Source organism: Streptomyces sp. R-74717 (assembly GCF_047305335.1).
Classification (GTDB): Bacteria; Actinomycetota; Actinomycetes; order Streptomycetales; family Streptomycetaceae; genus Streptomyces; species Streptomyces atratus.
The window spans coordinates 1,197,321-1,254,774 of the sequence record NZ_CP102361.1 but is presented as its reverse complement, the minus strand read 5'-3'; the positions used below and the strand labels follow the sequence as shown (position 1 = coordinate 1,254,774).

General features: G+C 69.4%; 48 protein-coding genes and 3 pseudogenes (2 of these 51 only partly in view). 24 read left to right on the top strand and 27 right to left on the bottom strand.

All coding sequences use genetic code 11. The features are described from left to right. Positions 1–1,239, bottom strand: partial view of an FAD-dependent oxidoreductase gene (locus NRF20_RS05720; RefSeq protein ID WP_413752132.1) — the 5' portion only. 777 nt of this gene lie to the left of the window's left edge; only the first 1,239 of its 2,016 coding nucleotides appear in the window; its start codon is at positions 1,237–1,239; its stop codon lies off the left edge, out of view. Positions 1,240–1,476: 237 nt separating this feature from the next. On the opposite strand from NRF20_RS05720, the gene NRF20_RS05715 reads away from it, so the two are divergent. From NRF20_RS05715 to NRF20_RS05700, 4 genes are all read left to right on the top strand, one after another. Further along, positions 1,477–2,004 (top strand): DoxX family protein, encoded by a 528-nt coding sequence (locus tag NRF20_RS05715; protein WP_398634572.1) that lies wholly within the window; start codon positions 1,477–1,479, stop codon positions 2,002–2,004. Between the two features lie 531 nt (positions 2,005–2,535). Then, positions 2,536–3,162 carry a transglycosylase SLT domain-containing protein gene (locus NRF20_RS05710; RefSeq protein WP_413754528.1) on the top strand — a complete coding sequence of 209 codons (627 nt, stop codon included), beginning with the start codon at positions 2,536–2,538 and terminating at the stop codon, positions 3,160–3,162. 760 nt (positions 3,163–3,922) lie between these two features. After that, entirely contained in the window at positions 3,923–7,813 is a 3,891-nt protein-coding gene (locus NRF20_RS05705) for a metallophosphoesterase (protein ID WP_413752131.1), read from the top strand. A gap of 93 nt (positions 7,814–7,906) precedes the next feature. Beyond that, on the top strand, positions 7,907–9,127 hold the full coding sequence (locus NRF20_RS05700) for a HupE/UreJ family protein (RefSeq protein WP_398634710.1): 1,221 nt from the start codon (positions 7,907–7,909) through the stop codon (positions 9,125–9,127). 77 nt (positions 9,128–9,204) lie between these two features. Here the strand turns inward: NRF20_RS05700 and NRF20_RS05695 are convergent, their stop codons facing one another. Genes NRF20_RS05695 through NRF20_RS05670 form a run of 6 tightly spaced genes read right to left on the bottom strand, consistent with a single transcriptional unit; the run spans position 9,205 to position 14,857 of the window. Beyond that, on the bottom strand, positions 9,205–9,969 hold the full coding sequence (locus NRF20_RS05695; RefSeq protein WP_413752130.1) for an ABC transporter ATP-binding protein: 765 nt from the start codon (positions 9,967–9,969) through the stop codon (positions 9,205–9,207). Then, complete coding sequence (locus tag NRF20_RS05690) at positions 9,966–10,766, bottom strand: ATP-binding cassette domain-containing protein (protein WP_398634708.1); 801 nt, start codon at positions 10,764–10,766, stop codon at positions 9,966–9,968. Before NRF20_RS05690 ends, NRF20_RS05695 begins: the two co-directional genes overlap by 4 nt. Continuing rightward, a complete protein-coding gene (locus NRF20_RS05685; RefSeq protein ID WP_398634707.1) occupies positions 10,763–11,590 on the bottom strand; it encodes an ABC transporter permease in 828 nt (275 codons plus the stop codon). Before NRF20_RS05685 ends, NRF20_RS05690 begins: the two co-directional genes overlap by 4 nt. Then, on the bottom strand, positions 11,587–12,552 hold the full coding sequence (locus NRF20_RS05680) for an ABC transporter permease (protein WP_398634706.1): 966 nt from the start codon (positions 12,550–12,552) through the stop codon (positions 11,587–11,589). Before NRF20_RS05680 ends, NRF20_RS05685 begins: the two co-directional genes overlap by 4 nt. Continuing rightward, positions 12,552–14,069, bottom strand: a complete 1,518-nt coding sequence (locus NRF20_RS05675; protein ID WP_398634705.1) for an ABC transporter substrate-binding protein — start codon at positions 14,067–14,069, stop codon at positions 12,552–12,554. The genes NRF20_RS05680 and NRF20_RS05675 overlap by 1 nt, the downstream gene beginning before the upstream one ends. 47 nt (positions 14,070–14,116) lie before the next feature. Beyond that, entirely contained in the window at positions 14,117–14,857 is a 741-nt protein-coding gene (locus NRF20_RS05670; protein WP_413752129.1) for a DUF1684 domain-containing protein, read from the bottom strand. 575 nt (positions 14,858–15,432) lie between these two features. Between NRF20_RS05670 and NRF20_RS05665 the strand changes: the two genes are divergently transcribed. Further along, the gene (locus tag NRF20_RS05665; protein ID WP_398634703.1) at positions 15,433–15,723 is read left to right on the top strand and encodes a hypothetical protein; all 291 of its coding nucleotides are present in this window, start codon (positions 15,433–15,435) and stop codon (positions 15,721–15,723) included. 43 nt (positions 15,724–15,766) lie between these two features. Here the strand turns inward: NRF20_RS05665 and NRF20_RS05660 are convergent, their stop codons facing one another. Then, entirely contained in the window at positions 15,767–16,465 is a 699-nt protein-coding gene (locus NRF20_RS05660) for an HAD family hydrolase (RefSeq protein WP_398634702.1), read from the bottom strand. Between the two features lie 551 nt (positions 16,466–17,016). On the opposite strand from NRF20_RS05660, the gene NRF20_RS05655 reads away from it, so the two are divergent. Next, positions 17,017–17,691 carry a ScbR family autoregulator-binding transcription factor gene (locus tag NRF20_RS05655; protein WP_398634701.1) on the top strand — a complete coding sequence of 225 codons (675 nt, stop codon included), beginning with the start codon at positions 17,017–17,019 and terminating at the stop codon, positions 17,689–17,691. 547 nt (positions 17,692–18,238) lie between these two features. Here the strand turns inward: NRF20_RS05655 and NRF20_RS05650 are convergent. Then, positions 18,239–19,495 (bottom strand): sensor histidine kinase, encoded by a 1,257-nt coding sequence (locus NRF20_RS05650; protein ID WP_413752128.1) that lies wholly within the window; start codon positions 19,493–19,495, stop codon positions 18,239–18,241. Then, complete coding sequence (locus NRF20_RS05645; protein WP_413752127.1) at positions 19,492–20,166, bottom strand: winged helix-turn-helix domain-containing protein; 675 nt, start codon at positions 20,164–20,166, stop codon at positions 19,492–19,494. The genes NRF20_RS05650 and NRF20_RS05645 overlap by 4 nt, the downstream gene beginning before the upstream one ends. Positions 20,167–20,450: 284 nt before the next feature. Between NRF20_RS05645 and NRF20_RS05640 the strand changes: the two genes are divergently transcribed. Both NRF20_RS05640 and NRF20_RS05635 read left to right on the top strand, forming a co-directional pair. Beyond that, positions 20,451–22,409, top strand: coding sequence for a glycoside hydrolase family 9 protein (locus NRF20_RS05640; protein WP_413752126.1), 1,959 nt, complete (start codon positions 20,451–20,453; stop codon positions 22,407–22,409). Between the two features lie 27 nt (positions 22,410–22,436). Then, positions 22,437–22,709 (top strand): hypothetical protein, encoded by a 273-nt coding sequence (locus NRF20_RS05635; protein ID WP_398634697.1) that lies wholly within the window; start codon positions 22,437–22,439, stop codon positions 22,707–22,709. Positions 22,710–22,803: 94 nt separating this feature from the next. Here the strand turns inward: NRF20_RS05635 and NRF20_RS05630 are convergent, their stop codons facing one another. Then, entirely contained in the window at positions 22,804–22,995 is a 192-nt protein-coding gene (locus NRF20_RS05630) for a hypothetical protein (RefSeq protein WP_398634696.1), read from the bottom strand. A 351-nt stretch (positions 22,996–23,346) separates the two neighbouring features. On the opposite strand from NRF20_RS05630, the pseudogene NRF20_RS05625 reads away from it, so the two are divergent. Beyond that, a pseudogene (locus tag NRF20_RS05625) lies at positions 23,347–23,664 on the top strand (transposase); the annotation flags it as partial. A gap of 833 nt (positions 23,665–24,497) precedes the next feature. On the opposite strand, the gene NRF20_RS05620 reads toward NRF20_RS05625, so the two are convergent. Beyond that, positions 24,498–25,040 (bottom strand): GNAT family N-acetyltransferase, encoded by a 543-nt coding sequence (locus NRF20_RS05620; RefSeq protein ID WP_356185008.1) that lies wholly within the window; start codon positions 25,038–25,040, stop codon positions 24,498–24,500. A 188-nt stretch (positions 25,041–25,228) separates the two neighbouring features. Next, positions 25,229–26,491 (bottom strand): IS701 family transposase, encoded by a 1,263-nt coding sequence (locus NRF20_RS05615; protein WP_413752125.1) that lies wholly within the window; start codon positions 26,489–26,491, stop codon positions 25,229–25,231. Between the two features lie 447 nt (positions 26,492–26,938). Between NRF20_RS05615 and NRF20_RS05610 the strand changes: the two genes are divergently transcribed. From NRF20_RS05610 to NRF20_RS05585, 6 genes are all read left to right on the top strand, one after another. Then, positions 26,939–27,376 carry a hypothetical protein gene (locus tag NRF20_RS05610; RefSeq protein WP_413752124.1) on the top strand — a complete coding sequence of 146 codons (438 nt, stop codon included), beginning with the start codon at positions 26,939–26,941 and terminating at the stop codon, positions 27,374–27,376. Then, a complete protein-coding gene (locus NRF20_RS05605; protein WP_398633696.1) occupies positions 27,373–29,028 on the top strand; it encodes a hypothetical protein in 1,656 nt (551 codons plus the stop codon). Before NRF20_RS05610 ends, NRF20_RS05605 begins: the two co-directional genes overlap by 4 nt. Then, positions 28,931–32,047: a DEAD/DEAH box helicase gene (locus tag NRF20_RS05600; protein ID WP_398633699.1), complete on the top strand. Its 3,117-nt coding sequence runs from the start codon at positions 28,931–28,933 to the stop codon at positions 32,045–32,047. The genes NRF20_RS05605 and NRF20_RS05600 overlap by 98 nt, the downstream gene beginning before the upstream one ends. Positions 32,048–32,449: 402 nt before the next feature. Beyond that, positions 32,450–32,875: an aspartate 1-decarboxylase gene (panD, locus tag NRF20_RS05595; protein WP_266355446.1), complete on the top strand. Its 426-nt coding sequence runs from the start codon at positions 32,450–32,452 to the stop codon at positions 32,873–32,875. A 30-nt stretch (positions 32,876–32,905) separates the two neighbouring features. Beyond that, positions 32,906–33,265, top strand: coding sequence for a GNAT family N-acetyltransferase (locus NRF20_RS05590; RefSeq protein ID WP_398633694.1), 360 nt, complete (start codon positions 32,906–32,908; stop codon positions 33,263–33,265). Positions 33,266–33,300: 35 nt separating this feature from the next. Continuing rightward, the gene (locus NRF20_RS05585) at positions 33,301–33,927 is read left to right on the top strand and encodes an aspartate/glutamate racemase family protein (protein ID WP_398633693.1); all 627 of its coding nucleotides are present in this window, start codon (positions 33,301–33,303) and stop codon (positions 33,925–33,927) included. Positions 33,928–34,313: 386 nt separating this feature from the next. On the opposite strand, the gene NRF20_RS05580 is transcribed toward NRF20_RS05585, so the two are convergent. From NRF20_RS05580 to NRF20_RS05570, 3 genes are all read right to left on the bottom strand, one after another. Next, complete coding sequence (locus tag NRF20_RS05580) at positions 34,314–34,757, bottom strand: hypothetical protein (RefSeq protein WP_398633692.1); 444 nt, start codon at positions 34,755–34,757, stop codon at positions 34,314–34,316. Positions 34,758–34,759: 2 nt separating this feature from the next. Next, the gene (locus tag NRF20_RS05575) at positions 34,760–35,248 is read right to left on the bottom strand and encodes a MarR family winged helix-turn-helix transcriptional regulator (protein ID WP_413752123.1); all 489 of its coding nucleotides are present in this window, start codon (positions 35,246–35,248) and stop codon (positions 34,760–34,762) included. Between the two features lie 549 nt (positions 35,249–35,797). Further along, positions 35,798–37,213 (bottom strand): tetratricopeptide repeat protein, encoded by a 1,416-nt coding sequence (locus NRF20_RS05570; RefSeq protein WP_398633690.1) that lies wholly within the window; start codon positions 37,211–37,213, stop codon positions 35,798–35,800. Positions 37,214–37,456: 243 nt separating this feature from the next. Here NRF20_RS05570 and NRF20_RS05565 point away from each other — a divergent pair, with 243 nt between their 5' ends. Further along, entirely contained in the window at positions 37,457–38,830 is a 1,374-nt protein-coding gene (locus tag NRF20_RS05565; protein ID WP_413752122.1) for a M64 family metallopeptidase, read from the top strand. A gap of 7 nt (positions 38,831–38,837) precedes the next feature. Here NRF20_RS05565 and NRF20_RS05560 read toward each other — a convergent pair whose 3' ends face one another. Continuing rightward, positions 38,838–39,635, bottom strand: a complete 798-nt coding sequence (locus NRF20_RS05560; protein WP_398633688.1) for a family 1 encapsulin nanocompartment shell protein — start codon at positions 39,633–39,635, stop codon at positions 38,838–38,840. Beyond that, a complete protein-coding gene (locus NRF20_RS05555) occupies positions 39,635–40,708 on the bottom strand; it encodes a Dyp-type peroxidase (protein WP_413752121.1) in 1,074 nt (357 codons plus the stop codon). The genes NRF20_RS05560 and NRF20_RS05555 overlap by 1 nt, the downstream gene beginning before the upstream one ends. Before the next feature lie 330 nt (positions 40,709–41,038). Between NRF20_RS05555 and NRF20_RS05550 the strand changes: the two are divergent. Further along, positions 41,039–41,242 (top strand): annotated as a pseudogene (locus NRF20_RS05550) (type 1 glutamine amidotransferase domain-containing protein); the annotation flags it as partial. A 147-nt stretch (positions 41,243–41,389) separates the two neighbouring features. Here NRF20_RS05550 and gndA read toward each other — a convergent pair. The 4 genes from gndA to NRF20_RS05530 form a co-directional block, all read right to left on the bottom strand. Then, positions 41,390–42,832 (bottom strand): NADP-dependent phosphogluconate dehydrogenase, encoded by a 1,443-nt coding sequence (gene gndA / locus NRF20_RS05545; RefSeq protein ID WP_398633686.1) that lies wholly within the window; start codon positions 42,830–42,832, stop codon positions 41,390–41,392. Between the two features lie 106 nt (positions 42,833–42,938). Beyond that, the gene (locus tag NRF20_RS05540) at positions 42,939–43,199 is read right to left on the bottom strand and encodes a hypothetical protein (protein WP_413752120.1); all 261 of its coding nucleotides are present in this window, start codon (positions 43,197–43,199) and stop codon (positions 42,939–42,941) included. A gap of 94 nt (positions 43,200–43,293) precedes the next feature. Beyond that, positions 43,294–43,566: an NAD(P)-binding domain-containing protein gene (locus tag NRF20_RS05535; protein ID WP_413752119.1), complete on the bottom strand. Its 273-nt coding sequence runs from the start codon at positions 43,564–43,566 to the stop codon at positions 43,294–43,296. A gap of 34 nt (positions 43,567–43,600) precedes the next feature. Next, positions 43,601–44,353, bottom strand: a complete 753-nt coding sequence (locus NRF20_RS05530; RefSeq protein WP_413752118.1) for an FMN-dependent NADH-azoreductase — start codon at positions 44,351–44,353, stop codon at positions 43,601–43,603. A 73-nt stretch (positions 44,354–44,426) separates the two neighbouring features. On the opposite strand from NRF20_RS05530, the gene NRF20_RS05525 reads away from it, so the two are divergent. The 5 genes and pseudogenes from NRF20_RS05525 (at position 44,427) to NRF20_RS05505 (ending at position 49,035) form a co-directional block, all read left to right on the top strand. Beyond that, positions 44,427–45,308, top strand: a complete 882-nt coding sequence (locus tag NRF20_RS05525) for a sigma-70 family RNA polymerase sigma factor (protein ID WP_398633684.1) — start codon at positions 44,427–44,429, stop codon at positions 45,306–45,308. 186 nt (positions 45,309–45,494) lie between these two features. Continuing rightward, positions 45,495–46,106, top strand: a complete 612-nt coding sequence (locus NRF20_RS05520; protein ID WP_413752117.1) for a TetR/AcrR family transcriptional regulator — start codon at positions 45,495–45,497, stop codon at positions 46,104–46,106. Continuing rightward, entirely contained in the window at positions 46,103–46,969 is an 867-nt protein-coding gene (locus NRF20_RS05515) for an alpha/beta fold hydrolase (protein WP_413752116.1), read from the top strand. Before NRF20_RS05520 ends, NRF20_RS05515 begins: the two co-directional genes overlap by 4 nt. Before the next feature lie 67 nt (positions 46,970–47,036). Beyond that, positions 47,037–47,305: pseudogene (locus tag NRF20_RS05510) on the top strand (ATP-binding cassette domain-containing protein); the annotation flags it as partial. Positions 47,306–47,676: 371 nt separating this feature from the next. Continuing rightward, on the top strand, positions 47,677–49,035 hold the full coding sequence (locus tag NRF20_RS05505) for a transglycosylase family protein (protein ID WP_413752115.1): 1,359 nt from the start codon (positions 47,677–47,679) through the stop codon (positions 49,033–49,035). Here NRF20_RS05505 and NRF20_RS05500 read toward each other — a convergent pair. Further along, positions 49,005–50,234: a DMT family transporter gene (locus NRF20_RS05500; protein ID WP_398633680.1), complete on the bottom strand. Its 1,230-nt coding sequence runs from the start codon at positions 50,232–50,234 to the stop codon at positions 49,005–49,007. The genes NRF20_RS05505 and NRF20_RS05500 overlap by 31 nt on opposite strands. Positions 50,235–50,458: 224 nt before the next feature. On the opposite strand from NRF20_RS05500, the gene NRF20_RS05495 reads away from it, so the two are divergent. Then, positions 50,459–51,139 carry a (2Fe-2S)-binding protein gene (locus tag NRF20_RS05495; protein ID WP_413752114.1) on the top strand — a complete coding sequence of 227 codons (681 nt, stop codon included), beginning with the start codon at positions 50,459–50,461 and terminating at the stop codon, positions 51,137–51,139. Here NRF20_RS05495 and NRF20_RS05490 read toward each other — a convergent pair. Both NRF20_RS05490 and NRF20_RS05485 read right to left on the bottom strand, forming a co-directional pair. Further along, positions 51,085–52,821 carry an APC family permease gene (locus tag NRF20_RS05490; RefSeq protein WP_413752113.1) on the bottom strand — a complete coding sequence of 579 codons (1,737 nt, stop codon included), beginning with the start codon at positions 52,819–52,821 and terminating at the stop codon, positions 51,085–51,087. The two genes, NRF20_RS05495 and NRF20_RS05490, sit on opposite strands and share 55 nt — an antisense overlap. Before the next feature lie 183 nt (positions 52,822–53,004). Then, the gene (locus NRF20_RS05485) at positions 53,005–53,181 is read right to left on the bottom strand and encodes a hypothetical protein (RefSeq protein ID WP_398633677.1); all 177 of its coding nucleotides are present in this window, start codon (positions 53,179–53,181) and stop codon (positions 53,005–53,007) included. A 57-nt stretch (positions 53,182–53,238) separates the two neighbouring features. Here NRF20_RS05485 and NRF20_RS05480 point away from each other — a divergent pair, with 57 nt between their 5' ends. Continuing rightward, positions 53,239–55,602, top strand: coding sequence for a GH92 family glycosyl hydrolase (locus NRF20_RS05480; RefSeq protein ID WP_413752112.1), 2,364 nt, complete (start codon positions 53,239–53,241; stop codon positions 55,600–55,602). Between the two features lie 41 nt (positions 55,603–55,643). On the opposite strand, the gene NRF20_RS05475 is transcribed toward NRF20_RS05480, so the two are convergent. Continuing rightward, positions 55,644–56,099 carry an ATP-binding protein gene (locus NRF20_RS05475; RefSeq protein ID WP_398633675.1) on the bottom strand — a complete coding sequence of 152 codons (456 nt, stop codon included), beginning with the start codon at positions 56,097–56,099 and terminating at the stop codon, positions 55,644–55,646. 99 nt (positions 56,100–56,198) lie between these two features. Continuing rightward, positions 56,199–57,454, bottom strand: the 3' portion of a protein-coding gene (locus tag NRF20_RS05470) for an ATP-binding protein (RefSeq protein ID WP_398633674.1). It continues 370 nt past the right edge of the window; the window shows 1,256 of its 1,626 coding nt (coding positions 371–1,626); its start codon lies off the right edge, out of view; it ends in the stop codon at positions 56,199–56,201.

The following is a 57,454-nucleotide window of genomic DNA, read 5'->3' as shown; positions in this document are numbered from 1 at the left end:
CTGGCCGCCGATCTCCTCGGCAGCGTCGAAGAGCGTCACCTCGTGCCCGCGCTCGGACGCTGCGACGGCGCACGCGAGACCGGCGGGCCCGGCGCCGACGACCGCCACCCGCTTGACGGTGCGGGTCGCAGACAGGGTGAGTTCGGTCTCGTGGCAGGCGCGAGGATTGACCAGGCAGGAGGTGACTTGGCCGCTGAAGACGTGGTCCAGGCAGGCCTGGTTGCAGCCGATGCAGGTGTTGATCGCATCGGCGCGGCCCTCGGACGCCTTGACGACGAAGTCGGGGTCGGCGAGGAACGGCCGGGCCATCGACACCATGTCCGCCCGTCCCGAGGCGAGGATCTCCTCGGCGACCTCGGGCGTGTTGATGCGGTTGCTCGTCACCAGCGGTACGGAGACGGCGCCGCGCACCTTTTCGGTGACCCAGGTGTAGGCGCCGCGTGGCACCGAGGTGGCGATGGTGGGGATACGGGCCTCGTGCCAGCCGATTCCCGTATTGATGATCGTCGCGCCGGCGGCCTCGATCTCGCGGGCGAGCTGCACGACCTCCTCCAGCGAGGAACCGCCGGGCACCAGATCCAGCATCGAGAGCCGGTAGATCAGGATGAAATCGCTGCCGACGCGCTCACGGACCCGGCGCACGATCTCGACGGGGAACCGGATGCGGTTCTCGTACGAGCCGCCCCAGCGGTCGGTGCGGTGATTGGTGGCGGCGGCGATGAACTCATTGATCAGATAGCCCTCGGAGCCCATGATCTCGACACCGTCGTACCCGGCATGCCGCGCGAGCTCGGCGGCCCTGGCGAAGTCCTCGATGGTCTCCTCGACCTCGTCGTCGTCAAGGGCGTGCGGAGTGAATGCGCTGATCGGCGCCTGGATCGAGCTCGGCGCAACCAGGTCGGGATGGTGTGCGTACCGGCCGAAATGCAGGATCTGCATGGCGATCCGGCCGCCCGCCTCATGCACGGCGGCGGTGACCCGCGCATGCTGCTCGGCCTCCGCCTCGTTGGTCATCTTGGCGCCGCCGGGGAGGGAGCAGGCACGGGCGTTCGGAGCGATGCCGCCGGTGACCATCAGGCCGACGCCGCCCCGGGCACGTTCCGCGTAGAAGGCGGCCATCCGCTCGAAGCCGCGCTCGACCTCCTCCAGACCGATGTGCATCGACCCCATCAGCACCCGGTTGGGGAGGGTGGTGAACCCGAGGTCGAGCGGGCTCAGCATATTCGGGTACGGGCTCATGGGGCGGCTCCTCGCGCGGTGTCGTTGCGCCAGTTGTAGACCACCGAAACACCATTGTGCAACAAGTTGCACAATGGTGTTCGTCGCAGAGCCGGGAGTGCGGTCGTCCCCCGGACGGCGTAACACCAGGACACGTCGGTGCCCCGGGCCACGGAAAGTGGAAGCGTGGCATCTGTCCGCCACGGCGCGGGTGGCGCGTCGAAGCCCACCGACCCCCGAACCCTTGCGGAGGCTCTCATGGCCTGCCTCGACCGGCGTGACCTCGGCCTGCTCGTCCTGCGCGTCGGTACCGGTGCGGTACTGGCCGCGCACGGTACCCAGAAGCTGGCCGGCTGGTTCGGCGGCGGAGGCATCGAAGGAACCACGGCCGCGATGGAGGCCATGGGCTTCCACCCGCCCAAGCACAGCGCGGTCGCCGCCGGGCTCGGCGAGGCGGGCGGCGGCGCACTGCTGGTCCTCGGTCTCGCCACCCCGGCGGCCGGTGCGGCCGCGGCCGGGGCGATGGCGGGCGCCGTGGCCGTCCACGCACCCGCCGGATTCTTCGCACAGGGCGGCGGCTACGAGTACCCGGCCTTCCTCGGCTTCACCGCGGCGGCGATCGGCCTGATCGGCCCCGGCCGGTACTCCCTCGACCATGCCACCCGGCATGTCTTCAACCAGCCATGGGTGGTCGCCCTTGCCTTCGCGGGCAGCGCGGTCGCGGCGGCAGCCGTCGTCGGCAGGCGCGCCAAGGGCCGGGCCGCGGTCGACCCCGACGCGACCTGACCATCTGGCAGGACAGGGACCGGACGGCACCCCAGGGAGGGAGCCGCCCGGTCCCGGCAGCGTTACTTGCCGAATGTCAGCGACGCGGCCGGGGAGGCGCGCGGTGCCGCACCTGTCCCCGTGGGGCGGCACCGCATCTCTCGTCGCCGTACCGGCGACCCCACCGACGTCGCATCCAGCTCGACCTCGCGGCCGCAACCAGGCCTCAGGCCGTACGGAACCGGTAAGTCCGCGCCCAAGTACCCGGTCCGGGTCCCATCCGGTCGGACGCCTCGCTGTCCCGCTCGCCCCCGTCGAGGCCGCCGTTTTGGTGTCGTGGATGTGATGCCACCCATAGGAGCTGTGTCACATCCTAAGGCGGGTAGTAGGGCCGGGGGTCGCCCGAACAGTGCGTAAGCGCCATAGAACGTGTCATTTCGGACATTTGTCCGATGTTGGGTAGTACGTCACATCATTGCGTTCCGCCGTGCACGTCGCTAACCATGGCTGTCGTTGCGGGAAGCCGCGACAGGGCCGGGTGGATTCCTTCGGATCCGTTCGCTCCGGCCCGCAGCGCGGGGCACTGCCCCGCGAGCCACCGCAACCGGTCGGCAACACCGTGACGTCCCCCATTTGGAGAGTTCCTTCCGTATGACCACGCACATGCAGACCCGCACCAGCCGCATCGCCCGCTTCCGCACCATGTCCGTCGCGGGCATCGCCACCCTCGGTGCCGCGGCCGCCGCCCTCACGCTGACGTCGACATCCGCGCAGGCGGCCGAGGCGGCACCGGCGAGCGTCTCCGTGGTCAAGGCCTCCGCGGACGGCGCCCAGGGCGCACCGGCCGGCAGGGGCTACGCCAACAACCTCGACGGCTGGATCAAGGAGTCGCTGGCCATCATGAAGGCCAAGGGCATCCCCGGCACCTACGAGGGCCTGCACCGCAACATCATGCGCGAGTCGAGCGGCAACCCCAACGCCCAGAACAACTGGGACGTCAACGCGCGCAACGGCATACCCTCCAAGGGTCTGCTCCAGGTCATCCAGCCGACCTTCAACGCCTACCACGTCGCCGGCACCGCGCACGACCTCACCAACCCCGTCGCCAACATCACCGCGGCCGCCAACTACGCCGCCCACCGCTACGGGTCGATCGACAACGTCAACTCCGCCTACTGAGCCACAGACTCAGCACCCACCTCGCGAGCCAGGACCGGCACAGGCAGCAATACCGCTGCCCATGCCGGTCCTTCGGCAACTGGTGTGGCAGACCGCCCGGCGGGGCCCGATGCAGCAACCCCTCGGTTCTTCCGGCTGCCAACCGCCGGGCGTCGGTGCGGACGCGGCCCGTCGCCGCCGGCCGGTGCAACGGTGTTCGGATGCCGGGAGGCGGCGAGCGTGCGACGGGTGAACACATCTGACGTTCGGGGTGGGAATGCTCATGGCGCTGATCCTTCCGCGTCGAGGATCAACAGCGGCCGCACGGCGCGTACAGGTGATCGGGAAAGCCCCCGAAGGATGACGACAGGTCTCCCGCGAGGGACATCTCAGCGGACTCCCGCACATCGATTGCGCACGCGGTGAGCCGCCCGGGACGGGGCTGGGGATTCAACGGGCCGAAGCCGTCCCGGCTGCGGACGAACTCTGGGCTCGCCGCATGGGGTATGCCCTGGGACCGATGCTCGTGCAGTTGCTCCGGCCGTGGCCGTGGCCGTGGACGGGGATCCTTCCGCTGATGGTTCACAGGTGATTCAACTCCGTTCACCTGCGCTGCCCAGGATTCGCCATGGGCATGTCGGGCATCTTCACGGCGTGCCCTTCACCTTGCAGCGATCAGGAAGGACGGCTGCTGATGCGGCCAGCAGAGCGGCGAACACGGCCGGGTGGCAGATCGGGCGGACGACGGCTCGCGGGGGTGGCTCTCACCACGCTGCTCCTCGTGAGCGGCAACCTGACGACGGCGTACGCCGATACGGGTTCGGAGCAGCGCACACCGGGGCAGAGCGGGTCGGCGGACGGCACGAGTCTGCCTGTCCTCACCCCGGGCGACGGGGCGTATCTGGAGGGCACGGAGAAGGCCGCGGCCACGCCGACGCTCGCCGGTGACTCCGTGACGGGGCTCGCGGTCGACGGGAAGGCGATCGACGCCGAGCGGACGGTCGGGGTGTCCCGGCTCAGCTTCGACGTCGGGTCGAACTCGACGGAGGCCCGCTACCACAACTACGTGCTGGTCAACGGCGAGTACAGGGCCGAGATCGGCGACCTCGTCAACGAGCGGGGCACGATCGAGATCCCGAACCAGCACCTGGTCAAGGGCGAGAACAAGATCGAGATCCTGGCCGGCGCGGTCGACAGCTCGTGCGGCACCAACCACGACGACTTCGTGCTGTCCGACATCAGCCTCGACCTGCTCGGCGAGGTCGCGGACGGCGAGGAGAACGAGTACACGTACTCCTTCGGCGACGGCAGCTGCGGTTCCAACACCTCGCTGCTGACGAAGGCCACGCTCAGCTTCTTCGTACTGGGCGACCCGCAGGGCACCACCGGCCTTCAAGCCGACCTGGACACCACGAAGTTCGCCAACGGCGAGCACGCCCTCACCGCGAGGACCGTCTCGGGCAAGACCGTCAAGAACACCGTGACGGTGAACAACGCCCCGGCGGGCGCCCCCCGGCTGCTGCCCAAGGACGGCACGCTGGTGAGGGGCCGGCAACCGGTGTTCGCGAACTTCCCGGCGGGCGCCGAGGGCGACGTCGAGTCGCTGACCGTGGACGGTGACACGCCCGTCACCGATCCGCACCTCGGCAACGGCGCGGCGACCTTCTCCTTCGACGTCGGGTCGAACTCGATCGACGACCGGAACGACAACTACCTGCTCGTCAACGGCAAGCGCATCGACCTGGGCGGCACCTGGGTGAGTCAGCGGGTCGACATAGCGATCCCGGCGCGCCACATGGTGCCCGGTGACAACACCATCACCGTCGTCACCAGCTCGTACAAGGAGAGCTGCGGCAACAACCGCGACGACTTCGACATCGCGCGGCTCGCCCTCACCCTCGACGGCGCGACTGTCACGGGCCAGGACATCGCGGACTCGTACGCCATGGGCGACGGCACCTGCGGCAACAGCGACACCCGCCTGCGCGAAGTGGAACTGCACTACACGATCGATGCCCCGGCCGTGCGAGTCTCCGACACCCTCGGATCCGGCAACGCGACCCTCGGCTTCACCGTGGGCAGCAACTCGATCGAGGCCCGCTACCAGAGCCACATCCTGGTGAACGGTCAGAAGCACGTGATCGACAGCGACTTCGTCAGTCAGCACGTCGGCCTGACCTTCCCGAACGAGTGGCTGGTCCCCGGCTGGAACACGGTCGACTTCGTCACCGGTACGTTTCCGACCTCGTGCGAGGACAACCGCGACGACTTCGCCGTCTCCGACATCACCCTCACCCCGGCGAACGGCACCGCCACCGGCCGGATGGTCAAGGGCTCGTACAGCTTCGGCGACGGCAACTGCGGCGACAACGTCAACCCGCTGACCGAGATCGACCTCGAGTTCTTCGTCGAGGGCCCGGCCCAGGGACTCCGCGCAGACCTCGACACCACGAAGACCGACGACGGAAAGCACACCCTGGCCGCGACCTCGAAGACCGGCAGGACCGCGACCCGCGTCCTGGTCACCGACAACTCGGCGCCCCAGGTTTCTGCCAGCACCCCCGCCGCCGGTCAGAGGATCACCGCGTCGGTCGTCCTCGACGTCCGGCTGGGGGACCTCTCCGGCGTGGTGGACGGCCCGGACGTGAAGCTCGACGGCAAACCGATCCAGCTCGGCGCCTCCGTGGGCCCCGGTCTGTCCGCCGGCGAGCACACGCTGTCGGTGTCCGGCACCGACGGCGTCGGCAACAGCGGCACCCGCGAGGTGAAGTTCACCTCCGCCGGCATCCCGGACACCCCCGCCGACCTCACTCCGAAGTCCGGCACGACCGACGCGGACAGCAATGTCAAACTGTCGGCGAAGGTGGCCGAGCCCGACGGCGGCACGGTGAGCGCCACCTTCTCCGAGGCCGAGATCCTCACCCCCGACCAGGTGTACATGGGAACGGCCACATCCGTTCCCACGACGCTCAAGGTCAAGGGCGAGAAGAAGGTGAAGGCCGACGGCCTCGCACCCGCCGACGGCAGGACGCTGGACGCGCCGGCCGCCGAGGACGTCACGTACCAGCGGTTCGACGTCCAGGTGAAGGGCCATGTCGACGCGCCGGTGCTGCGCTGGGAGGGCGTCATCGACCCCGAGCGGCTCGCCGCGCTGCGCGTGTGGAACACCGGGACGAAGCAGTGGGATGTTCTGACCAGCGCTCGCGGAGCCGCCGACGGCGACACCGTCCTGACCGCCGTCGTCGACCGGAAATACATCGACCGGCAGCAGGTCCACGTCATGGTGACCGGCGAGGACCCGTTCGCCGACGACATCGACGCCGGTGACCCGAAGGGGTTCGCCGACCCCGACTCGTACGACTTCTCGATCGTCCACTACACCGACACGCAGTACCTCTCCGAGGGCGCGGTGGAGCAGGAGACGCCCGAGGAACGCGCGGTCTGGGAGAAGGCGTACGGCGACGTCTCACGCTGGATCGCGGACAACAAGGACGAGCGCAAGATCGCGTACGTCGCCCACACCGGCGACATCATCGAGAACAACATCCGCAAGCCCGTCGACGAAGCCACCCGGCGCCAGGTCACCGGCGAGCTGGAGGTGTCGTCGAAGCAGCAGAAGATCCTGGACGACGCGGGTGTGCCGAACGGTGTGATCGCGGGCAACCACGACAACCAGTCCGGCACCGAGAACGGTCCGGACGCGATCTACAACCAGTACTACGGGCCCGAGCGCTACCAGGCGCTCTCGAAGGGCTGGGAGCACGCCGAGTACGGAGGCCCCTGGCGCGAGGGCGACAACCAGAACCACTACGACCTGTTCTCCGCCGGCGGCCTCGACTTCGTCGTGGTCGGCCTGTCCTACGGGGTGACGCGCGAGGAAGCCGAATGGGCCGACTCCGTCTTCAAACGCTACCCCGACCGCAACGGCATCCTGCTCTCGCACGACTACCTCGCCCCGAGCAGCAACCCCGATGGACGTGGCGCCAAGTTCTCCGCGCCGGACGGCTCGATGCTGTACAAGACGGTGGTCCAGGACAACCCCAACGTGTTCCTGATCCTCGCCGGTCATGAGCACGGCGTCGGCACCAACGTGAAGCCGAGGGTCGGCGAGGTCGGTCACGACGTCGTCGAGCTGCTCGCGGACTACCAGTTCTACACGGTGTCCGCGGACCGGCTCGGGCTCACCGAGATCGGCGGCTACCGGCCCGACGACCAGCTGCAGTTCGGCGCGAGCTTCTTCCGCATGCTCCAGTTCGACGTCGACCGGTCCGAGCTGACCGTGGACACCTACTCCCCGCTGCTCGACGAGTTCGGCGCCACCGAGTACGACACGAACCACCGTTACGACGGCACCGAGGACAACATGGTCCTCCCGATCGACCTCAGCACCCGCAAGACGACCTTCAAGACCGACTCGCTGGCGCTCTACAACCCCGTGAGCGTCATCGGGAAGACAAAGGCCGGCTCCGGTGAGGTCGCCTCGGTGACCTGGAAGGGACTCAAGCCCGGCACGACCCACGCGTGGTTCGTCACGGCGCGCTCCACCGGCGGCGGCGTGACCGCCTCCGCGCCGAGCGCCTTCGTGACCAAGGACGCCCATGGCCGGCCCGGCACCTGGGGACCGGACGTGCCCGCCTACCCGTGGTTCACGTCGTCCGCCGACCGGCGGTGACCGGTTGACCCGTCGGTAGCACCTGTTCGGCACCCACGCCCGCCGTACCGGACCCGAGCGGTCCGGTACGGCGGGCCCACCACTGCCCGGCCCTTGACAACGAGAACCGAGAACTCCATGCGCCCCGCCCCCCTGCCCCTGCCGGCGCCCCTGCCCTCCTCCTGGCTGTCCCGGCTCCGGCAGCGCCGGCTGCTCGCCGCCCTCCTCGCCACCGTCGCGGCCGTGGTGGCCGTGCTCGTCGCCGGCCTCGCCCACCCGGCCCCCGCCGCCGCGCACGACGCGACCTCGACCGCGTACGTCGAGGTGGAGGGCACCGGAGCCCGCGTCGAGGCGACCCTCGACCTCGAATACGACCTGCTCATGAAGTCGGCCTGGCTGTACGCCGAGGCGTACGAGGCGAAGGACCGCGCGGAGCAGCTGCATCAGCTCGACACCCATGCCGAAGCGGTGACCGAGTACGTCACCGGACGCTTCGCCGTCACCCGCGACGGCACCTCCTGCACCCCCCGCCGCGTCGGCGACGCGGACGTCCGCACCCGCGGCACCCGGCCGTTCGCCGTCCTCACCCTGGCCTATGACTGCGCGGGCGGCGCCGACGGTACCTACACCATCTCCAGCGCCCTGTTCCCCGACGCAGAGAGCTTCGTCCACAGCACGGAGACGATCGTCCACTACGACATCGACGGGCAGCGGGGCTCCCAGGTGCTGTCCGCCGCCGAACCGGCCGTGGAGACCGGCGGACACCACGAGTCGCACCAGATCGTGGAGTTCTTCCTGCTCGGCACCGAACACCTGCTGTTCGGTCTGGACCACATCCTCTTCCTGCTGTCGCTGCTCATCGGCGCCCGCGGCCTGCGCGACGTCGTCCTCACGGCGACCGCCTTCACGGTCGCGCACAGCGTCACGTTCCTGCTGGCGGCCACGGGCGTGGTGAACGTGCCGGGCTCGGTCGTGGAGCCGGTCATCGCGGCCTCCATCGCCGTCGTGGCGCTCGCGGGCGTCGTCCTTCGCGACCGGGAGGGGAGCGGACGCTGGCGGCTGCCGGCCGTCTTCCTGTTCGGCCTCGTCCATGGTCTGGGCTTCGCGGGCGCGCTCGGCATCGACGAGAGCTGGTCCTGGGAGCTGCTGCTGTCGCTGCTGAGCTTCAACGTCGGCATCGAGGCGGTGCAGTTGGGCATCATCGCCGCAGTGTTCCCGCTGCTGGCCCTCCTTCGCCGGACTCCCGCACACCGCTGGGCTCTGCCCGCGATGACCGCGCCCATCGTGATCGTCAGTCTGTACTGGGTCTGGGACCGGGTAGCAGTCACGGCGTGACCTGGGTGTATTGATCACGAGCGCCGTTGGACCGGGACATCGAAGTGATCGAGTCGCCGGAGGCACGCATCCACCGGTCAAGCGGGCAGCCGCGGCACGCTTTCGACGAGGCGTCGCGTGTACGGGTGCGCGGGAGCGCCCAGCACCTGTGCGGTCTTGCCCTGTTCGACGACGTGGCCGCTCTCCAGGACGGCGGTGCGTTCGCACAGCGAGGCGACCACCGACAGGTCGTGGGAGACCATGACGAGAGTCAGGCCCTGATCCTGCTTCAACTCGTTGAGCAGATCGACGACCTTGACGCGAGTGGTGACGTCGAGCGCGCTGACGGGCTCGTCGGCGAGCAGCACTCGTGGGTCGCACACGGTCGCGCGGGCAATCGCGATGCGCTGGCGCTGGCCGCCGGAGAACTCGTGCGGATAGCGCTCAGCGGCGTCGGCCGGGAGACCGACCCGCTCCAGGGCGTCGGCCACCTTGGGCCCGGCCGTGCTCCGGCTGTCGATGCCGAGGGAGCGCAGTGGTTCGGACACGATGCCGCCGATGCGCTGACGCGGGTCCAGCGACGAGTACGGGTCCTGGAAGACGCACTGCACACTGCGCCTGAAACGTCGCATCTGCTCGCTGTTGCGCGGTTTCAGCTCTTCGCCGTCGAACCGGACGGTGCCGGTGGTTGCCCGGGCGAGCCCGAGCAGCAGCCGCAGCAGAGTCGTCTTGCCCGCGCCCGATTCGCCGACGAGGGCGAGGCTCTGCCCGGTCTCGACGGTGAGGGAGATGTCCTCGACGACGGGCGCGACGTGTCCTCGGTAGCTGAAGGAGGCCTTGTTCAGTTCCAGTACGGGCGTCATCGCGCGCTCCTCAGGTCCAGGGCTGATTCCAGCTGCCGCGCGCTTTGCACCAGCGCCTTGGTGTACTCCTCACGCGGGGTGCGCACGATCTCGCGGACGTCGCCCTCCTCGACGGCGCGGCCGTCCTTCATGACCAGAACGCGATCGGTGACCTTCGCGACGACCGCGAGGTCGTGGCTGACGAAGAGGACGGCCATGTCCCGTTCCCGTACGAGGGTGTCCAGCAGGTCGAGCATGTCGGACTGCACGGTGACGTCGAGGGCGGTGGTCGGCTCGTCCGCGATGAGCAGCTTCGGGTCGCAGGCCAGCGCCATGGCGAGTGCGACGCGCTGGCGCTGTCCGCCGGAGATCTCGTGCGGAAAGGCGCGGGCGATGCGGTCGGGCTCGGGCAGCCGCACTTGCTCCAGAGCTGCTACGACAGCCCGCTTCAGTTCGGCGCCCTTCAGCCCTCGCCTTCTGCTCAGCGGTTCGGCGATCTGCCTGCCGACGCGCATCAGCGGGTCGAGCGCGGTGAGTGGCTCCTGGAAGACGATGGCGGCGTCCTGGCCGCGCACACCCGTGAGCTGTTTCTCGCTCGCGCCCACGATCTGGGTGCCGGCGAGCTCGGCGCTGCCGGTGACCGTCATCCCGTCGGGCAGCAGGCCGAGCACGGCGAGGGTGGTCAGCGACTTCCCGGAGCCCGACTCTCCGATGAGGCCCAGGCGTTCGCCGGGGGACATGGTCAGCGAGAGGCGGTCGACGAGGATGCGCCCGTCGGCCGTACGGATCGTGAGGTCGCGTACGTCGAGAATGTTCACGCGCGCCTCCGCCGGGCCGCAGGGTCGAGGGTGTCGCGCAGTCCGTCGGCGATGAGGTTCACGCCGATGACGAGCAGGACGAGAAGGATGCCGGGGGCCAGCGCGCCTGCCGGGGCCGTGGTGAAGGTGGCCTGCGCCTCCTGGAGCATGCGGCCCCACGAGGCGTTGGGCGGCGGCGCTCCCAGACCCAGGTAGGACAGGCCGGCCTCGGCCAGCACCGCGAGCCCGAACTGGAGGGCCAGGTTCACCACGAGCGTCGGCCAGATGTTGGGCAGTACGTGCCCGGCCACGATCCGCGGCCACGACGTGCCCGAGGTGCGTGCGGCCGTGATGTAGTCCTGCGCCAGGACCCGCTTGACCAGGATCCGCACCAGCCGTGCCACGACCGCGCTCTGCGCGAGGCCGATCGCCAGCACGGCGGACCCCAGCGTGGCCGAGCGGGCGGCGACGATGAGCATGGCCAGCAGCAGCGTCGGGAAGGCGATCAGGATGTCGAGGAACGCGGAGAGCGTGTCGTCGAGCCAGCCCTGCGCGAACGCGGCCAGCACACCCAGCGTGCCACCGAGGGCGGCCGCGATGAGGACCGATCCCAGGCCCGCTTCGAAGGCGATGCGGGAGCCGGTCATCAGCTGGGTGAACAGATCGCGGCCGAGTTTGTCGGTGCCGAGGAGGTGGCCCGCGCCGGGGCCCGTGAGCCGGCCGCCGGAGGTGTCGTCGGCGGCGTACGGGAGCCAGAAGAGCGAGACCAGCGCAAGCACGGCGATCAGGCCGGCCAGGACGCATCCGACGGTCAACGTGTACGAGCGCTTCGCCGACTGCTTCATCGGGCACCTCCCGAGAGCCTGCCGCGCAGCCGCGGATCGATGATCCGCTGTGCGAAGTCGGCCGCGAAGCCGATGATCAGCACTGCGAGCGTGGAGACGAACAGCACGCCCTGGATCACCGGATAGTCGTGCTGCGCGATGCCGGTCGCGAGCAGGGAGCCGAGGCCCGGGAGCGCATAGACGGACTCCACGACCACCGCGCCCAGCAGTGTGGACGCCAGCTCGATGCCGAGGATCGAGATCACCGGTACGGAGGCGTTGCGCAGCCCATGCCGCCACATGGCCTGTCCGAACGACGAGCCCATGGCTCGCGCGGTGCGCAGGTAGTCGCTGCCCAGTACGTCGAGTGCGGCCGACCTGACGTAGCGGATCAGCGAGGCGCTCATCACGAGCGCGATGGTGATGACGGGCAGGGCGAGTGAGCGGATCGCCTCGGCCGGCTGCGACCAGCCGTCCTGCGGGAAGCCGCCCGCGGGAAGCCAGCCGGCGTTCAGGGCGAAGACGGCTATGAGGATCATGCCGAGCCAGAACACGGGGACGGCGATGCCCAGTTGGGACACTCCGTTGAGCAGCGCGCCGTACCAGGTCCGGCGCCGGTGCGCGGCCAGGAAGCCGACCGGAACGGCGATGAGCACCGCCAGGACGAACGCGGCCAGTGTGAGCGGGATGGTGACGTTCAGCCGGGAGGCGATCTCGGGCCCGACCGGCAGCGAGCTCACGAACGACGTACCGAGGTCACCGCTCGCCAACTGCCCGATCCAGTGGATGAACTGTTCGGGCAGCGGCTTGTCGGAGCCGATGGAGTGCCGGGCGGCCGCAATCTGCTCGGGGCTGGCGCCCACTGAGGTGAGCGCGTTGGCGGGGTCGCCCGGCAGCATCCGCAGCAGGGCGAACAGGACCACGCTCGCGAGCGCCAGCGACACCAGCAGGAAGGCGAGACGGCGCAGGAGATACCGGCCCATCAGCCCTTCTTGATGTCGTAGGCGAAGAACTGGGAGTTGAGGCCATTGACCGGGTAGCCGGACAACTTGCTGCCGGCCACGACGATCTGCGGGTACAGGTACAGCCAGTCGCTGGCCGCGTCCTCGGCGGTCTTGCGGTTGACCTTCTTCAGGAGTTCGGTCTGCTCGGAGGTGCTGGACGCCTGCTCGGCCTCCTCGACCCACTGGGTGACCTGTTTGTTGTCGTAGCCCCAGTAGAAGTCGGGGTTGCCGTACCAGACCAGGTCGCGGTCATTGACGTGTTCCTGGAGCGTCGCCGTGAAGTCGTGGTTCTTGTAGACCTTCGTGTACCACTCGTCCGGCGTGATCGTGTTGATCTCGACGGTGATGCCGACCTTGGCGAGCTGCGACTTGATGAAGGTCGCGGCGGTCGGGTGCGGGTCGTAGTTCGGGGTGTCGAGGGTGAAGCTGAAGCCGTTCTCGTACCCGGCCTCGGCGAGCAGCTTCTTGGCGCGCGCGGTGTCGTACGCGTTGACCTCGGTGAGATCCTCGTACCACGGGTCGGTGGGCGGCACCATGGAGCCGATGGGCTTGCCGTAGCCGCCCCAGACCGACTCCAGCAGCTTCTTGTCGTCGATGGCGGCGGAGACGGCCTGGCGGACCTTGACGTCCGTGAAGGGCTTGGCCTTGTCGTTGAAGGCGAGCAGCAGCTTGGTCGTCGAGTTGCCGTCGTTGACCTTGTAGTTCTGGTTGCTCTTGAACTGGTCGAGGGCGTCGGGCGACTGCTCGCTCGTGACGACATCCACTGCGTTGGTGAGCAGCGCGTTGTTCAGCGCCGTGGCGTCCTTGTAGTAGTGGAAGACGACCTGCTTGTTGGCGGCCGCGTCGCCCCAGTAGCCGGCGAACCGGGCGAGGCTGAGAGCGGAGCCGCGGGTCCACTTGTCCAGCGTGTACGGGCCGGTGCCGTCCTCGGTCGTCTTGAGGCCCTTCGCTTCGGAGTTGATGATCCACACGTAGGAGAGGTTGTAGACGAAGGAGATCGACTTCTTCGACAGCTGGACCTCCACCGTGCGCGGATCAGGCGTCTCGACGGATTTGATGACCTCGAGATTGCTCTTGCGCGCGGACTGCGAGTCCTTCGCGATCACCTTTTCGAGGCTGTACTTGACGTCCTGGCCGGTGAGCTTCTTGCCGCTGTGGAACTTCACACCGTCGCGCAGGGTGAAGGTGTACGTGAGTCCGTCGCTGCTGACCTTGTAGTCCTGGGCGAGCAGATTCTCGACCTTGCCGTTGTCGGTGAGCTTGAACAGCCCTTCGTACACGTTGCCGTTGAGTGCCTCGGTGACGCCCTGGCCGCCGCCTGCGGTGTTGTCGAGATTCTGCGGCTCGTAGAGCGAACCGATGTTGACTGTGGCGTTCTTGTCGTGCGCCCCTCCGGCGGCGCCGCCCGCGTTGGAGCCCCCGCCGCAGGCTGTGAGGGTCAGGGCAAGGGCGGCGGCGGTGGCTCCGCCGTACAGGGAAGTCTTCTTGATGCTCATGAGGAGTACGCGCTTTCGTGCTGCGAGGCGGGGGAGTGCGGGGGCGATCAGTGCTGCGCGGGGAAGCCGTCGCGGAAGACGGGCCGCTTCTCTCCGGCCTCTACGGGCAGGTGGAAACGGTTCTGTCGCGGCGGCATCGGACAGTTGTACTGGTCGGAGAATCCGCAGGGCGGCACGAAGGCACGGTTGAAGTCGAGCAGGACGCGGCCTTCGCCGGTGTGGGTGACGAAGAGGAAGCGCCCGGCACCGTAGGTGGTGTCGCCGTTGGTGGGGTCGCCGAAGACGAGCAGCAGGGTGCCGTCGTCGTCGAAGGCGCTCAGTGTGTACTCCCGGCCGTCCAGGGTGAGCTCGATGTCGCCCGGCACGACGAGGTCACGGCTGCCGCCGTTGTCCCGGATGTGCTCGAATCCGACCCGCCTGGCACCCGACACCGGGGTGTACGAGGCCTCCAGCACCCAGGCCGGGTCGTACGGGAAGACATCGGTGCGATCGAAGTTCTGGATCGCGGGGGACTGCGCGTCCCAGAAACGGAGACCGTACTCGGGCTCGCCGGTGACGAAGTCGGTGCGCTCCACTGTGGTGACGGTCACAGAATCCGGCTGTCCGGAACGTGCCGCATCGAGGTCGGGGCGCTCGCCGGCCGGGGCCCAGCGGGTCTCGACGAGGGCGAGATTCCCGGCGGCCGAGGTGACAGAGCGCCGCCGCTCGGCGCGCCATGCCTCCCAGTCCCCGGCGGGGTCGGACGGCTGGTCGGGGACTACGGCGGCGTGGGACACGGCATTACTCATTCACGTAGACGTTCGTCGGCTGCCACGCCTCGAATGTCACGCTGCGTGAATTTCAGCCCAAAGGACCTTCTTTATCTTTCATAAGGCAAGCTAATGTCAAGTTTGGCTGAATAGTGAGACCGGGGCGGAGCCGGTGGCCCGAGCCGGCCGCCCGTGGCCAGGCGGCAGCACTCGGCCGAGCCGTGTGAAGCCGGGCCTCGGCCTGCGCCGGAGGGGCCCGCCGGGCGCTCGCCCTCCTTCGTGTGCAGACGGAGCTCAGCTGGTGGAGCACGGCGCACCCACGAGCGACTTCATAACCTTCCTGCCGGGCTCGGCCCCGGTGCACTGGCGCGAGATCTTCCAGGACGACGAACCGGCAGCCACGTCGGCGGCCATGACGCCAGGGGCAAGGCCGATTCCGGCATCGTCGCGAAGGAGCTGGAGCGCAGCTTGACCGGTGCGCAGGAAGGCCCGCCTCGCGGAGGGACGGACAGCCGGTTCCCGATGCCGTCGCGGCCCGTGGCGACGCGAGCGTGACCTGCCGCCTGCGGAGCCGAGAGCGTCAGCGCCTCCTCCGGTTTAGCGAGCGTTGCCGCATGACCGAGGAGACCGGGCACGCCGCCCGAATGCAGGAAGACCGTGCGTTGCCCGGGTACCACGTCGCCGTCCTCGACCGCCGCGATCGGGCCGGCCATGGTTCCACCGGAGCCCACCGCGACGACGACGGTCGCCAGGCGTGGTGCCTGGACGAGGAGTTCACGCCCGCACTCGGCGTAACGTACGTCAGGATCGCCGGTGCGCCGGCGGCGCGGGGCTACCGGCGTGAGCGCCAGGTCGACCTGTGTTCGCACCGGCGCATCCACGCACGTGCGGACAGCTGCCGGTAGGTGGAGAGCGTGCGCGCAGACCTCGAATGAGGTGCCCGGCACGTCATTCGAGGGGTGGCCCTGCCATGCCGATCCGGGTGTTGGCCCAGGCCATCAGCTCCGGGTCACCCAGGGTGTTGACCCATAAATCGACCCGGTCCGCACCCCGTCCGGCAGGGCGGGGGCCGGTCCCCAGCACGCGCAGGCCTGCGCTTCGCGCCGAGTCGATACCGGTGACGGAATCCTCCACCGCCAGTGCGTCCTGCGGGCGCACGCCGCAGAGATCTGCCGCAGCGGCATAGACGTCCGGATAGGGCTTGGGCCGCAGTGTGTCGCCCGCGACGACGATGTGGCCGAAGTGGCCCAGCAGTCCGGCCCGGTCCAGGCTGGACTCCACCATGTCCAAGGGGCAGTTGCTGGCAACCGCGAGTGGGAGATGGCGGGCGGCCAGACGGACCAGCGCTGCCGCGCCCGGCATGGTGACGGGGTCTGCGGCGACCAACGCCGTGAAGTGCTGGAGAAGCGAATGGGTCATATCGCCGGTGAGGTCAGGCTTTCCGGTCGCCTCGGCCATGAGGCTCCCGCACTCGGTGTAATGCACGCCCTTGGCTCGCTCGGCGAATCCGGCCGGGGGCTTGAGGCCGAACTCTCTGAAGACTCTGTTGCGTGCGTCCTGCCAGTGGCGTTCGGTGTCCATCAGGGTTCCGTCGCAATCGAAGACGATAGCGGCCGGGGACCAGTCAAAGATGCGATGAGCTGTCATATCTCTGCCGTTCTCGGAGAGTTTGCCGACTCCGTTCTGTCGTCGGGTTCGTGAGATGTCGGACTGCGGGAGAGATGCTCTCGACTGTTCGGCCTGGGCTGCCAAATGGTCTTTCTTGACCGCGCGCGAAGGCGGTTGATCCGCCTGCGTGGGGCCCACCGCTCCGGACATAGTCCGTCTCATGGGTCGAGCCCGAAAACATCGTGGCCACTACGTTAATTTTGTCCGAAGAGGGACGCAATCACTCCTTCGAGTGTTTGACGGCAGGTCAGTTGCAGGTTAGACGCGAGGGACGGGACGGCCTGAGGTGGGCTGTGGAGTGCCACGAGACCGATCAACTGCGTTGCGGGTGAAGTCAGTTGATGAAAGTCGTGCCGTAGTGACCGTATGAGGGCAGTCCCGTTCGCGGAGCCATCGGGATGAGGTCGCAAATTTCACCGATGTCACCCACATGCACGCACGGTCGAAGAATAATAAAAGCTCCGCGGTCGGCTGCGCAGTGCCGCCAATGCGCGGGCGCACTACCCCCCTGTACCAAACTCATTGCATGAATGAACGAAGGTGGAACATACGTGCAAGACAGGGCGAGAGCGACCCGGAGATCCCTACTGGAAGCCGCAGCACAACTTTTTGTCGAACAGGGATACGCAGGCACCAGCATCAACGACATAAGTGGCCGCTCGGGGAAGACCAGCGGAGCCATCTACTTTCACTACTCCAGCAAGGAAAAGCTCGCCCTCGCCGTCGTCAGTGAACAGTTCGCCGCATGGCCGCAATTGGCCCGGTACTACACGGCCCCGGGTATCCCGCCGCTTGAGAAGCTCGTCGCTCTGAGCTTTGAAATCGCCAGAGTCCTGCGCGAGGACGTCGTAGCCCGCGCCGGCGCCCGCCTGTGGGCCGAGCGCCGGGGCATCGACGCGCCCGTGCCCGCACCGTTTGCCGCCTGGACCGTGGCCGTCACGAGACTTCTGGCCGAGGCCCGGTCCAGGGGTGAACTCGCCGAGGGGATCGAGCCGTCGGGCACTGCCACGACACTCGTCTGCGCGCTCTTCGGTCTGTACAGCCTCACCGACGAGGTGGCAAGGGAGCAGGAACTCGGGTTCCGGCTCGACCAGTGGTGGCTCCTGGTCCTGAACGCGCTGCAGGCGCGCCCCGACCCCGCCGCCCTGATCGCACGAGCGCGAGCACGGTTTGCCGTGAACGGCCCGCCCGCCCGGGCCGAGTGACGGTCCGGCGCCCAGCGGGGTAGATGGCGTCGGTTGCCGTGGCGCCGTCGGGCGGCCTTGTCGGGCTGGTTGACCTCGGTCACCCAGATGCCTTCAGCCCGCAGGTGCCGTGTCAGGGCGGCCCCGTAGGAGCCGGTGCACTCCCTCCGGCGCGCCGCAGCACGCCGAACGAGCGGGCCCGATCATTTCCCATGTTGCGCGACCGCCGCCCATACGCGCCGGGGAACAGAACCTGTGCGCTTGCACCCCTTGATCTCCTGCACCACAGGACGACCGTGGCCCAGAGCCCAGAGCCCAGAGCCCAGAGCCCAGAGCCCAGAGCCCAGAGCCCAGAGCCCAGAGCACTGAGCGGCGCTCCAGTCTGCTGGGCCTCCTCGCTGGTGTCGGGCCGCCTGTCCAGCCCGTTCCGGCCACCGAGGACCGAGAGGTGGCCTTGATCTGGTACGAAGCACTTTATGCGCAGGGTGCTGCTGCACACTGTCGGCCAGGTCGGCGTAGAACGGTTGCCTGGACCTCGGGCGCACAAGGCCGCGGACGCCAAGCTGCCTCAGCCGCTTCGGTGCGGTAGCAGCAGCTCTGCCAGGAGGCCCCCGCCGGGTGTTTGGGACAGCTGGGCGCTGCCTCCGTGGAGTTGGGCCACCCAACGGACGATGGCCAGGCCGGTTCCGGTGCCCGTGCTGGCAGTACCGGTGACGTGGCGTTCGAAGACCCGGGCGCGGTCCTTGGCGGGCACGCCCGGGCCGTGGTCCCGTACGCAGACCCGGTCGGCGGCGACCTTCACCTCGACCGGGGTGCCACCGCCGTGCCGCAGGGCGTTCTCCACCAGGTTGCGGACAGCCTGGGCCAGCAGTTCGGGATCTCCGTCGACGACAGTGGGCTCGGTGCTCACCGTGACGCCGCTTCGGTCGGGCAACTCCTCGACGGTCTGCTCGACCAGCTGGTCGAGCCGTAGGGGGATCAGTTCGATCTCCTGGGTACCGGCCTCAACCCGGGCCCGAGCCAGCAGCCCGGTGACCAGCCGGCCCAGCCGGTCCACCAGCCGGACCGCTTCGTCGAGGGTTGCGGGCGCCCGGCCCGTGGAGGTGCTGCCGGCCTCCACCACCAGACGCAGAGTGGCCAGCGGGGTTCGTAGTTCGTGGGCCGCCTCCGCGAGGAACTGCTCCTGCTGTTCGAGTCCTCGCAACGCGGGCCGCGTCGCGCGCCCACTCAGCAGATGGCCGACCACCGCCGCCACCAGCACCAGGGCCGCGCATCCCAGGGCCAGCCGGCGGACCAACCGGGTGTGGTCCGTCCGGCTCTGCGTGGGGTCGGCCCCCACCAGCACCGTGGCGCGAATGGTGTCGTTGTCCCAGACCGGGGTAGCGGCCCATTGGTACTCCTGCCCGCTCACGCTCCGCGCGGTGTAGAGCACTGTCTCTTGGTCGTGCTGAACCTCTTTCCAGATCTCGTCGAGATCGTCCCGGCCGGGCAGGGAGGCGGGGGAGGTGTTGGCGTGGCGGATTCGCGGTCGGGCGGCTGGGGGCGCCTGGAGGATACCGAAGACGTCGGCGCCGTGAGCGAGCTCGTCGTCCTGCAGTGGTTCAAGGTGAAGGACGCCGCCCGCGTCGTAGAACACAGCGCGGGCCAGTCCGTCGGCTCGGCGGCTGACGTCGTTGTCAAGATTGCTGGTGCGCGAGTGGGTGTCGGTGCGAACAGCGATGGTGGCGAGTACCAGCAAGCAGGCCGCGGTGGCCGCGGCGAAGAGCAGGGTCATCGCCCACCGGGCGCGGTGCAGCCGGGCGGCGGCGGGGGTGCGCGACCTCACCGGCATGTGTCCGGGTCGGCGATCCGGTATCCGATGCCGCGCACTGTCGCTATCACCTCGGGCGGGCCCAGCCGGCGACGGAGCTGGCTTATCAGCACATCGACCACGTTGGAGAGCGGTTCGCTCATCTCGTCCCAGCAGCGTTCGATGAGCTCAGCGCGCGTGACCACCTCGCCGGCGCGCAGCAGCAGGACTTCCAGGACCGCGAACTCCTTCGCGGTCAGGGTCAGCAGGACGCCGGCCCTGAGGACCCGGCGACGCGGCACATCCAGCTCCACGTCGCCGACCCGCAACACGGGCAGTCGGGCAGGCTGACCGCGGCGGCACAGGCTGCGCACCCGTGCGGTGAGTTCGGCGGAGGCGAAAGGTTTGACGAGGTAGTCGTCGGCGCCATGCTCGAACCCGGCCACTCGGTCGCTGACTGCGTCCAGGGCGGTCAGCAGCAACACCGGCAGCATGGAACCGGCCTTGCGTTGGGCAGCGAGCAGGGTCAGGGCGTCACCGTCAGGCAGCATACGGTCCGCGACGAGGCAGTCGTAGCTGTTGACGGCGAGCTTGAAGTCGGCGTCGGCGAGATCGACGGCGAAGTCGACAGCGAAGCCGGCCTCACGCAGTCCCGCCGCGATCGCCGGGCCGAGTTCGGGGTCGTCCTCCAGGACCAGTATGCGCATCGTCGGTGAGCGTAGTGCAACTGCTACGGGTGTCGGGGCGGTCGAGATAACTGTGATCGCTCGTACCAGACCTTCGGGCTCACACTTCGAGATCAGCCGGTTGCGCTCTGCACCAGCTGCCGCCATGAACGAGCAGCTCTCTGCCTGCCAAGGAGAGCAACACCGAACGCTGAGACCGCTGACCGACTCGGCCTCGTAGTGTCCGCCTCAGGGCCTGTGGGATCCGCCTGCGTGCGTGCGGTCGCCTCATGATCTCCTCATGAACACGGTGCCACTGTGCGGACATGCCAAAGATACGTACTCGCACGGTCGGCATCACCGCTGCCGGTGTCGCCACGGCCGTCCTCGCCGTCTACTGCGTTCAGTCTTCGCAAGGAGCCACACCCGCAGCCGGATCGCCCGGCGCGGTCGTGCGCGTCGACCAGGTCGGCTACACACCCGGCGAGGCCAAGCATGCCTACCTGATGACCTCCGCTTCCGTGTCCAGCACTTCCTTCCGAGTGCGGGACGCTTCCGGCAAGGAAGTCCTGACCGGAAGGACTGGTCCCTCGACCGGAGGATGGAACAACACCTATCACTCCGTTCACACCCTGGACCTGTCCCGCCTGACCACGCCCGGCACCTACCGGGTCGAAGTGTCCGGCCCGGATACCGCGACCTCGCCGCCGTTTCGTGTGGCGCCCGCCGACGAACTGTTCGGCAAGCTGATCCAGGACAATGTCCGCTTCTTTCAGGCGCAGCGCGACGGAGCCGATGTCGACTCCACAGTGTTGAAGCGCAAGCCCTCGCACCTGGCAGACCGTGAGGCAACGGTGTACGACACCCCTGCCTACGACAGCGAAGAGAAGCAACTGCTCGCTCCGCTCAAGCCCGTCGGCGGTCCGGTCGACGTCTCCGGTGGCTGGTCCGACGCTGGTGACTTCCTCAAGTTCACGCACACCGCGTCCTACTCCACCGCGAGCCTGCTGCTGGCCCAGCGCACTACCTCGGCGGGCGGGGAAAAGCTGGCAGCCGAGGCCCGCCATGGGCTGGACTGGCTCGACAAGATGTGGGACGACAGCTCCCGCACCCTCTACGTCCAGGTCGGGCTGGGCAAGGGCGACACCGAGGACGGCAGCGGCAAGATCCGCTCCGACCACGACGTATGGCGGCTGCCCGAGGCCGATGATGCACTCCAGGTGGAACCCGGTGACCCGGACTACACGATCAAGCACCGCCCCGTCTTCCGCGCGGCTCCACCCGGCGAGCCGATCAGCCCCAACCTTGCCGGGCGGGTCGCCGTAGCCTTCGCCCTGGCCGCACAATTGGACGCCGCCGACCATCCGGACCGCGCCCGCGAGGAGTTGGAAAAGGCGTCGCACATCTACGCACTCGCCGACACCACCCCCCATGGCGAACTGGTCACCGCCTTCCCCCACGGTTTCTACCCAGAAGAGTCCTGGCAGGACGACATGGAATTCGGGGCAACCGAGCTGGCCCTGGCCGGACAAGCCCTGGACGACAGCCGAGCGGACCAATGGATCCAGCAGGCCGGCCACTGGGCCAAGGAGTACCTCGGCTCGGACTACCTCGGCACTCTGGGCCTGGGTGACGTCAGCGCGCTCGCGCACGCAGACCTCGCCAAGCTACTTGGATCGGGCACGTCCAGTACTGAGGTGAGCCGCGACGAACTTGTCGCCGACCTCAAGCGACAGCTCAACGACGGCAGCATCCGCGCACACCGCGATCCCTTCCGCGCCGGCGCCGTCTATACCGACTACGACTCCGTACCCCACTCATTTGGCCTGTCCGCCACCGCCCAGCTCTATCACCGCGTCACCGGCGACTCCCGTTATGACGCCTTCGCCACCCGGCAGCGCAACTGGACGCTAGGCGCCAACGCCTGGGGATCTTCCTTCGTCATCGGGGCGGGGACCACCTTCCCACACTGCCCCGAGCACCAGGCAGCCAACCTCGCCGGCAGCCTCACCGGCGAAGGCGACATCCTCGCCGGTGGCGTCGTCAACGGCCCCAATGCGGCAGCCAAGCTCAAGGACCTCAACTCCTTCCCGACCATGCGAAAATGCCCGACCACTCAGGGCAATCCCTTCGCCCCCTTCGACGGTCACGGCAGCGGCTACATGGACCACGTGGGCGCTTGGCAGACCGTCGAACCCGCCGATGACTTCACCGCCACCGCTCTGCTCTCCCTCACCCTCTCCACTACGCCCAAGGACACCGAGAGCGAGGCCGACCAACCGTAGACCAAGCACACTCTGCCCGGACTGCGCATGTCACCCGTACAGGGCGACAACCATGAAACCGGCCTCGCACCCCTCATCCGCGAAGCTGCGGACCGCCAAACCGAAGCCCTCCGCCACCACCGCGAACCCGAGATCGCCTTCACGGAGGCGGCGGCCCAGTCCGAAATCCTTCAGGCCCAGGACCGCCGTACCGAGCCGGCCGCCGGGTCGTTGGAGGACAGCATTCGAGCCGCCCTCGCCTACAAGCGTCGGGGAGCCCCCGCATCGGCGCCCGCGCCCTGGCTCTCCAGGGCGTCATGACCACCCAGGGAGCCAGCGTGAAGGCCCGTACGGATCACTCATCCGTGCGGGCCTTCACGCTGCTGTCGTCCCCAGGCGCGGGTCCGGCCTGCGGCTACTCCTTCTTGTCCTCACCGTCAGCCCGTTCACCGATTCCGTGGCCGGAATCGTCCTGCGGCGCATCCGAAACACCGGCCGGGCCCTCAGCCGGGGCATCCGGGGAACCGGACGGCGTGCTGTCATCGGGTGCGACGCGGTCGTCCAGCGTGATGGTGACCGGCCGGCCCGCCGCAGCGAGCCCGGACAAGCTCTCCTGGACCCGCTCGTAGAGCGCGGTGGCAAACTCCTGGTCGCCGTCCCCCCGACCGCGGTCTCCCGGACCGAGTGCAACGCGATCAGCAAAGCGATCAGCGACCGCCCGGACAGTGCCGCACGGATACGCTCCTCGCCCTTGTCGAGAACCTGAGCAGGCACCAGGAAGTGCGGCTGCCGCCCGGCATGAGCCGTGATGAACTCCCACGCATCCCGATGACACAGCACCGTCGCCGACGACACCCGGGCCGCCTCCCGCAGCAGACCACTGTGCTCCTCGGTCACCGCAGTCGGCTTCCCGGCAGTCTGCCGCTCCAGCTCGGCCCGCCAACTGGCCGCCCACGGGCTAGGACGCTCCCGCGGCGGTCTTACCACCAAGCTGCACCTGGCCGTCGAACAGAGGCAGAAGCCCATGTCCATCGTGATCACGGCCGGGCAGCGCGGGGATTCTCCGCAGTTCGAGGTCGTGCTGGGCCGCATCCGGGTGCCCCGACCGGGGTGCGGCAGGCCCCGCGTGCGCCCGCGACGGGTGCGGGCGGACAAGGCGTACACGTCCCGCAAGAACCGCGCCTACCTGCGGCGTCGCGGTATCCGCTGCACCATTCCGGACAAGGCCGACCAGGTCCGCAACCGCAAGAAGCGTGGGTCCAGCGGTAGCCGGCCACCGATTCCTAATGCCGTTTGTCAAGCCGTTCTGGTTGGGCGCGTGGGGGTTCAGTCGGCCGATGTCTCGCACCTCTCGATCTTTGTAGCGACTGATCGGCGTTGCAGCCCGTTGGCAATGAACTCCATCTCGACCAGCGTGCCAACCAGGCCAGTCTCTTGGAGCGTGCTGGCCATCACCCGTGCCTGGCCCAGGGACAGGCAGAGCATTTCGCGCAGGACTCGCAAGACGGGGACGAGGCTCGACTCGTCGTCCGCGAGGCGAAGCCGTGCGGGCCCATGCTCTGCCAGTAGGGCATTCCTGATCTCTTCAGGAGTCGCTCCGCCTGTGTCCTGCTCGCACCACCCGTTGGGGCAGGCAGTACATGCACCTTCGGTGCCCCACCACAACTGCCCATGGTCGATGTACTGGCCAACGTCGAGTATCAGCACGCCACCGCAGTCGTCGCACCGCGCCGTGACCTTTACTCCTTGAGTGATCACCGGGCTCCTCACCGTCGGGTACCAACAAGCGGATACTCCCGCGAGCCTGCCAGTCAGTCGACCTTGTTACCGCTGATCTGGCAGACCCCGTCGTGGGGCGTCGGGCGGCCAACCGATGGAAGCCACAAGCGGCAGAAGCTTGAAGGCCACACCCGATGCCCCTGGGTGGGCCAACCATACGAAGGGCTCGCCCTGTCCCGGGGAAGAACGTAGGGAAGTTCGACCCAGAGGACTACAAGGCCCGGCACGCGGTCGAGTGCGGCATCAATCGCCTCAAGAGACATCGAGCCGTGGCCACGAGGTACGACAAACTCGCGGTCCGCTACGAGGCTACCGTCCTCGTTGCCGCCATCAACGAGTGGTTGTGACGTACTGGTCCGACGACAACTCGAACACCCGTACTCGCCGACCGCAGGTGGGATTGACGGTCTCACGGACCGGATGCATCCCCAGTTTGGTCATGATCCGTTCGGAGGCGTCGTTGCCCACTTGAGTGATGCTGACGATCCGCTCCAGCCCTCGCTCTTCGAACCCGAACCGTACAGCGGCCGCAGCGGCCTCGGTGGCCAAGCCCTGCCCCCAGTGGGAACGTCCCAGCCGCCAGCCGACCTCAACCGCCGGCAGTACCTCCGGCAAGAAGTCGGGCACCGAAAGGCCGGTGAACCCGGCCAGCTCGCCAGTGGACCGGATCTCCACGGCGAACAGGCCGAAGCCCTGTGACTCCCACTCGCTCTCCCATGCCTGGACCCCGCCGCGAGTCTGCTGTTCGTCACGGACGCTGCCGTCACGGATCCACCGCATGACCTCGGGGTCGGCATTGACGGCAGCCATGGGCGCAACGTCTTCCTCGCGCCAGCGACGCAGGATCAAACGGGGAGTCTCAAGCGTGACCATCCAATCATTCTGGATCACAAATGGGCTCTCCGTCATCCTCACCAGGCACTTTCGATACACGCCCCTAGTAGGGCTTTGTTAGGTCCTGTGGTGTGGTTCTGGTGTCGGTGCGGATTGGCCGCATATCGAGCAGGCGCCGGTCCAGGTGGCCAGGAGGGCCTGAAGCGCGCGGAGGACCGCGTAGAGGGTCAGGCCGGCGCAGGCGCTTTTGGGTCGAGCCTGAGCATGGTGCAGAACGCCTGGGCGAGGGAGGCGAGGGTGACGTGGCGGTGCCAGCCGGGGAAGTTGCGGCCCTCGAAGTGGTCCAGGCCCAGACCGTCCTTGAGCTCGCGGTAGTCGTGTTCAACGCGCCAGCGGATCTTGGCGATGCGGACCAGTTCGCGCAGCGGGGTGTCGGCAGGCAGGGTGGAGAGCCAGTAGTCGGTGGGCTCGGCGGTGCCGGGCGGCCATTCGGCCAGCAGCCAGCACTCGGGCAGGGAGCCGTCGGCGGCTCGGCGGATCGTTCGGTTTGCGGGTCGGACCCGCAGCGCCAGGAACCGCGAGCGCATCTCGGCGCGGGGGTTGTGCTTCGTGGTCTTGCTGCCCTGGCGCCAGGTCACGGTTCGTGCCGACGATCGCCCTGTGTTCAGGGCGAGTTGGCGCAGAGTGCTGTGCTGGACGGGGTAGGCCGGTCCGGGCGGGCGGCCCTGGCCGCTGTAGCGCGGACGGTCGGGGACGGCGTCGCCCGGGTAGGCGGTGGTGGTGCCCTTAACCGCGACGGCGTAGGTCAGGTCGCGCTCGGTCAGGCCCTCGCGGAAGCCGGTCGCGTCGCCGTATCCGGCGTCGGCGACCACCGGCAGGTCAGGAAGTTCCCAGCCCTCGCGGACCTCGTCGAGCATGTCCAGGGCCAGGCGCCACTTCTCCTTGTGCCGCTCGCTGTCGGGGATGGCCGCCTTGGCGCGTCGGCGCTGGATTGCCCCGGTCAGCAGCGCATCGCCGGTGTTCTTCGTGTCGTCCCAGCTCTCGGGCAGGAACAGGCGCCAGTTGACCGCCGAGGAAGCGTGGTCGCTGACCAGATTGACGCTGACGCCGATCTGGCAGTTGCCGCGCTTTCCCAGCGCGCCGCAGTACATCCGCGCCACACCCGGTGAGTCGTAGCCGTCCTTGGGAAAGCCCACATCGTCGATCGCGTACGCCTCCGGCGAGATGTGAGCGGCAGCCCAACGAGCCATCCGCTCACGGACCTTGGCCCAGTCCCAGGTCGAGGAGGCCACGAACTGCTGGAGCTGCTGGTGGTCCACGCCCAGGCGCTCGGCCATCGGCTGCATCGACTTGCGCTTGCCGTCCAGCATCAGCCCGCGCAGGTACAGCTCGCCCTTGGCTCGCTGATCCCGCCGGGCCAGAGAACCGAGCATCTCCGCCGCGAACGCGTCCAAGCGTGTGCGGACCGTATCCATCTCCTCGGGTGTCACACCTGAAAGAACATCACAACCTATCTGGAGATGATCAATCGGGGTACCTAACAAAGCCCTACTAGTGCTTCGCCATCTGCGCTGGTCAGAGGCATGATGTGGCCGCTCGGTAAGCAGCGCGATGAAGCCGAATACGGCACTCAAGATCCACCGGGCCATCGTCAACCCAGGCCGATCCACACTGCGTGGGATCGGCGACCGGCCCGTCCGGGCCCCTACCGGGCTCCGACTGGTGGCTCGGTCCCCGGGCCGTCACGGTCTGACCACCGACCGACCTGTCGGCGACCGCCCGGTGTCCTGACCACCAGGCCTGAGGCGACGGAGACCGAGGCCCCCGTCATGGCGGCGCAGGAGAGGAAACGAGGCTGCCCGGTGCGGAATTGGATCAAAAGGAGGGGACAATGTCCGTGCAGGGCAACGTCGTTGGGTCACGGGGAGAGGGACAAGATGCTGGAGGAACTTATTCTGGTCGGGGGAACCACGGTCGTCGCGGCCATGGCCACCGACTCGTGGACGGTCGCGCGCGGCGGAGTCGCACGGCTGTTCCGCCGCCGCGGACAGGACCAACAGACCGCCATCGAGGCCCAGCTCGACAACAACGAGGCCCTCGTCGCGAGGGCCGACGACGCCGAGCGGGTACGTCAGAGCCTGCTCCCCGTGTGGATGCTGGAACTGGAGTCGCTCCTGGGCGAGTACCCGGACGCCGCGGACGAACTGCGTGAGCTGACCGAGGAGATCAAGAAGCGGTTGCCCGAGACGCGGCAGCCCCAGGTGCAGAACAACGTGGCCAAGGACAACGGACAGGTTTTCGCGGCTCTGGGCGGCAATGTCATCGTGCACCCGGCGCCTCCTGGACAGGCGGGAGGCGCCGGAGCCGCCCAGTGAGTCGGCCCGGAGCCGGGCCAAGGCAGACGGTCCGCGTCGACGGCGGGTTCGGCTACGGCGTCATCGGCGCCGACCTGCACGTCTTCCCCGACCGAGGCCCGGTCTACCTGCTCTCCCGGTATCGACCTGCTCCGGGCCTGGCCCCCGCCCTCTCACTCGGGGAGAGGGACACGGCCGGACCCGCCTCCCAGCCCAGTCGGCTCCTCAACGCCCGCTTCCAGGTCGTGGATTTCACCGGTCGGGCCGATGAGCGGGCGGAGCTGGCCGCATGGCGGGACGGTGACGGTCCACGCGCCGCCCTCTGGCTGCACGGAGCCGGCGGCCAGGGCAAGACCCGGTTGGCTGCGCAGTTTGCGGCCGACAGCGCGTCAAGGGGCTGGAAGGTCGTCTCGGCCACCCACGGCGCCGGCACGATCCACCCGCACCCGGGAAGCCAGGACCTGCGGCTCGATGGCGCTGCGGGGCTCCTCCTGGTCGTCGACTACGCCGACCGCTGGCCCCTCTCCCATCTGACCTGGCTGTTCAGTAACAAGCTGCTGGACGGGCCCCTGCCGACCCGACTGCTGTTGCTGGCCCGGTCCATCGCCCCCTGGCCCGCCGTGCGCTCCGCGCTGGAGGACACCGGGACGGAGACGGGCGCCCTCGCACTGCGACCGCTCGATGAGCGCCGTGGTGGACTCGACGCCCGCCGAGCCATGTTCACCGTCGCCCGCAACTGCTTCGCCGCCCACTACGGTCTCGCCGACCCGAACGTCATCGCCGTACCCGGCTATCTGGACCGGCCGGACTTCGGCCTGGTTCTGGCGCTGCACATGGCCGCGCTGGTGGCCGTCGACGCCCACGTCCGCGGCGGCAGCCCGCCGAAGGACATGGCGGGCCTGTCCGCATATCTGCTCGACCGCGAACGCAGGCATTGGACCCGGCTCCACGAACTCCGCCTGGAGGGCCTGGAGTACGAGACCCCGCCCGGCGCCATGAGCCAGGTGGTCTTCACCGCCGCGCTCATCGGCGCGACCACGCACCACGACGGCACGGCCCTGCTCGGTGGCCTCGGCATGGAGCGCCCCGCGCGGCTCCTGGCCGATCACGCCACTTGCTATCCGCCCGAGGAGCCCGGCGCGGTCCTCGAACCCCTCTACCCCGACCGGCTCGCCGAGGACTTCCTCGCCCTGGCCCTCCCCGGCCACGATACGACCGGCTACCCCACGGCTCCCTGGGCGCCAGATTTCATCGGCACGCTCGTCGCCCGCGACCCGGACGGCTCGCCGCCTGCTCATCTGGCCCGTGCCCTGACCTTCCTGGCCTCCACGGCGGCACCGCACCGCTGGCCGCACGCCGCCCGGTACCTGGAAACCCTGCTGCGCACGGACCCAGCCCTGGCCGTCGCCGCCGGCGGCGCGGCCCTGACCGCGCTGGCCGCGGTCGGTCGTGGAGGTCGTACGGGAGCGCTGGGGCGTCCTCCTGCCCACCGACGGTCTCATCGCCCGTTTCACCGAACCCGGTTGGACCTACGAGGAGGAGGTAGCACGCCTCTGCCCCGAGTGCGACGGCCGGATGCACTCGCTGCGCAGACCGTACGAGTCGGCGGGGAAGGTCTACCGCTACGTGGCCGTCGTCTGCCCGGTCTGCCCGGCGGCGTACACCCTCGCTGACCTGGGCGTAAAGACCTACGAAAAGCTGTGCGCGCGGCCCGGTACGGCGAAGTCGGACGTGGTGGAGCCCGGCGAGGCGAACGAGTCCGGTGCCGTGCCCCCGGCGCGGGCGTCTCGCCGGACGGGCGCGGTGGGGCCGACGGGGTCGCGTGTCAGGGTGACAGCACGGACGAACTCGGCATGGGTGTCCGAAGGGGCACGAAGATTCGAACGGTTCCTCGGCCCTTGCCCTACCGGGCCGGGCGTCACCGTCACCGTTGTCGCGGCTTCTCCCGCCCCTGCCTGGCCGACGGATCTGCCGATGCCGACCGAGCCGGAGAAGCGCCACCTGTTCTGGTGCAAGGTCACCGACCCTGCCTGGCGGCCGCCCGAGGGGGCGGTGACGGCGGCCGATGACATCCGAATCATCCTGCCCGAGGGCCCCGCCTTTGACGACCTGCGCGCCCACCTGGCCGAGCGGGGCATTGCGTTCCGCAGCGTCCGGCACTGGGTGGAGGACGAACAGGTCGGCACGGTGGGCGAGTTCGGCAGTCCCACGCATCTGGTGGCCCACCCAGCCCGCGCATTTGCGGGCCTGGGTTCCCCCATGCCGCCCACGCCCGTCGCGGGACCCGGGGCGCACGCCGCCCGGGACGCGTTCGAGGCCCAGTGGGACGCCCTGGCGGACCTGCCGGACGCCGACGAGGCCTCGTACGTACCGGTCGCCGATCTGGTCCCCGAGGACTGGACCCGGCTGTTGCCGCACCCCACCTTCAACCCGGCCCAGGCCGACGCCGTTCCCGCCCTGCTGGAGGACGACGGCCATGTGATGGTCGTCGCCCCGACCGGCGCGGGCAAGACACCCATCGGCATGGTGGCCGCGCTGCGGGCCCATACGCAGGGCCGCAAGGCGGCCTGGCTCGTCCCCCAGCGGTCGCTCACCGACGAACTCGACCGCGAACTGGAGAACTGGCGGCGGCACGGCATCGGGGTCGTCCGGCTCACGGGCGAGTACGCCACCGACACCGAACTCGTCCGCGAGGCCGACATCTGGGTCGCCACCACCGAGAAGTTCGAGGCGATCTGCCGAAACGGGTCGCTGGGCGGCGTCCTTGCCGAGGTCGGCTGTCTGGTCGTCGACGAGATCCACCTGCTCGGTGATCCGGTGCGGGGAGCCGTGCTCGAAGCGGTGCTCACGCGGGTACGCGAGGACAGTGCCCGGACCCGCATCGTCGGACTGTCGGCGACCGTGGCCAACGCCGGCGAGGTCGCCGACTGGCTGGGGGCCCGGCTGATCCGTACGTCATGGCGGCCGACCCGGCTGACCTGGCAGATCCCCCTGCTGCCCGCCGCACGCTCCATGCGGTCCACCGCTGCTCGGACCTCCGCCGCCGTGCGGCTGGTCCGGACCGTGACCGACGAGGATGGCAGCGTGCTCGTCTTCTGCAGCAGCAAGCGCGGAGTGCGTGCGACGGCACTTGCCATCGCCGCGGACCGCGGGGCCCCGACACGCGGCGTCGACGCGGACGACACAGAACTCGTTGAGCGGCTGTGCGGCAGCGCCGGCGTCGGACTGCACTACCGCGACTGGCCGTACAAGCACGAGGCCGAGAAGGCGTTCCGGGCCCGTGAGACCGACGTCCTGGTCGCGACCTCCACTGTGGCAGCCGGGGTGAACCTCCCCGCCCGCGCCGTCGTCGTGCGCGACGGCCGCCTTGGCCAGAATCGGATCGAGGTGTCCATGGTGCAGCAGATGTTCGGCCGCGCCGGACGAGTCGGCGCGGGGGAGCGGGAGGGCTGGGCCTATCTGCTGGCGGACGAGACGGAGCGCCCCGTGTGGCAGGCTCGGCTGACCGTCGGCTACACCGTGCGTTCGCGTATCGGTGACCGGCTGCCCGACCACCTGCTAGCCGAACTGGTGCAGGGACGCGTGACCTCGCTGGAGGACGCCGAGGACTGGTGGACCGACACATTCGCCTTCCATCAGGGGCACGACAGTGTCGAGCCGCTCCATGACGCCGTGGACTATCTGGAGGAGGCCGGCTTCCTGCGCCAGCATGCCGGACCCGGGGGCGACACTTTCCTGGAACCGACCGAACTGGGTACGCTGACCAGCCGCTTCATGGTGGACGCCGTCCTGGCGCACGAGCTGTCCGAAGCGGTACGCAACCTGCCCGTACCGGAGGACCCCGACCACGCCGAACAGGCACTGACGAGGCTGCTGGCCACCCGGCTGCCGGAACTGGCGGAGGCCGCGTTCAGCGACCGCGCCCGTGCCACCCTGCGCAGGGTGCTGCGCCACCAGGGCCGGACGGAGCAGCTGGAGATTGATCAGGAACCACCGGACAAGGACGAGGGACTGCTGCCGGGAGACCTGGCCCACGCGGTGCTGCTGCTGGTCGCCACCAGCCCCCAGGCGTTCGCCGCGCGCGCCGGGTACGTGCTCGGCATCCCGGCCGAGAGCCTGACGGCCGTCCTCGACGAGGCCCAGCGCTATCTGGCCTGGCTGGGTGCCCAGGGAGAGCTGGGCACCGTTCACCCCTGGGCGGCCGTCGTGGCCGCCGACCTCGCCGAACGCATTCGCTGGCGCGCCCTCGGCCCCGATCGGGGCGCCGGCCGGCTGCTGTGGATGTGCGGCCGGATGGCTACACCGCGGCTGGCACCGCGTCTCGTACCGCGCATGTGGCGCGCGGCGCGAGATCGCGGTATCGGTGCCCCCGACTGGACGGGGACCACCCCGCCGCGCGACAGTGCGATCACACCGGCGCGATACCAGGCGCTGCTCAAGCAGCGGGCCACCGGAACCGCCCTCACCCGGCACTCCGGATCATTGCGTGTGGAAGCCCCGCACGGCGCGGTGATCTGCCTCTGGGACGGCGCGACGACGATCCGGTACGTCTCCGACGGCACCCCCGCCATAGTCGACTACCCGCCGGGCAATCTCGATGACTCTTCAAGAGGCCGACGAGGAGGCGCCGTCTTCACTCGCGGCGACCGCCACGCCGCAGGGTGGCTCGCGCCGTACAACGGGTACTCCTGACAACGGGTTTCACAAGGGACTTCTGAGCACCGGCAATGGATGCTCCGAACGCTGGCGACGTGACGGGGATCTCCCCGTGGTGAGGGTGATCCTTTGCTCAGCACCACCGTTACCGGAGGAGTTACCGGCGACCTCATGTCATCCAGACCGATCACACCTCGAGTCCGTCACCGTGCTGCTCGATCAGGACCCACGCCTGCGATGCCGTGGGAGCGGATCCGTGAGAACAGATCAATGACCCCCGTCAATCTGAACTGGCGTGCCGTCAGACAAGTCAGTCATTGGTCAGCTTCAGTACCGCGAAAATGGTCGACCTCCTCTACGCAAGGCGTGCCGTTGTACAGTGAAAAACGCCTTTGACCTGCAGTAAGCAGGCAGGGAGCCGACCTGTAGGAGCACAGAATGCTGCGCACCATGCTCAAGTCCAAGATCCACCGGGCCACCGTGACCCAGGCCGACCTGCACTACGTCGGCTCCGTCACCGTCGATGCCGAGCTGATGGAAGCCGCGGATCTGCTGCCCGGCGAGCTGGTGCACATCGTCGACATCGACAACGGCGCCCGCCTGGAGACGTACGTCATCGAGGGCGAACGCGGCTCCGGTGTCATCGGTATCAACGGTGCCGCCGCCCACCTCGTCCACCCCGGTGACCTGGTCATCCTGATCAGCTACGCCCAGGTCGACGACGCCGAGGCCCGTGGACTGACCCCGCGCATCGTGCACGTCGACGCCGGCAACCGTATTGTCGCGCTCGGTGCCGATGCCTCCGAGCCCGTACCCGGCACCGCCACCGAACGGAGCCCGCACGCCGTCCCCGCGGCGCGCTGACCCGGCTCGACCATCGAGGGGGCACCCGTCATGGCAGAACAGACCGACCGGATCGAGCTCGACATCCGCGACGACCGCGTGAGCGGCAACCTGCTCGCGTACGAGAACGGCAAGGCCGTTGGAGTCATCGCGTACTTCGTGATGGACGGCGACCCCGCCGCGTTCGTGGTCGTGCACACCGTCGTCGAACCCGGCCACCAGGGCAAGGGCATCGCCGGCGCCCTCGTCCAGGAGCTGTACGCCATGGCGGGCCTTGAGGGTGTCCCCGTCGTCCCGCTCTGCCCGTACGCCGCGAAGTGGGTGCAGCGCCACCCCGGCCAGGCTCCCGAAGCCCCGGCCGAACTGGTGGAGCAGGCGAAGGTCCAGCTGAAGTCCCACCCCGAACTGTAGTGATCCCATCGGCCGGGAGGTGTACCGTTCGGCCGATGACGCTCGCCCTGTTGCACACCTCCCCGGTCCATGTGCCGGTCTTCGACGCGCTCCGGGACACGGATCATCCTGGACTCGGCCTGCGTCATCTCGTGTACGAGGACCTGCTCACCCGGGCGAGGGAATCGGGCCCGGAGGCAGTGTCGGGCACGATCAGGGCGCTGCTCGCGGGCGCCGTCGCCGAGGGTGCCTCCGCAGTGCTCTGTACCTGTTCGACGATCGGCGGGGTCGCGGAGTCGGCCGCGGCGACGCTCGGCGTTCCCGTGCTGCGTGTCGACCGCCCGATGGCGGCCGCTGCTGCGGAACGGGAACGCGTGGTGGTGCTAGCGACCCAGTCCGCGACCCTGGGGCCGACCCTCGCGCTGCTCGCCGAAGAGGCGGGGGACCGGCCCGTCGAGGTCCGTGCCGTGATGGTCGACGGCGCCTGGGCGTGCTTCGAAGCCGGTGACCGTGACGGCTGTCTGGACCTGGTCGCGGCCGCGGTCGATGCGGTGACGGACGCCGATGTGATCGTTCTGGCGCAGGCGTCCATGGCCGATGCGGTCACCCGTACGGCCACCCGGATCCCGGTGCTCTCCAGCCCCCGGCCGGGCCTCGCCGCCGCGGCCGCCGCCGTGCGCTGACCTGCCGTTCGGGTTCCGGACCTGCGCGGATCATTCGGAACCTGTACGTATGGACTCACCAGGCGCGTGCAGCCGCTCCGAGGGACGGTGGAAGGAGATCCACCCCGAACCACTCGGAGGCCCCCGATGACCAATCCCTACCCCGACCCCGTGCCACCGGCGCCCACCCCGGGACCGATGCCGGGGCCTCCGGCGCCGCTGCCGGAGCCGCCGCCCCCGCCGCCGGGCCCCGTCCCGCCCGGCCCGTCACCGGATCCGATTCCGCAGCCGCCCACACCCGAGCCGCCGCCGGCGCCGGAGCCGTCACCCCGGTCGGCCGGATGAGTCGGCCGGATGGCCGCTGCCCGGTGCGCTTCGCGGGCTCTGTTCCCCCGGGCGGGTACGCCTCAGGCCCCGGCCAGGACGGCGTTCGCCCGCGCGGTGACCTCGGTGAGTACGCGGCCTGCCGTTGCCAGGTCCTCGGCCGGCAGATCCGCGTACAGCCGGGCCGTGATGTCCGCGATGCCGGCCCGGTGCGCCTGCCGGCGGTCACGACCTGCGGGCGTGAGGCCGACGCGGGGTGTGCTGCCCGGGACCTCCTCCAGCAGCCCCGCGGCGGACAGCTCGGCCACCGTCGCTTCGGCGACCTCTGCGTCGATCTTCAGCGTGCCGGTCATACGGTCGACGAGCCGGCCGCGCTCGATCGCCTCGCCGCTGTCCGCGATGACGTTCAGTGCCACCGACTGATGGAACGTGGTGCCGGTGGTCGCCAGCAGCCGCTCGAGCACGGCCCGGGTGGCGTAGTGGGCCTGGCCGATGACCTGGCCGTTGACGGTCGGTGTGACAGACATGGCTACTCCTTGGTCGATTTGGTCGATGAACTCGGAATCGCGGGAACCGGTGCGTCGAGAAGTGCTGTCAACGTGCGGGTGAATGCCTCGGTGTCCGCGCCGTCCAGGCCGCCCAGCGGGGCCAGTTGCTGATCGAGGAGCTCTCGTACGACATCGACCGCGCGGAGCGTGACCGCGCGCCCCTCATCGGTCAGCGAGAGCTGGACGGCCCGGGTGTCGCCGGGATCGGTGGTGCGCTCGATGAGGCCGGTGGTCTCCAGGGTGCGGGCCAGCTTCGACACGTAGAGGGGTTCGAGCCCGGTGTGGTCCGCGAGCCGGCGCTGGCTGGGCCGCAGCCCCGACCGCTGCATCCCCAGCAGGGATCCGAGCAGTGAGTACTGCGCATGTGTCAGGCCGAGCGGCCCGATCGCCCGGTCCACGGCCACCCGCCACTTCATCGACAGGCGCCAGACCAGGAAGCCGGGGGTCGGTCCCTGGGGTGCGTTGCTCATGAACAGATAAAGTACATGGCTACTATGTACTTGGCCAGTATTTACGCGGCTGCTGAATTGCCCACGCGGGAATGGTGATTGCGTGGGAAGCGAGCTCCTTGCCATGGCGGCCGCGCACGACACCTACGAAAGAGTCTGGACCGGCGTCGCCACCGACGCCGACTTCGACGCCGGAGCCCCCTTCTTCTACGGCCGTAGGAACGCGGGTGCCGAGGAACATGCCGCATCCGAGGTGGAACAGACCAACGAGGAGGCCGCGGACATCTACGCGTCCGGCGGCGCTTTCCACCCCGAGGCGGCCCGCGCCGCCCTGACCGCGTGGGACACGCCGGTCCTCGTCCTTGCGGGCGGATTGGACGGCGGCCCGCTTCCTCGTATCGCCGCCGACATCGCGGAGTTGTTCCCCCGGGCCGAACTGGCCGTCCAGCCGGACGCGGGTCATTACCCCCCCTGGCTCGACGACCCACGCCGATTCACCCGGACCGTCGAGGCGTTCCTCACCCAGGGAGGGGTGTGGCGGGCAGGTGGTCTGACTCGACCGGACGGAACTCAGGCGGTGGGCGGCCGCACCGGCGCCGGTCCCAGCGTGGTGCTGCCGGGAGAGGCCCGGTGCCCGAGTCCGGTCCGGTACGCGTCCATCGCCGCCTCGGTCCGGCCCAGGCGTCGTAGCAGATCGCCCAGGAGCCGGCAGATGTCCGCGAGATCACCTGCGGCGCCCGCCCGCTCCAGCAGGGCCAGCGCGGTGACGTAATGCTCCTCGGCGGAATCGAGGTCGCCCTGCTCCTCGTGGATGAGGCCGAGAAGCCGGTGCGCGCCGCCGGCATGGACCGATCCCCGGTCGGGGTGCAGTTCACCCAGGAGACGACGCAGCAACTCCTGGGCCTGGGACGCCTTGCCGCGCCGGCGCAGTACATCCGCCAGCTCCACCTCGACCTGCGCCGTGTACAGGGGGGCCCGTTTCGACGCCAGCATGTCGCGGGCGGCGCGCAACTCGGTCTCGGCGTCGGACAGGTTGCCGTCCTGTGCATGGACATAGCCGCGCATCCAGTGGCAGTGCGCCAACTCCGTACGGATCTGGAGCTGTTGGTAGATCTCGGACGCCTTGGCGAGGGAGGCGTCCGCTTCCGTGGTGCGGCCCGCCGCGATGAGCGTGCGCGCGACGCTCCGGTGCAGTCCGGCGACCAGCTCCGGATCGGACACCTGCGGTGCGAGAGTCAGTGCCAGCTCACCCGCCTGTGCGGCGCGGGCATGGGCGCCCATGTCCATGTACGGTGCGATCACGGCCGTGTACAGCAGCAGGAGTGCGCCGGGGTCCTGCAGGCCGGAGGCGTTGAGCTCGTCGATGGCACTTTCCAGCAGGTAGCAGGCGTACCGGAGTTCACCTGCCAGCAGGTGGGCGACCGCCCGGCCGCGGACGGCCGGGGCGCGCCGGGGGAGCGGTGCGTCGGCGAGAAGCCTCTCCGCGGCCTCGAAGCGGCCGCGGGCCACGGGCAGATCGCCCGTCTCCAGTGCGCACTGACCGAGCCCGAGCAGGGCTGCGGCGCGTTCGCTGTCGAGTCCGTGCCCATCGGCCTCGGCGAGCAGCCGGGTGTAGGTGGCGGCGGCGTCCTCGGCGGCGCCGGTGGCCAGTGTCCGTTGGGCCTCGACGAGCTTCAGCCGCAGCTCGGTGGCCAGATGGGCGGGGCGTCCGGTCGCCAGTTCCTCGTACGTCACGCCGAGCCGGTCCGCGAGGTGGCGCACGGCCGCTTCCGACGGGCGGACCCGGCCCGCCTCCAGGGTGGAGATATAGGCGGGGGTGTAGGAGGGCTCGGCGAGCTGCCGCTGGGTCAGTCCGCGTTCGGCGCGCAGCCTTTGTACGCGCCGGCCGACGGCCCCGGGATCGTCGTGGCCCGGCCCGTGCGCGTCGTCCGGCCCGTGGCCGGAGCCGGCTCCGGTGCCTCGTCCCGTTGTGCGCTTCTCGTTCATCGCGCCGCCCCTTCTGCCTCGCACGGCCTCGAAATGCGGCCCATGCATCGTAAATGCCCGGTTATGAGCCTCAACCACTCGGACCCTGGGTCTTGTTCGGGGCCCCGCACCCTTCTAGGTTAAGCATCACATTAAGTCCACTTAACCAGCGAGTTATGTGCTGGTCGTGCCCCGGAAGTGCCCGGGAAACCACAGGAGTTGTCCATGCGCATACGCCCCCACTCGCGCCGAACAGCAGTATCGATGACGGGACTTGCTCTCGTCGGCCTCCTGGCGGCAACCGCCACCACCCCCGCGTCAGCCACCCCCACGGGCACCGATGGTGGTCGGCGCGTCGAGGCCGAGTACTTCACCGACCCCGGCGGCCCGGGCAGGACCGTGGAGGTCCCCGCCGCTTCCCCCACTCGGAGGGGCAGAGCTGCCGCCGCCCCGCTGAGCGCCGCCGAGGCCGCACTCGACGGCACGGTGGGCAAGCAGGCCGTGACCGGTCCCACCGACGACCGCCTGGACATCGTGATCATCGGCGACGGCTACACGGCCGGCCAGCAGGACGACTTCCACGCGGACGCAACCGCCAAGTGGGCCGACATCACTGCCCTGGAGCCGTACAAGAGCTACCAGGGTCTGCTCAATGTCTGGACCGTCGATGCCGTCTCCAACGAGTCCGGCGTCAGCGGAGACCCCGGAGCGGACACCGTCAAGGACACTGCACTCGGCAGCTACTTCTGGTGCTCGGACACCGAGCGGCTGATCTGCACCGACATCGACAAGGTGGCCGCCTACGCCGCCAAGGCCCCGGCCGCGGACCTCGTGGTCGTCATCGCCAACTCCACCAAGTACGGCGGCGCGGGCTACTCCGGACTCCAGGCCGAGGGCTACCCCTTCAACGGAGTCTCCACGCTCTCCTCCGACCACGCCTCGTCCAGCCTGATCGCCGCCCATGAGATCGGGCACTCGGTGGGCCTGCTCGACGACGAGTACACATATCAGGCGTACGGCACCTGGACCGGAGGCGAGCCGGGCGGAATCAACTCCACCACCTACACGCCCGCTCAACTCACCGAGAAACAAGCCAAGTGGTACCGCTGGCTGGGGCAGAGCGACCCGGCGGGCGGCACGGTCGGCACGTACGAGGGCAGCGCCTACTACCCGTTCGGCATCTACCGCCCGACCGCCTCATCGATCATGCGCGAGCTGAGCAACACCGAATTCAACCTGCCGGGACGCGAGGCGATGATCGCCGGGTTCTACCGCGCGGGCAACGCACTGAGCAGCACCGTCGACACGGACGCCGCCGTCGGACCCGGCCGACGTATCGCGGTGACCCCGGCGGACCTCACCACCGTCGGCGCCAAGCCCCACACGTACGGGCGGCCCGATGCCGCCACCGGCCTCGCCCGGACCGATCTGCGGTGGTACGTCGACGGCGTCGAGAAGGTCGCCGCCCGGGGACGTACCTCCGTCACCCCGGCCTCGCTCGGAGTCCACGCGGACGGTCGAAGCCACAAGGTGACCGCCGAGGCCGTGGACCGTACGGACGCCATTCGCGACCCCGCCGCCCGCGCCCTGGCCACCGACACCCTCACCTGGAGCGTCAGGCCGACCGGGCACCGGTAGCAGTTCCTCAGGCGATGATCGGGACGACGGCCTCGGGCGTCAGCATCCGGAAGGTGAACGCCTGATGGAAGTAGAGCCGGATGCTGGTCGCGTCGTGGTCCTGATAGCCGATCGACAGATCCTGGCCCAGGCACAGTTCGAAGTCGCCGCCACGGGTGGACAGAAGTACACCACCCGCGACGGCGGGCGCCCAGAGGATCTGGTCGTCGAGCAGCCGGGCCAGATGGGTGGCCACCGGATATCCGTGGTCGGAGGTCTCGGTCGCCTCGGTGAAGGCGTCGGCACCGAGCAGCAGCCGGTACGGCCCGTCGACACCGGCCAGCCGCAGTCGGGTGAGTGCCTGACTGACGGTGGCCGGGTAGTCGCGGGCGTCGGCCGGCAGCGGCAGCGGGGAGTGCGAGGAGCCGTCCCGAAGTCCGGTGATGCCGGCCGACGCGTACCCGTCGATGATCGCCATGTCCTCGGCGAACGCACAGGTGCGGGCCGCGTCCTTGACGGGCTGCCAGTCGCTGTCGTGGGAACCGCGCTCGACGTCGTCCACGGCCGACCGGGTCACCGTGAACGGCACCCGCCAGTCGATGACGGGCACCGAGGTGCGGGCCCGGGCGATCACGTCCGGCGTGGGGGGATCGATGTCGCGCAGATGACCGTCGCCGATGGCCGCCAGCTCGGGGCCGTCCGGACCGGTCACATCGACGACACGGCGGCCCGCCAGATGGCGGCTGAAGGTGCGCCGGGCCTCTTCTTCGATCTGGTCCCAGGCGGCATCCGTGACAGGGGCGAGTTCGCGGTGGAGGTTGTTCATCACTGGGCGCTTTCTTGCAGGCTGCCGATGTGCAGCGAACCGTCGTCCGAACGGACCGGGACCGGAGCCTGCGCCACCGCCGGCGCGGACGCCGGCTCCGGCAGGGCCTCGGTCGCGGTCACTGCGGGCGACGGCGGCGGGGCGTCGAAGAAGTCGGCGCTGGGGACGTAGAAGAGCGTGCCGGTGACCGCCGTCGAGAAGTCGAGGATGCGGTCGTACGTGCCGGTGGGATTGCCGAGGAACATATTGCGGAGCATCTGCTCGGTCACGCCCGGGTCGGCGGCGTATCCGATGAAGTACGTGCCGAACTCACCCTGTTCGAAGCTGCCGAACGGCATGTTGGCCCGCAGGATCTCGCGTTCCGTGCCGTCCGGGTCGGCGATCGTATTGAGGGCGACATGCGAGTCGGCGGGCTTGACATCGTCGGAGAGCTCGATGTCGGCGAACTTCGTACGGCCGATGACCCGCTCCTGCGCCTCGGTGCTCAGCGTGTTCCAGGACGCGAGGTCGTGCAGATACTTCTGCACGATGACATAACTGCCACCCGCGAACTCCGGATCCTCGGCGCCGACCAGGGCCGCCGACCGTGCACCCGCCCCCACCGGGTTCTCGGTGCCGTCCACGAAGCCGAGCAGATCCCGGTGGTCGAAGTAGCGGAACCCCTGTGTCTCGTCGACGACCATCACCGCGCCGCCGAGCCGGTCCAGGAACCGGGCCGCCCACTCGTAACACACGTCCATCCGCTCGGCCCGGATGTGGAGCAGCAGGTCCCCCGGAGTGGCGGGGGCATGGTGTCGGGCACCGTGCAGCTCCTGGAACGGGTGGAGCCCCGCAGGGCGCGGCCCCGCGAACAGCCGGTCCCAGGCGTTGGAACCGAAGCCGGTCACGGAGACGAGGCCGGTGCCCGGGAACCGGAATCCGATGGAGCGGGCGATCGCCGCGAGATCGGGCAGCACCTCGCGTACGACGGGCTCACCACCGGGCTCGATCGTGGCGACCAGGATCAGGGCGGCGCTGGTCAGCGGGGCGACGACGGGCTGGGCCGCGACCGGTTCCGGTGTGGCGTCGGGCATACGGGGGCTCCAGGGATCGTCAGCGGTACGGAACGGCAGCGGGCTCGCGGGTGCGGGGGCGACAAGTGGGCCCGCTGCTACTTACGCATACGTACGACAGCGCCGCACCCCGGGTCACCTGACCGGGCGACCGTGCGCGGGGACCTGAGATCCCCCTGGCCTCCGCCGCGCTTCTGGCCGTCACGCAGGGCGGCTACCAGGTGCGACCGGCGCGCAGGAGGTGATCGTGGACCAGATCGACATGGGGATGGGGAGCGGAGCCCGGTCGGCGTACGAGACAGGCCGTGTTGATCGGCGGGTCGTCCGGGGCGTGCAGGAGGGTCAGGGTGCCGGCCGCCCGGCTTCACCAACGCCGAGGAGCGCCGGGCCCGTTTCGCCGACAAGGCGAAGTGGCTGCTCCAGGACCGTCTGGTGGAGATCGGCGCAGATTTCCAGGAGGGCGAGCCACGGGCCCCGCACGTGGTCCTCGACCGCAACTCGGTCGCCGGCCGGAACCCGTCCTCCTCGGCTCCGCTCGCGGCGGAACTCCCGAAGAAGCCGGCCTTGCGAGGGGCGCCCGCACCCTCGGGGTGGACGGCGGCACAGCCTGGGCACGGTGACCGGCCGTCCCGGACCTGGGCGAGGCCATCTCGAAGGCGTCCGCGAGCCGAGGTCGTGGAGCGCGCACCGGCCCCCCTGGCATCAGCCGGCCTCGACCTCCGACCGGTCGCCGCCCCAGAGCGTGTGGAAGGAGCCCTCGCGGTCGGTCCGTCGATAGGTGTGCGCGCCGAAGAAGTCGCGCTGCCCCTGGGTGAGCGCCGCGGGCAGCCGGTCCGCGCGCAGCCCGTCGTAGTACGAGAGCGCGGCTGCGAACCCGGGCGTCGGCACCCCCTGCCGTACCGCCTCGGCGACCACCGTGCGCCAGTCGTCCTGCGCCGCACCGATCTCCTCGGCGAACTGCGCGTCAGAGAGCAGGCTCAGCAGGTCGGGGCGGGTGTCGTAGGCCGCCCGGATCCGGTCCAGGAACGCGGCCCGGATGATGCACCCGGCCCGCCAGATCGCCGCCACCGCGCCGAGGTCGATGTCCCAGTCGTAGGCCTCGCTGCCCGCCCGGATCTGGTGGAACCCCTGCGTGTACGAGACGATCTTGGACGCGTACAGCGCCTGCTCCACCTGGTCGGCGAAGGCTGCAGCCGCTGACTCGTCGAGCGCCTCGGGCGACGGGCCCGCCAGGCCCTGCGCCGCTTCGCGCAGATCCGCGTGGCCGGACAGCGAGCGGGCGAATACGGCCTCCGCGATACCGGAGACGGGCACCCCCAGATCCAGCGCGATCTGCACCGTCCAGCGGCCCGTGCCCTTCTGCTCCGCCCGGTCCTGCACGATGTCGACGAAGGGCTTTCCGGTGGCCGCGTCGGTGTGGGCGAGGACCTCCGCCGTGATCTCGATCAGATACGAGTCCAGGCGGCCGGTGTTCCAGCTGCGGAATGTCTCGGCGATCTTGGCGGGGGAGTAGCCCGCCACCGCACGCAGCAGGTCGTACGCCTCCGCGATCAGCTGCATGTCCGCGTACTCGATGCCGTTGTGGACCATCTTCACGAAGTGCCCGGCACCGTCGGGGCCGATGTGGGTGGTGCACGGGGTGCCGTCCTTCGCCTTGGCGGCGATCTTCTCCAGTAGCGGCCCCAGCGATTCGTACGACTGGGTCGAGCCGCCCGGCATGATGCTTGGCCCGTTCAGCGCGCCCTCCTCACCGCCCGAGATGCCGACGCCCACGAAGTGGATGCCGCGCTCGCGCAGCTGCTTCTCACGGTGACGGGTGTCCTCGAAGTGCGCATTGCCGCCGTCGATGATGACGTCGCCCTCCTCCAGGAGCGGGGCGAACTCCTGGATCACGGCATCCGTCGGATCACCCGCCTTCACCATGATGATCAGCCGACGTGGACGCTCCAGCGCCGCGACGAACTCCTCCGGTGTACGCGCGGCCACGAAGGAACCCTCGTCGCCGAACTCCTCGACCAGGGCGTCCGTTTTCGAGGTCGTCCGGTTGTGCACGGCGACCGTGAAGCCGTTGCGGGCGAAGTTACGAGCGAGATTGCGGCCCATGACCGCGAGTCCTGTGACGCCGATCTGCGCAGTGCCGCTCATCTGTGTGCTCTGCAATCTGTCGGGAATGCCGGGATCTCCAGTATGGATACGGGGCGCGGGGACGGCCTGTTCGGGATGGGCCGTATGGGCGCCCCGCGAGCCCGCGTCACCGGGTGGAAAGGGGAACCAGGTTGATGTTGAGCACGTGGGTGCCGAGGGCGCCGGCCACGCCGAGGAAGAGCAGGGCGAAGTGCCCCTGCCCGCGCGCGGTGGTGATACCGCCCAGATCCATCCGCGACGACGCCGGCCGGCCGAGGTCGTCGAGCAGCCGGCCGACGGTGCGCTTGGCCTCGGCGTCGTCGCCGGACAGGAACACCGTGCTCGGACCGTCCAGACCGCCCGGGTCCGTCATCACGGACGCGGTCATGGTGCAGAGGGTCTTGACCACAGGGGTTCGGGGAGTAACTCCTGGATCTGTTCGGCGAGGCAGCTTTCGACGTGGGCGAGCCCCATGTCATCGGTCAGACCGACGCCGACGTCGATGAATGGTTTCCCAGCCGGCGCCGACGCGCCGAACGTGGCCAGTATCTCCAGGGACACCGTCCCGGGGGTGGCGTTGACGAGTACCTCACCGTGCTCGGCCGCCTCGCGCAGACCCCCCCCGTGACGGGAATGCCCGGAGCTGTTCGGCCCTTCGGTCGACGCGATCCCATGACGACGTCATGTCCCGCGGTGGCCCAGGCCGTTGCCAGGGCCTGGGCGACATTGCCGCTTCCCAGTAGTCCTAATCGCATGGTGAGACGCCGGACGTGGCACCGCCGGACCGGATCAATCCGGAGTCCGGGACGAGACCGGAACCATGGACGTAGTTCCACGGACCGCGGGGATCCCCGACCGGGGAGCGGCTGCGGCCAGCGCGGTCACCTCGGCCCGCGCCGCGGCCAGCGAACTCGTCGCCAGCGGCCGGAAGCGGTCCAGATGCGGGACAAGTCCGGCCGTGGTCATCTCGGCGCTGACGAAACACAGGTTCTCGTCCGCCACCCCCAGCCCGCCGAAGTACGTCCGCAGGTAGGGCGTTTGGAAGTCCCATCCCTCCCGCGGGGTACCCGGGCCGTAGGCGCCGCCCCGTGTGCAGATCACGACCAACCTGGTACTCCGCAGCAGGCTGTCCCCGGTGTCCGGGTCGGTGAACGCCCCGGGAAAGCCCACCCGGTCGATCCACGCCTTCAGCGAGGCGGATACCGAGTAGTTGTACATCGGGGCGCCGATCAGCACGGTGTCGGCCGCCAGCAGTCCGGAAATCAGCGGGCGAGTCAGCGCCCACTCCCGTTTCTCGGCCGGGCTCTCGATCAGCGTGTCCACTTCGGCGGGCGGGACGAGGCCGTGCCGCTCCACTCGCCGCCCGAGCGAGCAGTAGGCGGTATCCAGCGGCGGTACCGGGTCGGCGGTCAGGTCCCGGTACCGATATCCGGCCGAGGCGTGCGCGGCCCGCCAGGTGTCCGCGAACAGCGCGGTCAGTCGTCTGCTGACCGACTCGCCGGAACGATTGGCGCTGGAATCCAGGTGCAGCAGGGACGTCATCGGTTCTCCTGTCACTTCAGTCACGTTGCGATCGTCATGAGAGCTGACGGGGCGGGACGGAGAAAGGTGACCGGTGGACGAGCGCGATGGACTGGCGGAACGATTCGAGACGCAGCGCGGCCGGCTGCGGGCCGTCGCCTACCGGATGCTCGGCTCACTCGACGAGGCCGATGATGCCGTGCAGGAGGCATGGCTCCGCCTCGGCCGGGTCGATGCCGACGATGTGGACAACCTGGCCGGCTGGCTTCGCACCGTGGTGACCCGTATCTGCCTCGACACGCTGCGCTCCCGCAGAACGCGGCGGGAGGACCTGACCGAGCAGGAAGTGCTCGACCAGCTCTCGAACCCTTCGCAGGGGAGCCCCCCGGAGGACGAGGCGCTGCTGGCCGAATCGGTGGGCCGCGCCCTGCTCGTGGTGCTGGATACGCTGAGCCCCGCCGAACGGGTCGCGTTCGTGCTCCACGACATGTACGCCGTGCCGTTCGACCGGATCGCGCCCATCGTGGAGCGCACGCCCGTCGCCACGAAGAAGCTCGCCAGTCGCGCGCGCCACAAGGTACAGGGCAGCCCGGTGGTCCCGGCGGCCGAGCTCGCCCGGCACCGGCAGGTCGTCTCGGCGTTCCTGGCCGCCGCGCGGGCCGGTGACCTCACTGCGATCCTTGCCGTGCTGGCCCCCGATGTGATGCGCCGCGCCGACCCCGCGGCCCTGCCGCCGGGCGGAGCGACCGAGGTCCGCGGCGCGCGGGCCGTGGCGGAGGGGACAGTTGCCCTTGCCCGCAGGTCGCAGCTCGCCGAACTGGCCCTGGTCGACGGCGCGGTGGGAGTCGTCGTGGCCCCGCGCGGCCGGCTGCTGTTCGCGCTCGCCTTCACCATCGAGGACGACAGGATCGCCGAGTACGAGGTGATCGCCGCCCCCGCACACCTCCGGCGACTTCACCTCGCAGTCCTCGACTGACGGGGGAAACCGTGGCTGCCGAGACCTCGGCTGCGCCCTGTTCGGCTTCGGGTCCGGCTTCGGGTTCGCGTTCGTCGACGCGCCGATCGATCACACGGCTGTCTCCGGCAGGCCGGTCCCGCGCGTGCCTATGTATATTAAGAAAATACCTAGGGTGTCTAGGTAGCGCTCCGGTGGAGGTGGCGGATGGTCCGCGCGGGTCTCACGGCCGAACGCGTGGTGGAAGCGGCGGCTGATCTGGCCGATTCCATCGGCTTCGACAAGGTCACGATCTCCGCACTGGCCCGCGGCTTCGGGGTCAAGGACGCCAGCCTGTACTCCCACGTCAGGAATCTGAACGATCTGCGGACCAGGGTCGCGCTGCTGGCCGCGGGTGAGTTCATCGACCGGATCGGCGCCGCGGTGGTGGGCCGGGCCGGGAAGGACGCCCTGGTCGCGTTCGCCGGCGCCTACCGGAGCTTCGCTCTGGAGCGGCCCGGACGGTACGAGGCGACGCAGATGCGGATCGACCCCGCCGTCGCCGCCCGGTCGTCCGCGTATCACCGCACCATCGAGACCACGGGCGCGATGCTGCGCGCCTACGGCCTGGCCGAACCCGATCTCACGGACGCGGTACGGCTGCTGCGCAGCACCTTCCACGGCTATTGCGCCCTGGAGGCGAGCGGAGGCTTCGGCGCACCCCGCGACGTACAGACGTCCTGGGAGCGGTCCGTTGAGGCCCTGCACTTCCTGCTGGAGCACTGGCCATCCGCGACGAACAAGAACAAGGACGAACAAGAACAAGGGGGAGAACGATGACTGACGGCACGACACCGGCCCGCACCGGCCGTCTGAAGGTGCCCGGAGCGACGCTGTATTACGAGGTGCGCGGCGAGGGCCCGCTGCTGCTGATGATGCCCGGCGGGAGCGCCGACGCAGGGATCTATGACCGGATGGCGGCGCGGCTGGCCGACCGGTGGACCGTAGCCGCCTTCGATCCACGCGGATACTCGCGCAGCGTGCTCGACGGGGAGACCGGCGATCAGCGGGTGGAGGTGCAGAGCGAGGACGCCCATCGGCTGATCGAGCTGCTGTCGCCGGACGGCGGGCCCGTGGCCGTCTTCGGTTCCAGTTCGAGTGCCGTCGTCGCCCTGGACCTGCTCAGCCGCCACCCGGAGCGGCTGGACCGGGTCATCGCGCACGAGCCGCCGATGGTGGAGCTGCTGCCCGATCCGGAACAGGGGCGGAAGCTCTTCGCCGCCGTACGCGACTCCTACCGCAGGGGCGGGGTGGAAGCGGCCCTGGCCACCATGACCGAGGGCCTCATGGGTCCGGAGGCGGACCGTCCGGCCGAGGGCGGGCCTCGGGCGGCTGCGGCCGAACCGTCCCCGCGGGAGGCCGAGACGTTCCGGCGGATGCGTGCCAACCTCCCGGTCTTCCTGGAACACGTGCTGTGCCCGTTCAGCGGCTACGTGCCGGACCTGGAGGCCCTTGGGCGTGGCGCGGAGAAGCTGACCATCGGGGTCGGGCAGGACTCCCGCACCCTGCTCACGGCCATTCCGGGTGCCCGGCTGGTGGACAGGGCCGGCGGCAGGCTCGTGGAGTTCCCCGGTGGACACACCGGTTGCACCGAGGATCCTGATGCGTTCGCCGCGCGGTTGCGAGAGGCGCTGCTCGACTGAAACGGGTAGGTCAGGGGGTGATGACGGGTTCGTTCCAGGTCCCGTGCCGCACCCCCGGAGCAACTACCTGCGCCGCTTCGAGCCGGCCGAGGCGGCGGCCAGACCCGTTGTGACCTTCTCGGGCGGTATGCGGCGCAAGCTCGACCTAGCGATGGCCCTGGTCGGTGACCCGCGCATCATCTTCGTCGACGAGCCGGCCACCGGACTCGACCCGCGCAGCCGCCGCACCATGTGGGAGATCGCCGCAGCCTGGTCGCCGACGACGGCGTCACCATCTTTCTGACGACGCAGTACCTGGAGGAGGCCGACCAACTCGCCGATCGCGTCGCCGTCCTCGCCCTGCTCGCAGTGGCACTCACCTGGCTGGCCGCCGCGATCGGGCCGGCAACAGCGGGCTCATCGCGCTCGCCCGGTGCGTCGGGATGAGCCCGGTCGGCCATCTATGGGTGCGGTCGGTCTTCAACCGCGACGCCACACGCTGGGTAACTCTCCTCCGGCGAAGGCCGGATGACCGGTGCACTCGTCAGCCCTCGTACCCGACAAAACGGTACGAGGGCTGACGAGTGCACCGGCCACGGCCTCGGGCGGCGGTGTCCCCTGGGCCGTCCGTGACGGGTGAGCCGCTGTCGCTCCCTTGTCATCGGCCTTTGTCTGCCCATAAGTTGGGCGCTTGCGACGTGTCCTACAGCCAGTGGGGGAGCCAAGTCATGGCCGCAAACGGACGGCACCGCAGATATCAGCCCAGCCGGCTCAACCGTGCCTCGCTCACGGTCACCGTCGGCGGTGCGGGCATCGCGCTCCCGCTCATCGCAGCCGCCTCGGCAGGCGCCGCCTCGACGGATGTCTGGGAGAAGGTAGCCGCCTGCGAGTCCACCGGCAACTGGCACATCAACAGTGGCAACGGCTACTTCGGCGGCCTTCAGTTCACCCGGTCGACGTGGGCGGCCTACGGCGGTACGGTCTACGCCCCGCGCGCCGACCTGGCCACCAAGGACCAGCAGATAGCCATCGCCGAGAAGGTGCTCGAAGGGCAGGGACCCGGCGCCTGGCCGGGCTGCTCGACACGGGCGGGGCTGACCAGCGGCGGGGAAGCCCCCGGCATCAACCCGCAGTCGGAGCGGACCAGCCACTTACAGGCGCCCGGGAAGGCTGCCGCCGGGAAGCCGGAGACGAAGCGGACGTCCACGCCCGCCAAGCCGACCACTGTGCCCGGCAAGCGCGAGTCGTACACCGTGGCCGGCGGTGACTCGCTCTCCGCGATCGCGGCGAGCGAGCATGTCCGGGGCGGCTGGCAGCACCTGTACGCGGCGAATCGCACGATCGTGGGGGACGATCCGGATCTCATCTTTCCCGGACAGCGCCTGAGCCTCGATGTGGCCCGGGCACCGAAGGCGGGTTCCAAGACGGGTTCGACGCCGGCCGCGCAGCCGAAGACCGCACCGCGACAGAAGGCGAAGCCGCAGCACCGGACCACCGAGCCGAAGCAGCAACCGGCCACGTCGCAACACCAGGCCGCGAAGCCGCAGCACCGGACCACCGAGCCGAAGCAGCAACCGGCCACGTCGCAACACCAGGCCGCGAAGCCGCAGCACCGGACCACCGAGCCGAAGCAGCACCCGAAGAAGGCCGAGAGCCACAAGCCGCAGCGGGCGGAGAAGCACTCCGACACTCTCGTCGCGCCGGTTGCGGCAGGTATCGGTACCCCATACCACCGGGCCGGCTCCTGGGCCAGTGGCTATCACACCGGTGTCGACTTCCCCGTCCCGACCGGCACTTCGGTGAAGGCGGTCGGCTCCGGCACCGTCGTCTCGGCGGGCTGGGCGGGGGCGTACGGATACCAGATCGTCATCCGGCACAGCGACGGCAAGTACAGCCAGTACGCCCATCTGTCCGCGCTTCATGTGCGTGAGGGCCGGCATGTCTCCGCAGGCCAGCGGATTGCGCGCTCGGGCTCCACCGGGAACGTCACCGGTCCGCACCTGCACTTCGAGATCCGTACCGGCCCCGGTTACGGCTCGGACATCGACCCGCTGGCCTACCTCAGGGCGGGCGGCGTCAGGGTCTGAACGACCCCCTGGGGCCCGGCTGTGTCAGCCGGCGCGGCAGGCTCCGCGGACACGCCGCCCCGCCGTGCCGCGGTGCCGGTGTGCGACGACCGCCCGGGCCCGAACTCCACCTGCCCGAGGCGACGCTCCAGAGGCATCATCAGAGGCATCACAGGGGCTGCCGAGAACGTTTCCGCGATCGTCTCGACGGCTGCGGCGGGCGTCGGCGGTGCGGGCTCGGGAAGAACGACGACCTTCTGCGTCTCAGCCGGCCGGGCCGGACCCACCGCCGGTTCCGCAATACCTCCGGCGCCGGGCTCCGCGTCCGCCCCGTCCCCCAGAGCGTCCGGGTACTCGCTCCCGGCCGGCTGCCCGGCGCGGTGCTCCGCGCCCAGCCGCTCCGTCGTGAGAAGTATCAGCCCGCCCGCGGCGACCACCCCGCAGGCCAGCGCGAGCATGGTGCCCGCCGTACCGTGCCGGAACTGCTCATCGAACATGGTGATGCCGACAACCGCGGCTATCACCGGGTTCACCACGGTCACCGTGGCCAGTGGCGCGGTCAGCCCGGCGCCCCGGTACGCGGCCTGGGAGAGCAGCAGCCCGGCGGCCGCGAACGTGCCTATCGCCAGCAATGGCGGCATTCCGGCTCCTGTCGCACCGGAGGTCCACTGCACGGCCACCGTCTTCGTGAACACCGAGGCGATACCGAAAGCGACGCCCGCGGCCCCGGCCAGGATCACGCTCCGTACCACCGGCCGGTGCAAGCCCTTGGAGATCAGGAAAAGCGCTGCGACCGCACCGAGCGTCACGCCGGCGAGCGTCAGCTGATCCGGGCCGCTCAGGGTGTGCGACTCGGCGTTCCCGGTGAGCGCGAGCAGGCCCGCCAGACCGACGGTCGCCATGATCGCGCCGCGCCATGCGATGGCACCTGCCCGGCGGCGTACGAAGAGAGCCGCCATCGGCAGGGCGAAGACGATGGTCAGCGCACCGAGCGGCTGGACGAGACTGAGCGGACCGTAGGCCAGCGCCACGACATGCAGTACCGCGCCCACGCCGTTCAGTGCCACGGCGGCCCACCAGACACGGTTGCGCAAGGGTGCGAGCGAGCGGCCGTCTCCAGCCGTGGCCACGCGCTCCTGGACGATCGCCCCGGCCGCGTAGGCGACCGCGGAGACCAGTGACAGCAGCACGGACAGCGCAAGGGAACTCATGTACACCACGATGTCCCTTCAAAGCCGCCGCGTCGTCGTCCTTGAGGCGGCAATCCTGCGTACTGCTTTGGTAGTACGTGACTACTCCCAGTGTCCTCCTCCCGACGGTAGTACTCCCCCCGGAGGGCCCTGGAGCGATCACCCCGAGGGGTTACGGTGAACGGCGGGTCGCGGTATTCCGGGTGCTCGCGATGTCACCAGTGGCGGCCGGGGAGCCGAGAAGGAGCAGGGCGATGGACGAGTCGGCAGCGGCCTCTGTGGGCGGATTCTTCGCACTGCGTACCGCTTCACCGCCCGACGGAGCGCACCGCCCGCTGGCACTGTTGTACGCGGGGCAGTCCGCACCGCTCACGGCCCGTATCGACACGGTCGCCACCCGGCTCCGTACCCCTGAGCGCAGAGTCGCCGCCTCCGTCGCACACCTGGGGCTGGCCTCCCGTCTCTGGTCGATCGCACTCGGCCCGGCGGCCCTGACCGGCCGTTTCCCCGATCTCTCGCCCGATGCCCTGCACTGGGACCCACGGCTCACAGCCCCCGACGACCTGTGGCTGAGCACCGCCGAATCGCTGCCCGCCACCGCCGCCCGGATTCGGGAAGCCGTGCAGTACGCCCATCTCGTGCCGCTCGCCGAGGCGATCCACCGCGACGGCCCCCTGTCGAACGGGCTGCTGTGGGGCAACGCGGGGTCGGCGCTGGCAGGAGCCCTGCGCGAACTGGTCACCTGGGCCCGCACCCACCGCCGCCCCGACGTGTCAGGCCGGGCCCGCGCCCTGGCCGCCGAACTGTTCGACCACCCGGACCTCCGGAACACCGGCGCCCCGCACGATCCGGCGTTCCGCCGCCGCAGTTGCTGCCTCTACTACCGCTGTTCGGGCGGCGGTCTGTGTGGCGACTGCGTCTTCGAGAACGTCTGACACCCGGACGCGCCGGAGCCGGGCGGGAGGCCGGGGCACCCGCCGGGCACCACCTCGACGGAGCCGATGTACTCCTGGGTCTCCTCGTCGGGGAGCCGCACGGCCTGGGCCCAGAAGTAGATCACCAGGCTGAACGCGGCGATGAGCACGACGTCCCACCACAACGGCACGGCATCGGTCGCACCGCAGGACGCTGACGACGCCGGGCCGGTGCTGCAGAAGCCGCCCTGCCAGGAGATCAGCCCCATGCCCACGAGGTACACCGGCAGCCACTGCGCGGACCGCCAGTCCATGTGCGGAACCTTCGGGTTGAGCTTGAGCAGCGCGGAGCCGCCCAGCAGCAGATAGCCGAGCACGATGGCCAGGCCGAGCCGCCACAGGGTGTCCCAGCCCGCCCAGTAGATGATCAGGTTCGAGACGATGAAGGCCACGGGTGCCCAGAACATCCCGCCGGGCAGCCGGTACGGGCGAGGCCGGTCCGGGTCCTGTTTGCGCAGGCATCCGAAGGCGAGCGGCGCCCCCGCGTACATCAGCACACTCGCGGACGTGACGAAGCCGACCAGCTTCTGCCACGTGGGGAACGGCAGGAACACGATGAGGCCGACCACGAACGCGAAGAGCAGGCTGAACCACGGGACGCCGCGCTTGGTGGTGCGCTCGAAGACCGCGGGGACGTAGCCGTTGCGGGACAGGCCGTAGGAGACCCGAGAGGTGGCGGTGGTATAGATCAGGCCCGTACCGGACGGTGACACGACCGCGTCGATGTACAACAGCGTGGCGAGCCAGCCGAGTCCGACGGAGGTGGCGAGCCCGGCGAACGGGCCCGCCTTTCCGCTGAAGGAGAGATTGGCCCAGCCGTGGGCGAACGCGCTGTGCGGCAGGGCGGCGATGAAGACGACCTGAAGCGCCACATAGACGAGGACGCCGATGAGGATGGAGCCGATCACCGCCCGCGGGATGTCCCTGGCCGGGTTACGGCTCTCGCCCGCGAGCTGGTCGGCCTGCTCGAAGCCGAGGAGCGCGAAGATGATGCCGCTGGTGCTGATGGCGGAGAGCACGCCCCCGGCGCCGAAGGGGGCGAAGCCCTGGTAGCCGAAGTTGCCGCTGTGAAAGGTGGTGGCGGCCAGCACGATGATGGTGAAGACGGGGACGGCCACTTTCCACCACGTCGCCACGCTGTTGGTGTGGGCGAGCCATTTGATGCCGAGGAAGTTGACGACGACGAAGAACGCCATGAACGCGACAGCCAGCCCGTACCCCGCGGGTGTCAGGTGATTCTTGCCGGTCTGCAACCAGGGGGCGTGGACGCTGAGATAGTTCAGCGACGCCATGACCTCGATCGGCGCCACGGTGACGGCCTGCAGCCACGAGAACCATCCGAAGGACGCACCGGCGGCACTGCCGAAGGCATAGTGCGGGAAGCGGGCGGTGCCGCCCGCGACCGGGTACATGGCCCCCAGTTCGGCGTGGACGAACGCCAGCACAATGATGGCGAGTGCCCCGATTCCCCAGGAAATGAGCGCCGCCGTGCCGGCTGCCTGCGCGGCGAACAGGGCGCCGAACAGCCAGCCGGACCCGATGATGGACCCCTCCGAGGTCCAGATGAGACCGATCAGCCCGATTTCCCGCTTGAGGCCCGGATTCGTGGGCGCCGTGGGTGCGACCGGCTTGGACATCCGCATGCGGCATGCACCCCTTGTTCCGGTGGGGATGAGGCGTGGGGTGTACGTCTGCGTCCAGGAGGACCTCAACAGGATGCCCCGATCTTCGTGAATCGTTCCCGGAGCACGCGGAAGTTGCGCCAGTCGGCTCGCACCTGAGGTCGTCGCCCGATGGTGGATCCGAACGACCCGGAGAGGGATGTGTCAGACGTTGTGCGGCGTGGACAGCACCGATCCGTCGATGCGGCCGGTCTGGATGACCGGCCCGTGCTGGACGCCACCGCTGATCACGTTGTGCACGGCGGGTGACGCCTGGCTCCGGGGCGGTTCACCGAGTGAGTAGAGCAGCGAGCGGAGTCCGTCCGAACCCTTGACGCGCATCACCCGGGAACCAAGAATGATCGCGCTTTGACAACGTTGTCCAAGGAGGAGTACCCCATGCACCGGACCCCACGGCCGCGACTTCGCGGCCCGGCGGCCGTACTCGCCGCCGCAGCGCTCCTCGGCGGTGTCCTCACCACCGGGGCCACGGCCCAGGCCGCGCCCCGCGCCGACGAACAACTGACCGACCTGGTCAACCCGTTCATCGGCACCCAGAACGAGGGCAACACCTACCCCGGCGCCTCCGTGCCGTTCGGCATGGTGCAGTTCTCCCCGGACACCGGCCACAACACCGGCTACGACTACGGCGAGAACCACATACGCGGCTTCTCCGCCATCCATCTCTCCGGTGTCGGCTGCGGTCTGGGCGGCGATCTGCCGACCCTGCCCACCACCGGAGACGTCACACAGACCGACTACGCCAAGTACGCGGCGGAGTTCAGCCACGATGACGAGAAGGCGAGCCCCGGCTACTACAAGGTCGGGCTGAAGACCGGGATCGACGCCGAACTCACCGCGAGCAAGCGCACCGGTGTACAGCGCTACACGTTCCCGGCCACCGACAAGGCCAACGTCCTGCTCAACGCGGGCCAGTCGCTGCACCGGACGCTCTCGTCCAAGGTCGAGATCCTCGACAGCCGGACGGTACGGACCGAGATCACCGGCAGCGGCTTCTGCCAGGACACCAAGCCGTACACGCTCTACACGATCACCCGCTTCGACCGGCCGTTCACCACCTCCGGCACCTGGAACGGCGATACCGTCACCGAGGGATCCAAGGAGTCCTCGGCCGGTGGCGCCCGCAACGGCGCGTGGCTGCGCTTCGACACAACGAAGGACCGCACCGTCGAGGCCACCACCGCCCTGAGCTACGTCGACGCCAAGGGTGCCGCTCTCAACCTCCGCACCGAGGGCGGCCGCAGCTTCGACCGGGTCGAGCACGCCGCTCAGCATGCCTGGGAGGGGCGGCTCGAAGGCGTGAAGGCGCAGGGCGGCAGCGACCAGCTCCGCCGCACCTTCTACTCGTCCCTCTACCGGTCCTTCCTCGCTCCCAACATCGGCAGCGACGTCGACGGCCGCTACACCGGCTGGGACCAGAAGACCCACCACGCTGTTGCTGCCGACGGGGTATTCACGTACTACCAGAACTGGTCGCTCTGGGACACCTACCGCACGCAGGCGCAGCTCCTCTCGCTCCTGGCCCCGCGCGAATCGCGCGACATGGCGATCTCGGTCCTGCGCATCGACGCCGAGAGCGGCTGGCTCCCCAAGTGGGGGTACGGCACGGTCGAGACGAACATCATGACGGGCGACCCCGTCACCCCGTTCCTCACCAACGCCTACCAGCAGGGGCTGCTGAAGGGGCACGAGGAAGAGGCGTACCGGGCCCTGAAGAAGAACGCCGACGGGGTGCCGCCCACCGACTCCGCGCCCGTCGGCCGCGAGGCCAACGTGCAGTATCTGAAGAACGGGTTCGCCCCCTACATCAAGGACCGTCAGCACGCCAAGCCCGGTGACTCGGACTTCGATCACGGCGCTTCCGCCACCCTGGAGTACGCCCTCTCCGACGCGATGCTCGGCGAGATGGCCCGCGATCTCGGCCACGACGCCGATGCGAAGCGGTATGAGGACCGAGCCCAGAACTACCGGAAGATCTTCGACCCGTCGACCGGCTTCTTCCGCGCCCGCGACGCCGCCGGGGCCTTCACCGGACCCGCCGACCCGGCCCAGAGCGAGGGCTTCCACGAGGGCACGTCCTGGCAGTACCAGTGGCTCGTTCCGCAGGACCTGCCCGGCATGGTCGGACTGATCGGCGGGAAGGACGCCGCCAACCAGCGGCTCGACTCCTTCTTCGCATACGACAAGCTGCTCGCCGACCCGGCGAAGACCGCCCGTGAGGTCTGGGTCAACGGCCCGTACGCGTACTACAACGCCGACAAGTACAACCCGCAGAACGAGCCCGACCTCATCGCCCCGTACACCTATCTCTCCACCGGCCAGCCGTGGAAGACCACCGACGTGGTGCACGCGGCCCTCACCCTGTTCACCGACACCCCGACCGGCATGACGGGCAACGACGACCTCGGCACCATGTCCGCATGGATGGTGCTGTCCTCCATCGGCGTCTTCCCGGTCCAGCCGGGCACCGACACCTGGGGCCTGTCCACGCCCGCCTTCGAGCGCGTCGACATCAAGCTCGACCGCCGCTACTACCCGCGCGGATCGCTCACCGTCAGCGCACCGGGCACTTCGGACACCGACCGCTACATCCGGTCGGCCCGGCTCGACGGGACCGCGCAGTCCCGCACCTACCTCACCACCGACGACATCCGCTCGGCCCGTTCGCTCTCCTTCACGGTGGGCAGCGAGCCGTCGGACTGGGGCACTTCGGCCGCGGACGCCCCGCCCGCACTGGGCTGACCGTGGTCGTGGGGCGGGCGGCGTCCCGCCCGCCCCACAGCTCAGCTGCTCAGCTCGAACTCGGCCCGGATGCGCTTGCCCACCGGCACGCGCTCGGCGGTCAGCCGGTCGCACAGCGCCACCACGATCTCCATGCCGTGCCCGCCGGGGCGCGTCGGGTCGGGTGAGTAGAACAGCGGCAAGGCCGTGCTGCTGTCGTACACCGTGACGCTGACGCGCTCCGCGGTGCCCTCCAGCTCCAGCAGATACGGGCCCTGGCTGTAGCGGTCCGCATTGGTGACCAGCTCGCTCACGGCCAGCATCAGATCGCTGCGGGTGTGCTCGCCGAACACCGCGAGCCACTCCGCGGCCAGCCGGACCAGAAAGCGGTCGGCCAGGGCCCGCGCCTGCGCGATGCAGCCGGGCTCGCCGTCGAACACCTCGGCGCTGTGCAGAACGTCCGTGAGCCGGTCTCCGCAGGGGCGGCCGGTCGGTCGCGAGGTGACCTGTTCGTTCATGTGCTCCAGCCAGGGCGACGCAGGGGTGTTCGATGACAGCTACTCGACGTTCGCCTACCCGCGACGAACGGTCCCACTCCGGGGAAAACCCGGCAGATCTCAGCCATGGCCGGGCCGCCCCACGACGGATTCCGCGACGAGTGGTTCAGCAGTGGTGTGCGCGGGTGCGGCGGGGGTGACCGGCAACGTGAAGCGGATACAGGTGCCTTCGGCTGCCTCCGGCTCCAGCCAGATCCGTCCCCCGTGGAACTCCACGATCTTCCGGCACAGGGCCAGACCGATGCCCGTTCCCTCGTACTGCTCCCTGCCGTGCAGACGCTGGAAGATGACGAACACCTTCTGCGAGAACTCCGGCGCGATACCTATGCCGTTGTCCGCAACGGAGAAGTGCCAGTCGTCGCCGTCCCGTACACAGCCGACCGTGATCCGGCACGGTACCTCGGGGCGGCGGAACTTCACCGCGTTGCCGATCAGGTTCTGCCAGACCATGGAGAGCGCCGTCGCGTCCCCGGTCGGTTCGGGCAGCGGGCCCTCCCGGACGACCGTGGCACCGGACTCCTCGACGACCAGCGCGAGATTGGCCAGCGCACGGTCGAGGGCGCGGTCGAGGTCGACCGGCTTCCACTTGTCGTGCACCCGCCCCATACGGGAGAAGGTGAGCAGATCGTTGATCAGCACCTGCATCCGCTTGGCGCCGTCGACCGCGTAGTCGATGTACTGCCGCGCCCGGTCGTCGAGCTCCGCGGCGTACCGCTTCTCCAGAAGCCGGCAGAACGAGGCGACCTTGCGCAGCGGTTCCTGCAGATCGTGCGAGGCGACATAGGCGAACTGCTCCAGTTCGGCATTGGACCGGCGCAGCTCCTGGGCCTGTTCCGCCAGCAGCGTCCCGCGCTCCTGGGATTCGGCGAGCTCCTCGACGATGCGGCGGCGCATGTCCTCCACGGCCGCTGCCACCGCCCGCACATCGGACGGTCCGTCGACCTCGATCCGGTTACGGAACGCCCCCGAGCTGACCGTGTCCGAGGCGGCGGTCAGCCGGCGCAGTGGCCGGCCCACCATCCGGTTCAGCAGCAGACTCAGCGAGACAACCGCCAGCAGAAAGCCCACGACCAGCGAGATGAATACCTGGTCACGGGTGATGCGGGCCGTGCTCAGATCGGCGCGGGCCCGGTCACGCGCCACATCGAGATGCGCCTGCTGTGTCGTGTACAGCCGCCGCAGAGTGTCGAATTCGCCCCTGCTCCGCCGGATCGGGGCCGAGGACTCGGACGCCGGGCCGTCCCGGCGGACCGCGGCGACCAGCGGCTCGGCGTGCCGGCTGCGCCAGTCCCGCGCGGCTGCGGCGATCCGGTCGA

Excerpts from the sequence above, each read along its gene's own strand:
- NRF20_RS05490 (WP_413752113.1), bottom strand. The coding sequence starts at position 52,821 with ATGCGGATGTCCAAGCCGGTCGCACCCACGGCGCCCACGAATCCGGGC.
- NRF20_RS05495 (WP_413752114.1), top strand. The coding sequence starts at position 50,459 with ATGGACGAGTCGGCAGCGGCCTCTGTGGGCGGATTCTTCGCACTGCGT.
- NRF20_RS05570 (WP_398633690.1), bottom strand. The coding sequence starts at position 37,213 with ATGAACGAGAAGCGCACAACGGGACGAGGCACCGGAGCCGGCTCCGGC.
- NRF20_RS05685 (WP_398634707.1), bottom strand. The coding sequence starts at position 11,590 with ATGAAGCAGTCGGCGAAGCGCTCGTACACGTTGACCGTCGGATGCGTC.
- NRF20_RS05620 (WP_356185008.1), bottom strand. The coding sequence starts at position 25,040 with ATGGTCACGCTTGAGACTCCCCGTTTGATCCTGCGTCGCTGGCGCGAG.
- NRF20_RS05480 (WP_413752112.1), top strand. The coding sequence starts at position 53,239 with ATGCACCGGACCCCACGGCCGCGACTTCGCGGCCCGGCGGCCGTACTC.
- NRF20_RS05555 (WP_413752121.1), bottom strand. The coding sequence starts at position 40,708 with ATGCCCGACGCCACACCGGAACCGGTCGCGGCCCAGCCCGTCGTCGCC.
- NRF20_RS05575 (WP_413752123.1), bottom strand. The coding sequence starts at position 35,248 with ATGAGCAACGCACCCCAGGGACCGACCCCCGGCTTCCTGGTCTGGCGC.
- NRF20_RS05695 (WP_413752130.1), bottom strand. The coding sequence starts at position 9,969 with ATGACGCCCGTACTGGAACTGAACAAGGCCTCCTTCAGCTACCGAGGA.
- panD (WP_266355446.1), top strand. The coding sequence starts at position 32,450 with ATGCTGCGCACCATGCTCAAGTCCAAGATCCACCGGGCCACCGTGACC.
- gndA (WP_398633686.1), bottom strand. The coding sequence starts at position 42,832 with ATGAGCGGCACTGCGCAGATCGGCGTCACAGGACTCGCGGTCATGGGC.
- NRF20_RS05680 (WP_398634706.1), bottom strand. The coding sequence starts at position 12,552 with ATGGGCCGGTATCTCCTGCGCCGTCTCGCCTTCCTGCTGGTGTCGCTG.
- NRF20_RS05505 (WP_413752115.1), top strand. The coding sequence starts at position 47,677 with ATGGCCGCAAACGGACGGCACCGCAGATATCAGCCCAGCCGGCTCAAC.
- NRF20_RS05520 (WP_413752117.1), top strand. The coding sequence starts at position 45,495 with ATGGTCCGCGCGGGTCTCACGGCCGAACGCGTGGTGGAAGCGGCGGCT.
- NRF20_RS05665 (WP_398634703.1), top strand. The coding sequence starts at position 15,433 with ATGACCGAGGAGACCGGGCACGCCGCCCGAATGCAGGAAGACCGTGCG.
- NRF20_RS05590 (WP_398633694.1), top strand. The coding sequence starts at position 32,906 with ATGGCAGAACAGACCGACCGGATCGAGCTCGACATCCGCGACGACCGC.
- NRF20_RS05580 (WP_398633692.1), bottom strand. The coding sequence starts at position 34,757 with ATGTCTGTCACACCGACCGTCAACGGCCAGGTCATCGGCCAGGCCCAC.
- NRF20_RS05610 (WP_413752124.1), top strand. The coding sequence starts at position 26,939 with ATGCTGGAGGAACTTATTCTGGTCGGGGGAACCACGGTCGTCGCGGCC.
- NRF20_RS05475 (WP_398633675.1), bottom strand. The coding sequence starts at position 56,099 with ATGAACGAACAGGTCACCTCGCGACCGACCGGCCGCCCCTGCGGAGAC.
- NRF20_RS05600 (WP_398633699.1), top strand. The coding sequence starts at position 28,931 with ATGCACTCGCTGCGCAGACCGTACGAGTCGGCGGGGAAGGTCTACCGC.
- NRF20_RS05715 (WP_398634572.1), top strand. The coding sequence starts at position 1,477 with ATGGCCTGCCTCGACCGGCGTGACCTCGGCCTGCTCGTCCTGCGCGTC.
- NRF20_RS05485 (WP_398633677.1), bottom strand. The coding sequence starts at position 53,181 with ATGCGCGTCAAGGGTTCGGACGGACTCCGCTCGCTGCTCTACTCACTC.
- NRF20_RS05640 (WP_413752126.1), top strand. The coding sequence starts at position 20,451 with ATGCCAAAGATACGTACTCGCACGGTCGGCATCACCGCTGCCGGTGTC.
- NRF20_RS05565 (WP_413752122.1), top strand. The coding sequence starts at position 37,457 with ATGACGGGACTTGCTCTCGTCGGCCTCCTGGCGGCAACCGCCACCACC.
- NRF20_RS05655 (WP_398634701.1), top strand. The coding sequence starts at position 17,017 with ATGAACGAAGGTGGAACATACGTGCAAGACAGGGCGAGAGCGACCCGG.
- NRF20_RS05560 (WP_398633688.1), bottom strand. The coding sequence starts at position 39,635 with ATGAACAACCTCCACCGCGAACTCGCCCCTGTCACGGATGCCGCCTGG.
- NRF20_RS05585 (WP_398633693.1), top strand. The coding sequence starts at position 33,301 with ATGACGCTCGCCCTGTTGCACACCTCCCCGGTCCATGTGCCGGTCTTC.
- NRF20_RS05660 (WP_398634702.1), bottom strand. The coding sequence starts at position 16,465 with ATGACAGCTCATCGCATCTTTGACTGGTCCCCGGCCGCTATCGTCTTC.
- NRF20_RS05515 (WP_413752116.1), top strand. The coding sequence starts at position 46,103 with ATGACTGACGGCACGACACCGGCCCGCACCGGCCGTCTGAAGGTGCCC.
- NRF20_RS05530 (WP_413752118.1), bottom strand. The coding sequence starts at position 44,353 with ATGACGTCCCTGCTGCACCTGGATTCCAGCGCCAATCGTTCCGGCGAG.
- NRF20_RS05645 (WP_413752127.1), bottom strand. The coding sequence starts at position 20,166 with ATGCGCATACTGGTCCTGGAGGACGACCCCGAACTCGGCCCGGCGATC.
- NRF20_RS05540 (WP_413752120.1), bottom strand. The coding sequence starts at position 43,199 with ATGACCGCGTCCGTGATGACGGACCCGGGCGGTCTGGACGGTCCGAGC.
- NRF20_RS05635 (WP_398634697.1), top strand. The coding sequence starts at position 22,437 with ATGTCACCCGTACAGGGCGACAACCATGAAACCGGCCTCGCACCCCTC.
- NRF20_RS05535 (WP_413752119.1), bottom strand. The coding sequence starts at position 43,566 with ATGCGATTAGGACTACTGGGAAGCGGCAATGTCGCCCAGGCCCTGGCA.
- NRF20_RS05670 (WP_413752129.1), bottom strand. The coding sequence starts at position 14,857 with ATGAGTAATGCCGTGTCCCACGCCGCCGTAGTCCCCGACCAGCCGTCC.
- NRF20_RS05675 (WP_398634705.1), bottom strand. The coding sequence starts at position 14,069 with ATGAGCATCAAGAAGACTTCCCTGTACGGCGGAGCCACCGCCGCCGCC.